At 65.1% G+C, this 57,671-nt stretch carries 46 protein-coding genes and 1 tRNA gene (2 of these 47 running past the window's edge); 23 read left to right on the forward strand and 24 right to left on the reverse strand.

Annotated features, from left to right (window positions below; translation table 11 throughout):
* From ACZ3HL_RS12705 to ACZ3HL_RS12715, 3 genes are all read right to left on the reverse strand, one after another.
* On the reverse strand, positions 1 to 1,170 hold the 5' portion of the coding sequence (locus ACZ3HL_RS12705) for an HNH endonuclease signature motif containing protein (RefSeq protein ID WP_465530787.1). Its footprint begins 84 nt before the window's first position; only the first 1,170 of its 1,254 coding nucleotides appear in the window; it begins with the start codon at positions 1,168 to 1,170; the stop codon falls past the left edge of the window.
* Positions 1,171 to 1,445: 275 nt separating this feature from the next.
* Complete coding sequence (locus tag ACZ3HL_RS12710) at positions 1,446 to 1,667, reverse strand: hypothetical protein (RefSeq protein WP_465530789.1); 222 nt, start codon at positions 1,665 to 1,667, stop codon at positions 1,446 to 1,448.
* Between the two features lie 153 nt (positions 1,668 to 1,820).
* Positions 1,821 to 2,420: a TetR/AcrR family transcriptional regulator gene (locus ACZ3HL_RS12715; protein WP_465530791.1), complete on the reverse strand. Its 600-nt coding sequence runs from the start codon at positions 2,418 to 2,420 to the stop codon at positions 1,821 to 1,823.
* 164 nt (positions 2,421 to 2,584) lie between these two features.
* Between ACZ3HL_RS12715 and ACZ3HL_RS12720 the strand changes: the two genes are divergently transcribed.
* From ACZ3HL_RS12720 to ACZ3HL_RS12730, 3 genes are read left to right on the forward strand one after another with little or no spacing between them, the layout of a single operon-like run.
* Positions 2,585 to 3,373 carry an SDR family NAD(P)-dependent oxidoreductase gene (locus ACZ3HL_RS12720; RefSeq protein WP_465420722.1) on the forward strand — a complete coding sequence of 263 codons (789 nt, stop codon included), beginning with the start codon at positions 2,585 to 2,587 and terminating at the stop codon, positions 3,371 to 3,373.
* Positions 3,374 to 3,399: 26 nt separating this feature from the next.
* Positions 3,400 to 4,527, forward strand: coding sequence for a DUF5938 domain-containing protein (locus ACZ3HL_RS12725; RefSeq protein WP_465420724.1), 1,128 nt, complete (start codon positions 3,400 to 3,402; stop codon positions 4,525 to 4,527).
* A gap of 16 nt (positions 4,528 to 4,543) precedes the next feature.
* Positions 4,544 to 6,073, forward strand: a complete 1,530-nt coding sequence (locus tag ACZ3HL_RS12730; RefSeq protein WP_465530793.1) for an AMP-binding protein — start codon at positions 4,544 to 4,546, stop codon at positions 6,071 to 6,073.
* On the opposite strand, the gene ACZ3HL_RS12735 is transcribed toward ACZ3HL_RS12730, so the two are convergent.
* Positions 6,070 to 6,975: an Lrp/AsnC family transcriptional regulator gene (locus ACZ3HL_RS12735; RefSeq protein WP_465530795.1), complete on the reverse strand. Its 906-nt coding sequence runs from the start codon at positions 6,973 to 6,975 to the stop codon at positions 6,070 to 6,072. The genes ACZ3HL_RS12730 and ACZ3HL_RS12735 overlap by 4 nt on opposite strands.
* A gap of 210 nt (positions 6,976 to 7,185) precedes the next feature.
* Between ACZ3HL_RS12735 and ACZ3HL_RS12740 the strand changes: the two genes are divergently transcribed.
* Positions 7,186 to 8,847 carry an amidohydrolase gene (locus ACZ3HL_RS12740; RefSeq protein ID WP_465530797.1) on the forward strand — a complete coding sequence of 554 codons (1,662 nt, stop codon included), beginning with the start codon at positions 7,186 to 7,188 and terminating at the stop codon, positions 8,845 to 8,847.
* Positions 8,844 to 10,124 (forward strand): MFS transporter, encoded by a 1,281-nt coding sequence (locus tag ACZ3HL_RS12745; RefSeq protein ID WP_465530799.1) that lies wholly within the window; start codon positions 8,844 to 8,846, stop codon positions 10,122 to 10,124. Before ACZ3HL_RS12740 ends, ACZ3HL_RS12745 begins: the two co-directional genes overlap by 4 nt.
* A 110-nt stretch (positions 10,125 to 10,234) precedes the next feature.
* Here the strand turns inward: ACZ3HL_RS12745 and ACZ3HL_RS12750 are convergent, their stop codons facing one another.
* The 5 genes from ACZ3HL_RS12750 to ACZ3HL_RS12770 form a co-directional block, all read right to left on the reverse strand.
* Positions 10,235 to 11,809 carry a succinic semialdehyde dehydrogenase gene (locus tag ACZ3HL_RS12750; protein WP_465530801.1) on the reverse strand — a complete coding sequence of 525 codons (1,575 nt, stop codon included), beginning with the start codon at positions 11,807 to 11,809 and terminating at the stop codon, positions 10,235 to 10,237.
* Between the two features lie 13 nt (positions 11,810 to 11,822).
* Positions 11,823 to 13,451 carry a GMC family oxidoreductase gene (locus tag ACZ3HL_RS12755; protein ID WP_465530803.1) on the reverse strand — a complete coding sequence of 543 codons (1,629 nt, stop codon included), beginning with the start codon at positions 13,449 to 13,451 and terminating at the stop codon, positions 11,823 to 11,825.
* Between the two features lie 117 nt (positions 13,452 to 13,568).
* On the reverse strand, positions 13,569 to 14,408 hold the full coding sequence (locus ACZ3HL_RS12760) for an LLM class F420-dependent oxidoreductase (RefSeq protein ID WP_465530805.1): 840 nt from the start codon (positions 14,406 to 14,408) through the stop codon (positions 13,569 to 13,571).
* Between the two features lie 44 nt (positions 14,409 to 14,452).
* Positions 14,453 to 15,619: a CaiB/BaiF CoA transferase family protein gene (locus ACZ3HL_RS12765; RefSeq protein WP_465530807.1), complete on the reverse strand. Its 1,167-nt coding sequence runs from the start codon at positions 15,617 to 15,619 to the stop codon at positions 14,453 to 14,455.
* Positions 15,616 to 16,773, reverse strand: coding sequence for an acyl-CoA dehydrogenase family protein (locus ACZ3HL_RS12770; RefSeq protein ID WP_465530809.1), 1,158 nt, complete (start codon positions 16,771 to 16,773; stop codon positions 15,616 to 15,618). Before ACZ3HL_RS12770 ends, ACZ3HL_RS12765 begins: the two co-directional genes overlap by 4 nt.
* 101 nt (positions 16,774 to 16,874) lie before the next feature.
* Here ACZ3HL_RS12770 and ACZ3HL_RS12775 point away from each other — a divergent pair, with 101 nt between their 5' ends.
* Together ACZ3HL_RS12775 and ACZ3HL_RS12780 are read left to right on the forward strand one after the other, a co-directional pair.
* Positions 16,875 to 17,219: a hypothetical protein gene (locus tag ACZ3HL_RS12775; RefSeq protein ID WP_465420743.1), complete on the forward strand. Its 345-nt coding sequence runs from the start codon at positions 16,875 to 16,877 to the stop codon at positions 17,217 to 17,219.
* Positions 17,220 to 17,280: 61 nt separating this feature from the next.
* Positions 17,281 to 18,654, forward strand: a complete 1,374-nt coding sequence (locus tag ACZ3HL_RS12780) for an alpha/beta hydrolase family protein (protein ID WP_465530811.1) — start codon at positions 17,281 to 17,283, stop codon at positions 18,652 to 18,654.
* On the opposite strand, the gene ACZ3HL_RS12785 is transcribed toward ACZ3HL_RS12780, so the two are convergent.
* Complete coding sequence (locus ACZ3HL_RS12785; protein WP_465530813.1) at positions 18,651 to 19,310, reverse strand: S1 family peptidase; 660 nt, start codon at positions 19,308 to 19,310, stop codon at positions 18,651 to 18,653. The two genes, ACZ3HL_RS12780 and ACZ3HL_RS12785, sit on opposite strands and share 4 nt — an antisense overlap.
* A 76-nt stretch (positions 19,311 to 19,386) precedes the next feature.
* Entirely contained in the window at positions 19,387 to 20,409 is a 1,023-nt protein-coding gene (locus tag ACZ3HL_RS12790) for an LLM class flavin-dependent oxidoreductase (protein WP_465420749.1), read from the reverse strand.
* A 230-nt stretch (positions 20,410 to 20,639) separates the two neighbouring features.
* On the opposite strand from ACZ3HL_RS12790, the gene ACZ3HL_RS12795 reads away from it, so the two are divergent.
* Positions 20,640 to 20,723 (forward strand) — tRNA-Leu (locus tag ACZ3HL_RS12795).
* Here the strand turns inward: ACZ3HL_RS12795 and ACZ3HL_RS12800 are convergent.
* The 6 genes from ACZ3HL_RS12800 to ACZ3HL_RS12825 all read right to left on the reverse strand — a co-directional run bounded on the left by ACZ3HL_RS12800 (position 20,705) and on the right by ACZ3HL_RS12825 (position 26,387).
* A complete protein-coding gene (locus ACZ3HL_RS12800; protein WP_465530815.1) occupies positions 20,705 to 22,453 on the reverse strand; it encodes a recombinase family protein in 1,749 nt (582 codons plus the stop codon). The two genes, ACZ3HL_RS12795 and ACZ3HL_RS12800, sit on opposite strands and share 19 nt — an antisense overlap.
* 147 nt (positions 22,454 to 22,600) lie before the next feature.
* The gene (locus ACZ3HL_RS12805; protein WP_465530817.1) at positions 22,601 to 24,778 is read right to left on the reverse strand and encodes a cell division protein FtsK; all 2,178 of its coding nucleotides are present in this window, start codon (positions 24,776 to 24,778) and stop codon (positions 22,601 to 22,603) included.
* Positions 24,768 to 25,544, reverse strand: a complete 777-nt coding sequence (locus ACZ3HL_RS12810; RefSeq protein WP_465530819.1) for a hypothetical protein — start codon at positions 25,542 to 25,544, stop codon at positions 24,768 to 24,770. Before ACZ3HL_RS12810 ends, ACZ3HL_RS12805 begins: the two co-directional genes overlap by 11 nt.
* The gene (locus ACZ3HL_RS12815) at positions 25,541 to 25,867 is read right to left on the reverse strand and encodes a hypothetical protein (RefSeq protein WP_465530821.1); all 327 of its coding nucleotides are present in this window, start codon (positions 25,865 to 25,867) and stop codon (positions 25,541 to 25,543) included. The genes ACZ3HL_RS12810 and ACZ3HL_RS12815 overlap by 4 nt, the downstream gene beginning before the upstream one ends.
* Positions 25,864 to 26,196, reverse strand: a complete 333-nt coding sequence (locus ACZ3HL_RS12820) for a WhiB family transcriptional regulator (RefSeq protein ID WP_465530823.1) — start codon at positions 26,194 to 26,196, stop codon at positions 25,864 to 25,866. Before ACZ3HL_RS12820 ends, ACZ3HL_RS12815 begins: the two co-directional genes overlap by 4 nt.
* A complete protein-coding gene (locus ACZ3HL_RS12825) occupies positions 26,193 to 26,387 on the reverse strand; it encodes a helix-turn-helix domain-containing protein (protein ID WP_465530825.1) in 195 nt (64 codons plus the stop codon). Before ACZ3HL_RS12825 ends, ACZ3HL_RS12820 begins: the two co-directional genes overlap by 4 nt.
* Positions 26,388 to 26,559: 172 nt before the next feature.
* Between ACZ3HL_RS12825 and ACZ3HL_RS12830 the strand changes: the two genes are divergently transcribed.
* Both ACZ3HL_RS12830 and ACZ3HL_RS12835 read left to right on the forward strand, forming a co-directional pair.
* The gene (locus ACZ3HL_RS12830) at positions 26,560 to 26,934 is read left to right on the forward strand and encodes a helix-turn-helix domain-containing protein (protein WP_016333690.1); all 375 of its coding nucleotides are present in this window, start codon (positions 26,560 to 26,562) and stop codon (positions 26,932 to 26,934) included.
* 333 nt (positions 26,935 to 27,267) lie between these two features.
* Positions 27,268 to 28,245 (forward strand): tetratricopeptide repeat protein, encoded by a 978-nt coding sequence (locus ACZ3HL_RS12835; protein WP_465531063.1) that lies wholly within the window; start codon positions 27,268 to 27,270, stop codon positions 28,243 to 28,245.
* Here ACZ3HL_RS12835 and ACZ3HL_RS12840 read toward each other — a convergent pair.
* The 3 genes from ACZ3HL_RS12840 to ACZ3HL_RS12850 form a co-directional block, all read right to left on the reverse strand.
* A complete protein-coding gene (locus ACZ3HL_RS12840; RefSeq protein WP_465530827.1) occupies positions 28,231 to 28,779 on the reverse strand; it encodes an NUDIX hydrolase in 549 nt (182 codons plus the stop codon). The genes ACZ3HL_RS12835 and ACZ3HL_RS12840 overlap by 15 nt on opposite strands.
* Positions 28,780 to 28,824: 45 nt before the next feature.
* Positions 28,825 to 29,952 (reverse strand): hypothetical protein, encoded by a 1,128-nt coding sequence (locus ACZ3HL_RS12845; RefSeq protein ID WP_465530829.1) that lies wholly within the window; start codon positions 29,950 to 29,952, stop codon positions 28,825 to 28,827.
* A 149-nt stretch (positions 29,953 to 30,101) separates the two neighbouring features.
* Positions 30,102 to 30,299, reverse strand: a complete 198-nt coding sequence (locus ACZ3HL_RS12850) for a hypothetical protein (protein ID WP_465530831.1) — start codon at positions 30,297 to 30,299, stop codon at positions 30,102 to 30,104.
* Positions 30,300 to 31,142: 843 nt separating this feature from the next.
* Here ACZ3HL_RS12850 and ACZ3HL_RS12855 point away from each other — a divergent pair.
* The 3 genes from ACZ3HL_RS12855 (at position 31,143) to ACZ3HL_RS12865 (ending at position 37,574) form a co-directional block, all read left to right on the forward strand.
* Positions 31,143 to 32,000 (forward strand): helix-turn-helix domain-containing protein, encoded by an 858-nt coding sequence (locus ACZ3HL_RS12855; protein ID WP_465530833.1) that lies wholly within the window; start codon positions 31,143 to 31,145, stop codon positions 31,998 to 32,000.
* Between the two features lie 361 nt (positions 32,001 to 32,361).
* Positions 32,362 to 34,056, forward strand: coding sequence for a DUF262 domain-containing protein (locus tag ACZ3HL_RS12860; protein ID WP_465530835.1), 1,695 nt, complete (start codon positions 32,362 to 32,364; stop codon positions 34,054 to 34,056).
* Positions 34,057 to 34,367: 311 nt separating this feature from the next.
* Positions 34,368 to 37,574: a DEAD/DEAH box helicase gene (locus ACZ3HL_RS12865; protein WP_465530837.1), complete on the forward strand. Its 3,207-nt coding sequence runs from the start codon at positions 34,368 to 34,370 to the stop codon at positions 37,572 to 37,574.
* Between the two features lie 118 nt (positions 37,575 to 37,692).
* Here the strand turns inward: ACZ3HL_RS12865 and ACZ3HL_RS12870 are convergent, their stop codons facing one another.
* Positions 37,693 to 38,442: an HNH endonuclease gene (locus ACZ3HL_RS12870; RefSeq protein ID WP_465530838.1), complete on the reverse strand. Its 750-nt coding sequence runs from the start codon at positions 38,440 to 38,442 to the stop codon at positions 37,693 to 37,695.
* A 353-nt stretch (positions 38,443 to 38,795) separates the two neighbouring features.
* On the opposite strand from ACZ3HL_RS12870, the gene ACZ3HL_RS12875 reads away from it, so the two are divergent.
* The 3 genes from ACZ3HL_RS12875 to ACZ3HL_RS12885 all read left to right on the forward strand — a co-directional run bounded on the left by ACZ3HL_RS12875 (position 38,796) and on the right by ACZ3HL_RS12885 (position 43,392).
* Complete coding sequence (locus ACZ3HL_RS12875; protein ID WP_465530840.1) at positions 38,796 to 39,707, forward strand: SRA domain-containing endonuclease; 912 nt, start codon at positions 38,796 to 38,798, stop codon at positions 39,705 to 39,707.
* A gap of 202 nt (positions 39,708 to 39,909) precedes the next feature.
* The gene (locus ACZ3HL_RS12880; RefSeq protein WP_465530842.1) at positions 39,910 to 40,737 is read left to right on the forward strand and encodes a hypothetical protein; all 828 of its coding nucleotides are present in this window, start codon (positions 39,910 to 39,912) and stop codon (positions 40,735 to 40,737) included.
* A gap of 561 nt (positions 40,738 to 41,298) precedes the next feature.
* Entirely contained in the window at positions 41,299 to 43,392 is a 2,094-nt protein-coding gene (locus ACZ3HL_RS12885; protein ID WP_465530844.1) for a tetratricopeptide repeat protein, read from the forward strand.
* Positions 43,393 to 43,662: 270 nt separating this feature from the next.
* Here ACZ3HL_RS12885 and ACZ3HL_RS12890 read toward each other — a convergent pair whose 3' ends face one another.
* Entirely contained in the window at positions 43,663 to 43,932 is a 270-nt protein-coding gene (locus ACZ3HL_RS12890; protein WP_465531065.1) for an integrase core domain-containing protein, read from the reverse strand.
* A gap of 273 nt (positions 43,933 to 44,205) precedes the next feature.
* On the opposite strand from ACZ3HL_RS12890, the gene ACZ3HL_RS12895 reads away from it, so the two are divergent.
* Positions 44,206 to 47,925 (forward strand): AAA family ATPase, encoded by a 3,720-nt coding sequence (locus ACZ3HL_RS12895; RefSeq protein WP_465530846.1) that lies wholly within the window; start codon positions 44,206 to 44,208, stop codon positions 47,923 to 47,925.
* 533 nt (positions 47,926 to 48,458) lie between these two features.
* On the opposite strand, the gene ACZ3HL_RS12900 is transcribed toward ACZ3HL_RS12895, so the two are convergent.
* Positions 48,459 to 48,857 (reverse strand): hypothetical protein, encoded by a 399-nt coding sequence (locus ACZ3HL_RS12900; protein ID WP_465530848.1) that lies wholly within the window; start codon positions 48,855 to 48,857, stop codon positions 48,459 to 48,461.
* Positions 48,858 to 49,166: 309 nt separating this feature from the next.
* On the opposite strand from ACZ3HL_RS12900, the gene ACZ3HL_RS12905 reads away from it, so the two are divergent.
* From ACZ3HL_RS12905 to ACZ3HL_RS12930, 6 genes are all read left to right on the forward strand, one after another.
* Positions 49,167 to 49,838, forward strand: coding sequence for a Crp/Fnr family transcriptional regulator (locus tag ACZ3HL_RS12905; protein ID WP_465531067.1), 672 nt, complete (start codon positions 49,167 to 49,169; stop codon positions 49,836 to 49,838).
* A gap of 67 nt (positions 49,839 to 49,905) precedes the next feature.
* Positions 49,906 to 50,811 (forward strand): hypothetical protein, encoded by a 906-nt coding sequence (locus ACZ3HL_RS12910; protein ID WP_465530850.1) that lies wholly within the window; start codon positions 49,906 to 49,908, stop codon positions 50,809 to 50,811.
* Entirely contained in the window at positions 50,811 to 52,838 is a 2,028-nt protein-coding gene (locus tag ACZ3HL_RS12915) for a hypothetical protein (RefSeq protein ID WP_465530852.1), read from the forward strand. The genes ACZ3HL_RS12910 and ACZ3HL_RS12915 overlap by 1 nt, the downstream gene beginning before the upstream one ends.
* A 2-nt stretch (positions 52,839 to 52,840) precedes the next feature.
* On the forward strand, positions 52,841 to 53,578 hold the full coding sequence (locus tag ACZ3HL_RS12920; RefSeq protein WP_465530854.1) for a hypothetical protein: 738 nt from the start codon (positions 52,841 to 52,843) through the stop codon (positions 53,576 to 53,578).
* Positions 53,579 to 53,749: 171 nt separating this feature from the next.
* Entirely contained in the window at positions 53,750 to 54,658 is a 909-nt protein-coding gene (locus ACZ3HL_RS12925) for a YDG/SRA domain-containing protein (RefSeq protein ID WP_465530856.1), read from the forward strand.
* 140 nt (positions 54,659 to 54,798) lie between these two features.
* On the forward strand, positions 54,799 to 56,910 hold the full coding sequence (locus ACZ3HL_RS12930; RefSeq protein WP_465530858.1) for an ATP-binding protein: 2,112 nt from the start codon (positions 54,799 to 54,801) through the stop codon (positions 56,908 to 56,910).
* Between the two features lie 228 nt (positions 56,911 to 57,138).
* On the opposite strand, the gene ACZ3HL_RS12935 is transcribed toward ACZ3HL_RS12930, so the two are convergent.
* On the reverse strand, positions 57,139 to 57,671 hold the 3' portion of the coding sequence (locus tag ACZ3HL_RS12935; RefSeq protein WP_465530860.1) for a hypothetical protein. 424 nt of this gene lie beyond the right edge of the window; the window shows 533 of its 957 coding nt (coding positions 425-957); its start codon lies off the right edge, out of view; the stop codon is at positions 57,139 to 57,141.

Raw genomic sequence — 57,671 nt, forward strand, 5'->3', positions numbered from 1 at the left:
CGCCATCCGTACTTGCCAGTCGCCGTGATGAATCAACCGGTGATGGAATCCGCACAGCAGCACCAAATTCCGAAGATCAGTCGGCCCGCCGTCCACCCAGTGCTCAATATGATGAGCGTGACAATTCTTCGGCTTCCGGTGACAGCCGGGGAAGGCGCAGCCGCCGTCGCGGATGTTCAGCGCCCGGCGTTGGCCTGGGGTGACGAACCGTCTCAGCCGTCCCATATCCAGCGGTTCACCCGAGGCGCTCATCACCACCGGCAGCATCAGGCAGTCGCAGGCCGCTAGCCGGGCTTCCCGCGCGGTCATCGTCCCGACGAAATCCAGACACGCGGTCCCGAGGCCCGATTTGAGTTCCTCCAGCCCGATGGTGACATGAACAAGCGTGCGGTAGCCGCTGGTGCCCGGCTGGTCCGGGCAGGCGATCGCCAGATCGAGCAGATCGACCCAGGCGTCTCCCATGCGTTCGCACTTCATCCGCAGATCCGCCTGCCCGAACTCGTCCACCGGCCGCGGCTGAGCATGCGCCTCCAACGCCGCCGCCGTGCGAGCACCGGTCTCGTCATCCAAAAGGCCGGTCAGCTTCCAGAACCCGTCCTTACGGCGCTCCAAGGTGATCTCGCGGCGTGGTTCCTTGGGTTCGGGTTCCTTGGGTTCGTTGCCGTCGGGGTCGAGCCAGCCTAGGAGGTTCGCCTCGGCCTCGACGAGTTGGTGAGGGCCGGCGTTAGGGGCGAGATCGGCGAGGATCTTCTCCGCGGTGGCGCGGTCTTCGGTGGAGGTGTCGGCAGGAAGCCGCTTCAAGATCTCCAGGATCTGATCGATCCGCTCATCCCCCACCAACCCCTCCGCCGCCACCGCAGCCGTCGCGGGAGCAACCGGCGGAACCTCGGTACCGTCCAAAGCGCGAGTGGGATTCAACGCGAGGGCCCGGTTCACCACCGCACGCGCCTCACCCACCGAAAACCCCGCCATATCGGCGAACCACTTATCCGTACGGCCATACCCGTACAAGTCTTTGGGGCCCCGATTCTCGATCTCCGCCAAAAACTGCCCCAAACCGGCAGCGGCCATCCGAATCACCCGCAAGGACTGCTGCACGCCATGCGCAAGCTCCAGCTTGCCGGCGCGCCACAGTTCTTGCGGCAACTCGGGGAGAAAGGTCTCGGACACCCCTCCATAATACCGCAAAACAATCGCACACGCGTTCGTAATTTTATGCAACAAAGAACGTGTGCATTCAACACTGAAGTGTGAAGCAGGGCCGTAAGCGCAAGCCACAGTGACCCCGGGCATCGCAATAAGAACAGCACGCGGTGACTTCACCGGCAGCACAGCTCGAATCAGCACCCGCCGCCACCATCGCCGAGAAGACGGCGCGCGGCTCGACAGATGTTGGCATCCCGGCGCCAGGATCGGGACCACGCCGATCAGGGGACGCTTCTCGCCTACAACGACGACGGATCCACCGGGATCTGCAATCTCGAAAACGGCACCAGAACGTGGCTGAACCTGCGATGGACGGCCGCCCACAACGGCCCGCCCGCGTGATGGAAACGAACGACGGCACAGAGTGGCCCGAAGCCGACATCATGGACGGCACCTTCGCGGCGGAAATAGCCGTCGACATGGTCAGCCTGCGCCACGCGCGAGAACGACTGGAAGCCCATGAAGCCGCTTCCACGGAAGGCCGTGCGGAGTTCGAGCGGTTATGGGCGGACTCACGAACGGAAATGACGCAGCTCGAGGTCCGGGCGCCTACGACGGCGCGGCGATCAACGCCACCGATCAGGCGAAACCGTTCGAGGAGCCCGTCGAACGGACTACGAGACCAGCCGCCTGAGCAGCGCCCCGGCGTCCTCGGCGAGGCCATCGGCGAGATGGTGTAGCAGCGCCTGCTGGAACAGCCCGTCGAAGGCGGCGTATGCAACCTGCCTGGTCACGACGGGCGCCGCGTCGGCGAGTTCGGCATAACGCTCCACGACGCGCCAGATCATCGCCTGCCGCTGAGTGTCGATTTCCAGCACGTCGGCTCGGAACGCGGCCTCGAAGAGGCTCTGGTTCCGCAGGTCGTACCACAGCCGGTGCATCACGGCGTCCGCCCGCAGCGTGTCGGCCATCGCGACGCCGAAGCCGCGCTCGAGCTCCTCGGCCGACTTCGCCATGGCCACGGCCTCGTCGTAGCGGGTCACGCACACTTCTTCGAACTTCCGGACCGCGTAGGTCAGCAGCTCCACCTTGTCGGTGAAGTAGTAGTGCAGCACCCCGTGCGAGAAGTTCGACTTCTGCGCGATCTCCCGCAGGCTCGTCCTCGCGTACCCCAGCTCGGACAACGCCTGCAGCGCGGACTCCGCCAGTTCCGCCCGCCGCTGGGCGAACTTGTCCACGCTCCGGCGTGCGATCCGCTCGCTCGTCTCGGTCACCACGAGTTCCTGTCCGGTCCGGGAGCCCGCGCCTGCCGCGGGTCCCACAGTCTAGCGTCGCCGAATTCTTGACAACTGTCCAAGGAAATCTTGACGACTGTCCAAAACTGGCTCAGGATGTGACCCACGCCGCAACCGCGGACCGTCTCAAGGAGGAGAAGTCCATGGGTTCGTACGACCTTTCGGGCAGGAAAGCCCTGGTCACGGGTGGAGCGCAGGGCCTGGGCGCCGGAATGGCCGAAGCGCTGGCCCTGGCGGGCGCCTCGGTGGTCATCGGTGACGTCCAGGAGGACCTCGGGCGCGTCACCGCCGACAAGATCAACGCGGGCTTCGTCCGGCTCGACGTCACCGACGAACAGAGCTGGGAGCAGGCGGTCGCCGCGGTCATCGGCGAACTCGGCGGGCTGGACATCGTGGTGAACAACGCCGGCGTCGAGATCACCGGGCTCGTCGCCGAACTGGACCCCGCCGACGTGCGCAAGATGCTCGACGTCAACGTGCTAGGCACCGCGCTCGGCGTGAAGCACGCCTTCCGCGCGATGCGGCCCGGCGGGCCAGCGGGCACCGGCGGCGCCGTCGTGAACATCGCCTCGGTCGCCGCGACCATCGCCTTCCCCGGCATCGCCGGCTATTCGGCGACGAAATCGGCGGTCGACCGGCTGACCAGGGTCGCCGCGATGGAGGCGGGGAAGCTCGGCTACGGCGTCCGCGTCAACTGCGTCTACCCCGGCCTCGTACCCACTCAGATGGGTAACCAGCTCGCGCAGGACGTCGTCGAGGTCGGCCTGTTCCCCAGCGTCGAAGAGGCCATCGGCGCCGTCATCGGGCAGACCCCGGCCGGACGGCTCGGCGAGGTCGCGGACATGGCCGACGCCGTCGTGTTCCTCGCCTCCGACGCCGCCCGCTTCATCACCGGCGCCGGGCTCCCGGTCGACGGCGGAATGGGCATGTGACCAGCACCAACTCGAAAGGAATCACCATGAGCAGCCCCAAGCCCGTCGTGGTCTACGGCGCCTCCGGCTACACCGGACGGCTGATCTGCGAGTACCTGCGCGAGTACAACGTCCCGTTCATCGCCGCCGGCCGGGACAAGGCCCGCATCCAGGAGGCGATCGACCACGTCCCCGGTCTCGACACCATCGACCACGAGGTCGTCGAGGTCTCGCACGACGTCGAAGCGCTCACCGAACTCTTCCGTGACGCCAAGGTCGTCTGCAACACCGTCGGCCCGTTCAGCGAGTACGGGCACGAGGTCGTCGAAGCCTGCCTCCGCACCGGAACGCATTACCTCGACACCACCGGCGAACAGGACTGGCTGATCTCAGCCGAGGAGCGCTACGGCGCGCGGATGGCCGAGAAGGGCCTGCTGCTCTCCCCTGGTATCGCGCAGATGTACACCACCGGCGAGATCGCGGCGAACCTCTGCCTGGAGACGCCCGGACTGGACACTTTGGACATCCTGGTGTTCTGGAAGGGTTATCCCACGGTCGCTTCCACGAAGACCATCCTGGTCAACGCCGCGCTCTCGGCCGCGTACTACCTCGAACAGAACGAGTACCTGCCCTGGCCCGCGGACGGCGGCCTGCAGGACGTCACCGTGCCCGGCCACCACGAAACCGGGCTGGCCCTGCCGTGGGGCGGCACGTCGCATCCGGTCTGGTTCAAGAACGACGCCCGCGTGGCCAACGTCAAGGCCGTCGGCGGTGTCTTCGACCGCGCGCTCATGCAGGGTGTGCCGCAGATCGTCGCGGCCGTGCTGGAACAGGTGAAAGACCTGCCACTGGACGAAAAGATGCGCGTGCTGGCCGAGCAGGCCGCGGCGGTGCGCGACGAGATGCCGCCGCGCGAGAATCAGCGGCTCAACACGTCGCTCGATTCGGTGCACGCCTCGGGACCGCTGGGCCGCGCGCACTGCGTCATCCACGGCACCTGCAACTACAAACAGACCGGGCTGATGCAGGCTTACGGTGCCTACTCCTTGCTGCGGCAGCCGCCGAAACGGGTCGGTTTCGCGTCCGGGTGCCAGGCATTCGGTCACCGCGAACTGCTCGGCGTGCTACGAAGCTTCGGGCTGGTTTCGAATCCGGTCTTGACCGTCCACGACTGACCGGAAGGACGAGCGCGTGCGACTGACCGACTACCTCGACAAGGGCGCTTCACTCGACCCGGCTGCGCCCTGCCTCACCATGGGCGACACGTCCCTCAGCTACGGCGAAGTGCGGGAATTGTCGTGGCGGGTGGGACGGGCCCTGGCCCGCTCGGGCGTCAAGCCCGGCGACAAGGTGGCGATCCTCTCCGGGAACGATCCCGTGTCGTTCGGTTGCGTCTTCGGCATCAGCCGGGCCGGCGCCGTGTGGTGCCCGGTCAACCCGCGCAACGAGGCCGCCGAGAACAGGGAACTGCTCGACCTGTTCGACTGCACCTGCCTTCTGGTGCAGGAGTCCTTCGCACCGCTCGTCTCCCGGATGCTCCCCGAGTTGCCAAAACTGTCCACAGTGGTCTGTCTCGACGGCTCGATGCCCGGCGCGGTCCCGTTTTCCGACTGGATCGACGACGCCGGACCTTGGGAGGAGACCCCACCGGACGACCTGGTCCTGCTCGTCGGCACCGGCGGCACCACCGGCCGTCCCAAGGCGGTGATGCTCAGCGGCGCGAACGTCGAGACGATGTCGGCGCTCACGCTGATGAGCTATCCGTTCACCGGGCGGCCGCGTTACCTGGCGCTCGCCCCGCTGACACACGCGGCGGGCGTGCTCTGCTTCCCGGTCCTGACACTCGGCGGCGAGATCGTCGTGATGCCCTCGCCGGACCTCGGCGAATTCCTCACGCTGGTCGAAAGCCGCCGGATCACGCACACTTTCCTGCCGCCGACCCTGATCTATCTCCTGCTCGACAATCCGGCGCTGGACGGCGCCGATCTCTCGTCGCTGCAATGCCTTTGGTACGGCGCCGCGCCGATGTCGGCCACGAAACTCGCCGAAGCGATCACCCGGATCGGCCCGGTCTTCGGGCAGCTGTTCGGCCAAAGCGAAGCGCCCATGATGATCTCCACGCTCTCCCCCGCCGACCACGTCCATCCCGACGGCTCGCTCGCCCTCGAACGGTTCACCTCGGCGGGCAGGCCCACCCCGCTCACCCACGTCGCGATCATGTCCCGGACGGGTGAACTGCTGCCGCCAGGCGAACGCGGCGAGATCGTCGTCCGCGGTTCTCTCGTGATGCTCGGCTACTACAAGAATCCGGATGCCACGGCCGAAGCGAGCGCGCACGGCTGGCATCACACGGGCGACATCGGGTATCTCGACGACGAGAACTACCTCTACATCGTCGACCGCGCCAAGGACATGATCATCACCGGCGGCTTCAACGTCTATTCGGCCGAGGTCGAGCAGGCGCTCATGGCCTGCGAAGCGGTGCAGGACTGCGCCGTCATCGGGCTGCCGCACGAGAAATGGGGCGAGCAGATCACCGCCGTTGTCCAGCTCCACACCGGGAAAACCGTGGCGGCACAGGAACTCCGCGCAGCCGTCAAGGAACGGCTTGGCAGCATCAAGACCCCCAAGGAGATCCTGGTCTGGCCGGACCTCCCCCGCTCCAAGATCGGCAAGGTGCTCAAGACCGAGATCCGGAAGGCCTTGCTGGACGACGACTAGCGCCGCGCGAGTTCTTCCGCGGTCGGCAACGGCCACTCGTACCGTTCCTTGGCGATGCGGAGGTGCACCCACGTCTCCGCGGTCACGACGTCGGGCCTGCCGCTGATCTCTTCGAGCGCCCGGTCGAGGTCACGGGCGGACTGCGCCGCGATGGTGGCGACGACGTCGAACCGGCCGATGGTCCTGGCCAGGAACTCGGTGTCGTCGCGCGCGGCGAGCGCCGCGGTCACGGCGTCGCCGGCGGCCCGCACGTTGAGACCGATCCCGCAGACCAGCCCGGCGTCCGGGCGGGCGCGGCTGAGCACCGGTGCGATCCGGATGACGTCGTGCTCCAGGAGGAAGCGCACGCGGGTGCGGGTGGCCGACGGCGAAAGCCCGACGTGCTCGGCGATACTCGCGTAGCTTTCCCTGCCGTCGGCCTGCAACCGCAGCATGATCGCGAGGTCGCGGTCGTCGAGCCGCAGCCAGGGCGGCAGCGGACGGCCGGGCATGAACAGGCCCTTGACCACGTCCACGTAGACGAGCGTGTTGACCTGCTCCACCTCCGGCAGGCCGCGGATGTCCGCCACCGTGCGGTAAAGCTCCGGGGAATCGGGCAGGCGCAGCTCGGCGACGGTCTGGTACTCCCCGCTCACCGCGGAGACGAACGCCGCGGCGGGCAGCGCCGCGATGGCGTCCGTCGTCGCCTGCGAGCGACCGGACGTGCGGATCGCGAGATGGGCGTACGCGGTCAGGCCGAGGAACTCGGGATGGACCGCCGCGACCACGTTGAGCGAACCGTCGGCCCTCAGCTGCTCCAGCCGGGCCGCCACCGCCGACCGTGACGCCCCGGCCCGCTTGGCCAGATCGGCCACGCTCATCCGGCCGTCCGCGCGCAAAGCCGCGACCAGCGCGTCGTCCACGGCGGTTTCCCCTCTGCTGAATTTCCGACGGCGTGCGGCACCATATCACCGATGGAAACGCCTCTCGGACAGCACAGATTGCGTGTTATGCCCATTGTCGCCGCCATATCGATCGTGAACATCGTCTGTGTACGACTGATCTGATTGCGTTCACGGATTTCGTCGCTTACCTTCGCCCCACTTCACCGACGAACCCCTGGAGTCCGCGCGATGCGTCTGCTGCCCCTCGATCGTTCAGTCCTCGACGCGAGAGCGACGATCCTGCTTCCCGACGAGCTGGTGACCGTCGACGACGCCACCGAGGGCGCCGAAGCGGTACTCGTGTTCGGCGAGGAGATCGCCGCCGTCGGCTCCGTGGACGAGTGCCGCGACCGCGCCGCGGGCCTCGGCCGCCCCGAGCCGGAGGTGCGGCGGCTGCCGGGCACGCTCCTGCCCGGTTTCATCGATCCGCACGCGCATCCCCTGATGTACGGGCAGATGATGACCTGGGTGGACTGCGGTCCCGAACGCGCGTCGGCCATTCCCGAGATCGTCGCGCTGCTGCGCGAGGCGGCCGAGAACACCCCGGCGGGCAGGCCTGTCCGCGGTTACGGCTACGAGCACCGCAACCTCGCCGAGAAACGCCACCCCCGCAAGGAGGAGCTCGACACGGTCGCCGATGACCGCGAGGTCTACCTCATGAACGCGAGCGGGCACGGCGGAGTGGTGAACAGCTTCACGTTGTGGCGCAACGGCGTCACCCGTGACACGCCGGATCCCGACGGCGGGGTGTTCTTCCGTGACGAGCACGGCGAACTCACCGGGGAGCTCTCGGACGCGGCGTGCAACATCCTCACCGGCGTCACCGGGGTGAAGGTCGGGCGGCACGGGCCGAACTTCCACCTCGAAGACGAGCCGGAGGAACACGCGCGGCAGCTGGCCGCGGCGCAGGAGAAGTTCCTCGCCGCCGGGGTGACCGCGATCGGCGACGCCCAGGTGACGCGCCGCGAGTTCGACATGTACCTGCGGCTTGACGAAGCCGGTCTGCTCAAGACTCGGATCCACATGTACCTGCTGTCGCATCTGCTCGACCAGGCGCTGGAAATGGGGCTGCACGGCGCCTTCGGCACCACGCGCCTCGCGTTCGCGGGGATCAAGTTCTACGCCGACGGCACGCTCGGCGGGTGGACCGCGTACTTCCCGGACGGCTACGTCGGCGATCCGTGCCGCACCGGGCAGCTCTACCACGACCCGAAGGACTACTCCGCGCTGATCGGCAAGGCGCACGAGGCCGGGCTCCAGACCGCGACCCACGCCCAGTCCCCCGACGCGATCGCCATGGTGCTCGACGCCATCGAGGACGCGCAGCGGCGCGATCCCCGGCCCGACGCCCGGCACCGCATCGAGCACTGCGGGCTGCCGTCCCAGGAGCAGATCAAGCGGATGGCCTCGCTCGGCGTCCACCCGGTCAACCAGTCGCAGCACTACTACAACTGGGGTGAAGGCGTCACCGACGCGGTCGGCACCCCCGGCGAACGGTTCAACCCTCTCGGGGAATTCCAGGCGGCGGGCGTCCCGGTCACGCTGAGCTCGGACGCCCCGGTCGCGGAGCCGAACCCGCTCGAAGCCATCCAGACCGCGGTGACCAGGACGACCCGCCGCGGTCACCGGCTCGGCGGCGACGAACTGCTGATCGACGTCCGGTCGGCCGTCGCCGCCCATACGATCGCCGGCGCCAGGGTGCTCGGCCGCGAACGCGACCTCGGCTCGATCACCCCCGGCAAACGCGCCGATTTCGTGCTGCTCGGCGAGAATCCCCTCACCTGCGAGCCGGACCGGATCGCCGGTGTCCGCGTGCTCGAAACCTGGATCGACGGCGAGGTGGCCCGATGAGCGTCCAGACCGGCCCCCAGTCCCTCCGGCGAGCCCGCCGGGCCGGGCTCGCGGCCTTCGTCGGCACCACCATCGAGTGGTACGACTTCTACATCTACGCCACGGCGGCGAGCCTCGTCTTCGGCACCGTGTTCTTCCCCGAAACCGGTGACCGGCTGACCGGGGTCGCGGCGGCCTTCGCCACCTACGCGGTCGGGTTCTTCGCGCGGCCGCTCGGCGGCATCGTGTTCGGGCACGTCGGCGACCGGGTCGGCCGCAAGACCGCGCTCGTGGTGACCCTGACCATGATGGGCGCGGCGACCTTCCTCGTCGGCTGCCTGCCCGGATACGCGCAGATCGGCACCTGGGCGCCCATCCTGCTCGTGGTGCTCAGGTTCGTGCAGGGGCTCGCCGTCGGCGGCGAATGGGGCGGCGCCGTGCTCATGGCCGTCGAACACGCGCCGCCGGACAAGAAGACCTTCTACGGCGCCTTCGCACAGGCGGGCAACCCGGCGGGCGCGCTGCTGGCCACCGGTCTGTTCAGTCTCCTGAGCACCGGCGGCACCGAATGGCTCACCACGTGGGGCTGGCGGATCCCCTTCTTCGCGTCCGTGCTGCTCATCGGCGTCGGCCTCATCGTGCGGCTGAAGGTCGAGGAGTCACCGGTCTTCGAGGAGACCGCCGAAGAAGCCGGCGTCCCCATCCTCTACGCCGTCCGGACGAACTGGAAACCGATCCTGCTGGGCATCTGCGTGCTGCCCGTCGCGGTCGGCGGCTACTATCTGGTCACCACCTTCGCGACGGCGTACGCGACAGATCCGGCCGTCGGCGTCTCCGAATCGCTCGTGCTCAACGCGCTCACCATCGCCGCCTTCGTCGAACTCGTCGTCAGCTTCGGCGCGGCCTGGCTCGGCGACCGCTTCGGCCGGGTGCGGGTGGTCGTGATCGGCCTCGCCGGTGTCGCCGTGCTGGCGGCTCCGCAGTTCCTGGTGCTGTCGACCAAGAACGCGGCGCTGATCATCGCGGCGTTCGTGGCGATGCGCCTGGCGATGACGGCGACCTACAGCCCGATCGCCGCCGTCCTGTCGCAGATGTTCCGGCCGCGGGCGCGGTACACCAGCATCTCGCTGTCGTACCAGCTGGCGGGCGCGCTCTTCGGCGGGCTCTCGCCGCTGGTGTCGACGCTGCTGTTCCAGGCGACCGGCAGTATCTGGCCGGCGATCGGCCTGCTGATCGGGATGTGCGTGCTGAGCATCGTCTGTGTGCTGGCCGCGCCGCAGCACACCGACGAGGTCTAGCCGGCGACATTGGGAACTGACCGGCTCCCGATCCGCCGCTCACGCCTCGCAGGGCGGGCCCCGAACCTCCAACGGCCGTGTCCGGCCGCGCCGCAGCACACCGACTCCGTCTAGCGAATGCGCAACCGCCGCATGAGTTTCAGCCCGGACAGCATCCCCTCGACGTACTTCTCGTAGGTCTGGCCGCCGCGGGGGCCCATGACCTGTTTCTTGAGCACCGCCACGTTCTTCACGTCGGTGTACTTGAGCAGGCCCTGGTCCCCGTGGCGGGCGCCGACGCCCGAATTCTTGACACCGCCGGACGGTGTCCCCTTCGAGGCGTACGCGGTGGCCAGGATGTCGTTGATGTTGACGTTGCCGGACTCGATCCGCGCGGCCACGGCACGCGCGGCACCGACGCCGGCGCCCCAGACCGAGGCGTTGAGGCCGTACTCGGTGTCGTTGGCGAGCGCGACGGCCTCGTCGACCGTGCGGTACTTGTGCAGCGCGACAACGGGTCCGAAGGTCTCGGTGACACCGCAGAGCATGTCCTTCGTGACGCCTTCGAGGATCGTCGGTTCGAAGAACGCCGGGCCGAGGTCGGGCCGCGGCTTTCCGCCACAAAGGACGGTCGCGCCCTTCGCGACGGCGTCGTCCACATGGGACTTGACCCGGTTCATGTGGTCGACGGAGACGAGCGAGCCCATGTCCGGCCCGAAGTCGTAGGCGGCGCGGACGTCGAGTGCCTTGGTCTTGGCCACATACGCGTTCTTGAACTCGTCATAACGGGACTCGGGCAGGTAGATCCGCTCGATGTGCATGCAAATCTGCCCGGTGTTGCCGAACGCGCCGAAGATCGCGCCCTGAACGGTCTCGGCGAGGTCGGCGTCTTCGAGCACGATCATCGGGTTCTTGCCGCCGAGTTCGAGACAGCAGCCGATGAGGTTGCGGCCCGCCCGTTCGCCGATCACCCGGCCGGTGGCGGTGGAACCGGTGAACATCACGTAGTTCGCCTGGTCGATGAGGGTCGGGCCGACGTCCGGCCCCTCGCCGCACACCACCTGGAACAGGCCCTTCGGCAGCCCGGCCTGCTCCAGCAGTTCGACACCGAGGAGCGGGGAGAGCGCGGTCTTGTTGTCGGGTTTCAGCACCACCGCGTTGCCGGCCATCAACGCCGGGACGGCGTCGGAAATGCCGGTGGCGAACGGGAAGTTCCACGGCGCGATGATCCCGACCACGCCCTTGGGCTGCCGGATCTCGGTGGACGTCGTCAGGAACGGGACCGGTCCGCCCCGTTTGGCCGGTGCCAGCAATTTGGCGGCCCGCGTCAGGTAATGGCTCATCACCATCGCCGGATCGCAGGTCTCCTCGATCGCCATCCGCCGGTTCTTGCCGCTCTCGACCTGGATGAGGTCGGTGACGGCCGGCGCGTTGTCGACGAACAGCGTGTGCGCCCGTTTGAACACCTCCAGCCGCTGCTTGAGCGGCGTGGCGGCCCATTTCTCCTGCGCGGCGCGCGCGGTGGTGAACGCGTGCTCGATGTCGGCGGGGGTCGACTGGGGCAGCTCGACGAGCACGTCACCGGTGTAGACCTCGGTGAGTTTCCAGGTCGCGCCGGACGAGCCCGGCACGCGGGCGACGAGCCGCTGGAGGAACGCGTCGGTCACCGACGCCGGACGGGTGAGCGCGAGCGGTGTGACGGTCATGGCCCTCTTTCCGTCAGTTGTCCGAGAGGACGAGCTGCGCACCCATCTCGCCGATCATGATGGCGGGCGCGTTGGTGTTGCCGCCGGTGATCGACGGCATGATCGAGGCGTCGCAGACCCGCAGTCCGTCGACACCGCGGACCTTGAGATCAGGACTCACGACGGCGAGCTCGTCGACGCCCATCCGGCAGGTGCCGACGCCGTGGTAGACCGACGTCGCGCGGTTCAGGATCGCGTCGCGCAGTTCCTGGCCCCGCAACCCCTTGCCCGGGTGGAGTTCTTCCTTGATCGAGCCGTTGAAGGCGCCCGAAGCGAAGATCTCGCGGACCATCTCCGAGCCCTCGCCGAGCAGTTCGAGGTCGGCCGGGTCGGAGAGGTACTGGGGGTCGATGAGCGGTGCCGCCGTGGGATTCGCCGAAGCGAGGCGCAGCGTGCCGCGGCTCTTCGGGTAGATCAGTGTGGTCAGCACGGTGAGCGCGGGCCGTTTGTCGACGTCGTGCCGGATCGGCGCGTCCTGGTTGGGTGTCACGTACGCCCACGGCAGGAGGTGGAGCTGGAGGTCGGGCACCTCGGCGGCCTGGGAGGTCTTGAGGAAGGCGACCGCCTCGAAGACCGAGTTCGCCAGGAACGTCGTCCCGGGCCGCAACAGTTCGCTGACGAGGCCGCGCGCGAAGTACGGCGGCGTGCCCCGGTTCTTGCTCGACGACGCGCGGAAGGTCAGCGCGTGGAACATGTGGTCGTGCAGGTTGTCGCCCACCGGCAGGTCCGCGACGACGTCGATGTCGTGCTCCTTGAGGTGCTCGGCGTGGCCGACCCCGGACAGCATCAGCAGGTGCGCGGACCCGACGAAGCCCGCCGAGAGGATGACCTCCTTGCCCGCGCGGAGGATTCGCTGCCCCCCGTTCGCGTCGACGACCTCGACGCCGACCGCGCGGCCGTTCTCGATGACCACCTTCTTCGCCAGCACCCCGGACTGGACCTCCAGCGTGGCCGGCGCGAGATGGTGGATGTAGCCACGCGAGGCGCTGTAGCGCAGGCCGTCGGCGGCGTTCTGCTGCATCCGGCTGACGCCCTCTTGCGACTCGGCGTTGTAGTCGTCGAGGATGTCGCAGCCGATCGCGTCGGCGGTCGCCTGGAGGAACTGGAGGGTGCCCTCCTGCGGGGTCTTGTTGCGGGTGACCCGGATCGGCCCGCCCGCGCCGCGGAAGTCGTTCTCGCCGTCTTCGAAATCCTCCATCCGCTTGTACGCGGCGTTGACGCTGTCGGCGTCCCAGCCCTTGTTGCCCTCGGCGGCCCAGGAGTCGAAGTTGGCGCGGTTGCCGCGGACGTAGACCATGCCGTTGATGGAACTGGAGCCGCCGACCACCTTGCCGCGCGGCACCGGCATCCGCCGATCGAGAACGTGTTTCTGCGGCACCGAGTAGTAGCCCCAGTCGAACGGCTTCTTGAGCTGGGGCACCGCGTGCATCGGTCCGACCAGTCCCGGCTTCCTGACGAGCAGCTTGTCGTCGCTCTTACCCGCCTCGAGCACGATCACGCTGGCACCGGACTCCGCCAGCCTGCCGGCGATCGCGGCGCCCGAGCTGCCCGATCCGACGACCACGTAGTCGGCTTCGTCGCCGCGCGCAGCCCTGTTCGCCATGTCCGCTCCTCGGTCCGCCCACCGTGCAGAACTGTAACCTGTTCTAGTTCTGTCACCGTATAGCGAGACCGGCCGGTTCCGCAACGGGCGGTCACTCCCCGGCCGGAATTCGAGACCTCAGCGGAGCGGTTCGAGCACCTTCGCCAGCGGCTCCAGCACGGCGGGGGTGTGCGGCGGCGGCAGGTAGATGATCGCCAGGTCGAGGCCCGCTTCACCGAGGGCTTCGACATCCGCGGCGACCTTGGCGTAGTCACCGTCCGTGCCGAGGCGGACGTGCGACGACAAGGTGATCTCGCTCGGATCCCGGCCGATGTCCGCGCAGTGCCGGTGCAGCACCTCGCGCTTGTGCGCGAACTCCTCCGGCGTACCGCCGACGAAATTCCAGTGCTGGGCGTACTTCGCGGCCGTGCGCAGGGTCCGCTTCTCGCCGCTGCCGCCGATGCAGATCGGCGGATGCGGCTTCTGCACGCCCTTCGGTTCACAGCGGGCGTCGGTCAGCTGATAGTGCTCGCCCTGGAACGTGGTGGTCTCCTGGGTCAGCAGGCCGACGAGCACCTCGCAGGCCTCCTCGAACCGGTCACTGCGTTCCTTGATGGTGCCCAGTTCCATGCCGTACGCGCCGGATTCCTCCTCGTTCCAGCCCGCGCCGACGCCGATCTCCAGCCGTCCGCCGGAAACGATGTCCAGTGTCGCGGCCATGTTCGCGAGAAGCGCGGGGTGGCGATAGTGGATCCCGCTGACCAGCGTGCCCAGCCGGAGCCGTTTCGTGGCCTGCGCGAGCGCGGTGAGCGTCACCCACCCTTCCAGGCACGGACCGGTCGAATCCGAGAAAATGGGATAGAAGTGATCGAAGGTCCAGCCGGATTCGAAGAGTTCGATCTCGTCGGCGGCCTGCCAGACGGCGAGCATGTCGGACCAGACGGTGTCCTGCGGCGAAGTCTTGATGGCGAATCGCATGATCTCGAGCGTAAACCTGGAGTTCCTCCAGTCGCTCCCGGAATTCAGCGGGCGATACCGCGGCGAAGGTAATCGTCGGCGTCCACTCCGGACTCGACGAGCAACGCGCGCGTGTGTTCGCCCAGCGCCGGGACGTCGCCCATGCACGCCTCGAAATCGTCGAAGGTCACCGGTGGCAGCAAAGCGTCGATCCGGGCGGATTCGGTGCCGACCTTGCGCCACCGATCGCAGGCCCGCAACTGGGGATGCTCGGCGACCTGGCCGACGTCCTTGAGCTGAGCGGCGGGGACTCCGGCCGCGGCGAGCCGTTCGTCGAGTTCGCTGTTGGACCACCGGGAAGTCCTGGCCGCGACGGCGGCGTCGCAATCCGCACGGTGGGCCACGCGCTGCACGTTCGTGGTGAAACGGGGGTCGTCGGCGAGTTCGGGCGCGTCGAGGACGTCGGTGACGAGGGTGCGCCAGCCGGTGTCGTTCTGGACGCCGATCAGCATCTGACCGTCGCGGGTGGGAAAGGCGTCGTACGGCGCGATCGAACTGTGGCTCAATCCCATCCGCTCCGGCTCGCTCCCGGCGTACATCCGGGTGTTGAGCGCGTATCCCATCCATTCGACGGTGGCCTCCAGCATGGAGACCTCGATCGTCGCGCCCTCGCCGGTCCGCCAGCGGCGCAGCAACGCCGCCAGCACCGCCTGCGCGCAGTACATGCCCGAGGCGATGTCCGCGGTCGGGATCCCGGTCTTCGCCGGAGCCTCCGGGGTGCCGGTGATCGCGATGAGCCCGGCCTCGGCCTGGATCAGCATGTCGTAGGCCTTGCGCTGCTCCATCGGCCCGCCCGAGCCGAAACCGGACAGGTTCACCACGACCAGCTCCGGGTGATCCGCCCGCGGATCACCGAAACCGAGCCGCTCCGCCGCGCCCGGGGCGAGGTTCTGCACGAACACGTCGGCCTTCGCGACCAGCCGCCGGACGACGTCACGGCCTTCGGCGGACTTGAGGTCGACGGCGAGCGACTCCTTGCCGCGGTTGAGCCAGACGAAATGCGCGCCGCTGCCGTGTACCGCGTGGTCGTAGGCGCGCGCGAAATCCCCGCCGTCGACGCGCTCGACCTTGATCACGCGCGCGCCGAGATCGGCGAGGTTGCGCGTGGCCAGCGGAGCGGCGACCGCCTGCTCGATGGCGACAACGGTGACCCCTTCGAGTGGCCGCGTCATGCTTTCTTCTTCTCGGCCCGCACCAGGCCACCGCCGATGATCAGCCGTTGGATCTCACTGGTGCCCTCGTACAGCCGCATCAACCGGACGTCACGGTAGATGCGTTCGACCGCGACCTCGCGCATGTAGCCACTGCCGCCGTGCACCTGCACCGCGAGGTCCGCGGCCTTCCCGGCCATTTCGGTGCAGAACAGCTTCGCCGCCGACGGCGCGATCCGCCGGTCCTCCCCCGTCACATACGACCGTGCGGCCTCGCGGGCGAGTGCCCGGCCGGCGAGCACACCGGTCTGCTGATCCGCGAGCATCGCCTGCACCAGCTGGAAATCCCCGATCGGCGTACCACCCTGGGTCGCGGTGGCGGCGTAGGCGACCGACTCGTCGAGCGCGCGCTGCGCCGTCCCGACCGCCAGGCCCGCCATGTGGATCCGGCCGCGCGCCAGCGACGTCATCGCCGCCTTGTAGCCGACCTCCCCGTCCCCGCCGACCAGCGCCTCCGGCCCGACACGGACCTGCGAGAACGTCACGTCCGCGGTACGCGAACCCTCCTGCCCCATCTTGGCGTCCTTCGCCCCGACCGTGATGCCCGGCGCGTCCGCGGGCACCAGGAACACCGCGATGCCGGTGTCGATACGCGCGAAAACCACGAACAACCCGGCCTCGGTGGCGTTGGTGATGAACTGCTTGCCGCCGTCGATCACCCAGCCGTCCCCGTCCGGCTTCGCGCTGGTCCGCAGACCGGCCGGGTTCGATCCGGCACCCGGCTCGGTGAGCGCGAACGACGCGACGACCTCACCCGACGCGATACCCGGCAACCACCGGGCCTGTTGTTCCCGGGTGCCGAACCCGACCAGCACCTGTCCGGCGATCCCGTTGTTCGTGCCGAACATCGACCGCAACGCCAACGACGTGTAACCCAGCGTCATCGCCACCTCTACGTCCTGCACCAGATCGAGGCCGAGCCCGCCCCACTCCTGGGGGATCGCGTACCCGAACAACCCCATCTCCGCGGCCTGCGTCCGCAGATCGGCCGGGATGGCGTCCGTGCTCATGATCTCCAGCTCGCGAGGTACGACGCGGGTGCGGACGAAGTCGTCGATCTGGCCGAGGACGTCCGCGAACACGTCGTCGGGGACGTCGGGGTTGCCGGTGTACATACCCTCACTATCGATCACCGTCCGGACTTCGGTCCACCTCACAGAGTGGATCTGGCCGCGAGACCTACCGAAGATGTTGATCACCGTCCTAACCTCGAACCATGCGTACACGTACTGCTTTCCTCGCCGTCGTCAGTGCCGTCGCCTTGTGCTTCACGATCCCGGCGGCGGCTTCCGCGGCCGAAGGCGAATTCACCTACCGCTACTACGACGAAGACGAAGAGATCCAGGTCGGCACCCTGGTCGATCCGCCCAGCGGCGAATGTATCGAGATCCCCGAAATCGCCGACTGGGACATCGACGCTTTCCGTCCGCGCAACGACACCGACTCGACCGCGGTGGTGTTCCTGGACGACGATTGCTCGAGCGATTCCTACTTCACGCTCCGCCCCAACGGCGGACGAGGTTCGGACAGACTTCTCCTGCGCTCGGTCATCTTCAGTTAGGCCGACCGGATCTCGACACCGCACCCCGCGCGGCGAAAGATGAGTCCCGGGGGTGGTCGTCATGGCACGACGTGGTCTGACTTTCCTGGCCGTGCTCACGATCCTTCTGGGGCTGATGGCTCCCCGCGTCTCGGCGGACGCCCCCGTCGCCAGATACGAAGGTGAACTCGAAGGCGCACGCTATCTGGTGCTGGTGCCGGAAAACTGGAACGGCACGCTCATGCTGTGGAGTCACGGGATGTACTCCCTGGCGTATCCGGAGCCGGAGCGGATCGCGCTGACCTCACAGCCCACGACGGAGTCGTATCTGCTGGAGCAGGGGTACGCACTGGCCGCGTCCCAGTACCGGACCGTGCGCGGCTGGTCGATCGAGGAGGCGCTGACCGACCAGATCCGGTTGCACGACTGGTTTTCCCGCACGGTCGGCAAGCCGCGGCGGACCATCGCGACGGGTGAATCGGTGGGAGCGATCACCGCGACCCTGCTCGCCGAGCGGAATCCGCGCCGGTTCGCCGGTTTGATGACCTTCTGCGGCAACCTCGCCGGCGGGGCCGCGCACTGGAACTCCGGTCTCGATCTCGGGTTCGCGCTGAACACGCTGCTCGACGCGCGGCTGGATCTGGTGCGGATCACCGATCCCGCGGCCAACGCGGGCCGGTTCACCGACGTGGTGCGGGCCGCCACCGCGAACCCGCAAGGCCAGGCCAGGCTCGCGCTGGCGAACGCGCTGGCCGAAATCCCCGGCTGGTTCGACGCCACCCGGCCCCGGCCGCAGGCCGTCGCCGATCAGGTTTTCTGGCAGGGCGTATGGGATCGCTTCTACCGCGTCAGCGCTTTCGGCGTGGACAGGGTGGCGCTGGAACAGCGCGCGGGCGGCAACCCGAGCTGGAACGTGGGCGTCGACTACCGGCGGATCCTCGCGAAGGCCGGTGAACGGCCGCTCGTGGAACGGGCCTACACGGAGGCGGGACTCGACCTCGACGCCGACCTCGACAGGCTGGCGAAGGCACCGCGAATCGCACCCGATCCGGCCGCTGTCGGCTATCTGGCGCGGTTCGGGCTGCCGCTGGGACGCACGCCGGTCCCGGTGCTGACCATGCACACCGTCGCGGACGGCACCGCGCCGGCGGCGCACGAACGCGCCTACGCCGAGCGGGTCGGGCCAGACGACGATCTCCGTCAGCTGTTCGTGAACCGGGCCGGGCACTGTGTGTTCACCGCGTCCGAGGAGATCACCGCCCTGCGCACGCTGGAGCGGCGGCTGGACGCCGGGCACTGGCCGTCGGACGCGCCCGCCGCGCTGAACTCCGAAGCCGGCGAGCTCGCGCCGGACCACCAGACGATCTTCGACGCCGTCGGGGAAGCCCGGGTGACGACCACCCCGGCGTTCGACCGGCACTCCCCTCCCCCGTATCCGAGGGTCCTGCCGTTCTAGGTGCCGGTGAGGATCGTCAGCCCATAGGCCGACAGGACGCGGTTGACCGGGTAGAAGTAGGTCGTGCCGCCGGTGGAGCAGTTCCCGCTGCCGCCGACCAGCACTCCCTGCGCCTGCGTCCCGCTGACGAACGGCCCGCCGTGGTCACCCGGCTCGGCGCAGACGGACGTGCGGGTCAAGCCGGTCAGCGTTCCTTCGGGGAAGGTGATCGACACGTTCTTCGCCTGGATGATCCCGCAACGCCATCCGGTGGTCGCGCCGTACCGGCACACCGACGCGCCGACCGGGGCCTCGACCGAACCGGTGATCGTGACGCGGCCGTCGGTGGGCGGGATCGAGCCCACGAGCCGCCAGTCGGTCGTATTGGTCACGCGGATGACGATCGCGCCGGTCGGCGGGACCTGAGCGCCGGCGACCACCCCGACCACCCGGCCCGCGCTGCGGATGGTGTCGCCGGGTTTGCCGCAGGCGGAACTCGCGATGAGGTAGCCGGTATTGCCCGAGACGGCGGCGAACCCGGCCGTGCACCGCGTCGCGGCACTGCTCTGCAACACACTTCCGCCGCCGAGCGGCGCGGGAGCGCTCGCCTGCGCGGTCGACGGCAGGGCCAGGCCGAACGCCAAAACCAGGCAGGACAGGGATCGGGGCAGTCTCACGGGACCCTCCGATGGCCGGGGATCACCCGATCGTAACGAGCGAAACGCCCCGGCCCATCCGCCGAACCGCGCATTCTCAGCGCCAGCCGAGCTCCGGTGCCACGTGCGTGAGGATGCTCTCCAGCACATGCGCGTTGTACTCGACGCCGAGCTGGTTCGGGATGGTCAGCAGCAGAGTGTCCGCGGCCTCGATCGCCTCGTCCTCCTTCAGCGCCCGCACCAGCTCGTCCGGCTCGGCGGCGTACGAGCGCCCGAAGATCGCCCTGGTCGTCTCGTCGATCATGCCGACCTGGTCCCGCGAGTCCCGATCACGGCCGAAGTAGGCGCGATCCAAGTCGTTGGTCAACGCGAAGATACTGCGGCTGACCGACACCCGAGGCTCGCGCTCGTGGCCGGCCTCCTTCCAGGCTTCGCGATAGGCCTCGATCTGCTTGCGCTGCTGAACGTGCAGCGGCTCACCCGTCTCGTCGTCCTTGAGCGTGGAACTCTGGAGGTTCATCCCCTGCTCCGCCGCCCACACCGCGGTCGCGTTCGAGCTGGACCCCCACCAGATCCGCTCGCGCAACCCCTCCGAGTACGGCTCCAGCCGCAGCAGCCCCGGTGGGTTGGCGAACATCGGCCGCGGATTCGGCTGCGCGAACCCCTCGCCCTCGAGCAGTTTGAGGAAGACCTCGGTGCGCTGCCGGGCCATGTCCGCGACGGTCTGCCCCTCCGCTGGGCCGTAACCGAAGTACCGCCAGCCGTCGATCACCTGCTCCGGGGACCCCCGGCTGACCCCGAGCTGGAGCCTGCCCCTCGAGATGAGGTCGGCGGCGCCCGCCTCCTCGGCCATGTACATCGGGTTCTCGTAGCGCATGTCGATCACGCCGGTGCCGATCTCGATCTTCGACGTCCGGGCCCCGATCGCCGACAGCAACGGGAACGGGCTGCCCGCCTGCCGCGCGAAGTGGTGCACACGGAAGTACGCGCCGTCCACGCCGAGCTCCTCGGCCGCGACGGCCAGGTCGATCGACTGATGCAGGAAGTCGGCGGCGGACCGCGTCTCGGAGTGCGCGCTCGGCGACCAGTGGCCGAAGGACAGGAAACCAATCTTCTTCACGCCGTTGTAAGCGCCTCGCGCAGGGGTTTGATTCCCCATGGCCTGCTACTTGCTGCAACCATCCGTCACGCTTCGCACTTTAGGCTTCCGACCTGGGGACATGTGGCCCCTTGGGGGCACGGAAGTTGTCAGAGGGTAACCGGTCATCGTCTCAATGTAGGTCTGCGTGACGATACGGACCCCCCTGATCGAGGCCTCTTGGGCGACGTATACTCTTCTCACATCAGCAAGTCCGAGTGGCGGAATGGCAGACGCGCTAGCTTGAGGTGCTAGTGTCCTTAACGGACGTGGGGGTTCAAGTCCCCCCTCGGACACACGCAGTATCTACACCGGGGCTGGTCATCGCATAGATGGCCAGCTCTTTTGGTTCGTAGCGTAACTCTAGGTTCAACCGCTGGTAGAGCCGGGCCAGCCCTGCTGGCTTCGCATCGGCGAGCATCGCTCCGACATCACCGAGCGAATCGATCATCGCGTAGACCTCCGCGTCCGTGATTCTCCGGCTCGTAGGAGCGCCTTCCAGCTCGGCCTTGGCCGCAACACGCTCCGCGTGTGCCTGGTTCATGGCATCGACGACGGCCGTGGGATCGACTCCCGCCCCGATGGCTTCCTGGAACCGACGAAGCCGCGCCTCCGCGTCCGCCAGCCGGCGCCGAGCCGCCTCGTGCGCACCGCCAGTGTTCCCACCAGCGGAGTCAAGCAGCGCCGCAACGGTCTGGTCGACGTTGTCGGGCGCGAACAGCCGCCCGATCCACCCATTGAGCGCTTCGACCACTGTGCTTTCACGCAGGTTCACGGTCTTCGGGTGGTCGGCGAGCATCGCTGAACCTGGCGCCATCGTTCGGGCCGTGCAGCGGTAGTACGCGCCCTTGCGGATGGTCGCACCTTGCATCTTCCGATGACAGACTCCGCAACGGACCAGCCCGCGTAGAAGGTATGTCCGAGCTGTGCTGCGAGCGCCTCGCTCCGCCTTCCTCGCTGTCGCCAGGCCGCCGCTCGCCTTCGAGCGTCGAAGCAATTGAGCTTGCGTGAACGTCTCGACAGACACGATCTTCGGATGAGCCTGGTTCCTCGACCGCACCACGCGGTCCGGAGAAGCGCGCCGGAAGCGGACCACGTGGCCGGCTGCTACGTCGTCGGGATCCAGCAGCATCTCGTGCTTGGCCCAGCGACCGAAGATCGCATAGCCGGTGTACCGCGGATTCTCCAGAATCGCTCGAACCGTGCTTGCCTGCCAGCCGTCCGCCAACCGGTGCTGATTCTGATCCGGCCGTTTCGCCGACGGGCACGGGATTCCTTCGAGATTCAGCATGTTCGCGATCGCGCGATCACCGCTTCCGTCGAGATACTCGGCGAAGATGCGACGAACTACCTCGGCGCCGGGCTCGTCGATCGCGAGCAGGCGCAGCCGGAACCCCTCCGCTGCCTTCCTCGGGTTCGGATGTGGCCCGCCATCTACGACCACGTACCCGTACGGTGCACGGCCTCCCTGGTGCCGTCCCTCGTTAACGACCTGCGCGTCCATCGCCGCCCGGACCCGCGCCTGAACGTGCTGCCGCTCCGACTCACTCATGCCACCGAGCACGCTCATCAACATCTTGTGCGACGGATTCCGCGGGTCGAACCGCCCGCCGAGCTCCGGCACCCACAAGTCCACGCCGTACGCAGCGAACCGCGGAGCGATCAGCGAGAACTGGTTGCCGAACCAACAACGGGTCCCCTCACCGACGACCAGGGCGTTCCACGTCCGGCGAGGATTCTTCAGCTCGTCGAGCAGCCGCGACGCTTCGGTCCTCCGATCCCACGGCACTGACCGCGACTGGCCCACGTCGAAGTACTCGGCCACGATCCGGCCGCCCAGCGGCTCGACGAACTTGCGCGCGTTCCCGATCTGCCAGCCTCGCGAGGTCTCCGGGTCCTGGTTGTCTTCAGTAGAGCAGCGACCGTAGACCGCCAACTCGCCGATCCCGTCGTCCACGGGCTCGGCTACCTCAAGGCCCAGGATCTCGTCCAATTTCGACCATGGGTCGCTGATTTCAGCGGTCATCGGTCGCCTCCCTTCCTGGTCCATCAAGGACCGGCACCTCAGTCAGGTCGATGAGAACCGCCAGCAAGGCGCGTGCCGCCGCAGGCGTCAGCTCAGGCAATCCTGCAGGTAGGATAACCCGACAAGGCTGGTTGTTCTGGTTTGCGCTCATCGCTGGGCACCCGTGGCAGCGTATACATCGCCATGACCAGCTTGCTCGACAGCACGGCGGATATCAGCGGTCAGGTAGCCCCGAACCTGCCGAGTCTCACCGTCCTCGCTGGTCACACGGTCTCGCGTCGGCCGACATCCTGCTTCGGTCATCTGCTGCGAGAACATCCTGCGTTCGATGCCGAGCGCCTCCACCAACTCGGCCGTGGGGACGAACTGCCGCCCCTCAGGTCCGAGGTCGACTCCCAGATACTCGACGAGCGCAGAGAGCGGTTCTGGTAACTCAGGCATCGATGGGCTTGTTGCAACCCCCGCGCCCAGAGCGTGTGCAACGGCAGCGTGATCGAGTGTTGGCATGCCGTCCTGACCGGCCGCATGCCCTGTCAGCGTTCCAGCCGCCTCCCGCAGAGCGCGCCCCTGCTGACAGATGGTCTGCCAGTCCTCGTTCGGCATGTAGTACGTGCGGACCGTCATCGCCAACACATCCGCCCCAGCCGCCGTGTCACCGTCCGGCCTGAGGATGCCCACGCCCTTGTGCGACGGCAGAAGGCGAGACGAGTCGAACCCGCGGGTGTTCATCTGCTCGCCGAGCACGATGTTTGAGTCACGCCAGTCCATCACCCGAAGGGCGAACCGTGATCCGAGCACCGCCCGGAGCCCGGATGGGATGGTCTTGGAGTCGGGGCGTTGAGTGGCGAGTACGAGCACGATCCCGGCCGCCGGCCCCTTCTTGGCCAGCCACGTCAACAACTCGCCGATGTACTCGCCTGCCGCAAGCCTCTTTCCTTGTACCTCAACAGGAGTGCGATCTTCGAGCGGCACCTGAACCTCGTCGATGAAGATCGCCGTTATCGGCATGTTCAGCGCCTTGTCCCGTGACATCTCCGGCGTCACCTTCGATTCCGGGCATACCAAGTCGTCCAGATCCCGCATACGCCGGAACCTGCCCTGGACTTCGGCAACCAATTCGGCCAGCCAATCAATGAGGGCCAAGACGTGTTCAGGCTCGTCACCAGCCATAAAGCGGTGCGCAACTCGCCCGGCGGCGACCCAATCTTTCCCAGCCTTGAAGTCCGCCACGTACAGCCGCACCCAAGCGTCCAGGACAAGTCCACTAGCAGCGAGCCGGGCAGCGAACGTCTTACCCTGCCTGGGAATAGCGCCGATCAGAAGCGACGTCCACACGAGCGGCAGATCGATCCGCCGATCTCGCGCGTCACGTCCGAATGGGACAGGCCGCCAAGCATCCCAGCGCGTAACGCCGAGCAGCGGCGTCTGAAGAGGCGCACGAACGTACGGGTCCTCATCGGCGACCCACATCGAGATCCGGCCGGCATGCCCACCGTTTCCGCGCACGCGCTCCACGATGAGCTGAACTTCGTCGACTGCCAGGGCTGAAGCCAACGCATCCCGATTCTTCACGACATCCGCGGCCTTCCGCGTCGCCGGCAGGTCCACGGTGACCGCCCAACCGTCGCCCACACGCGTTGCTCGTTCCACCAAGCGAAGTGTCTCGTCCTTTCCGATCAGCTTCGCGTCGCGGAACGCATCCACAAGAACTTGCGGATCCATCGTCCACGTCAGCGTGCGCGGACCGGCAAGCGCGGGCTTCCGTCCCGGACTGCCATCCTTGCGGCGTCCCAGAATCGCCAGCGCCAGTGATGCGACAGCCCCGCCGATCCACAGTGGATCGTGTCCGTACAGGAGATCCACAACGGCGACCGCCAACGCCACTATGGCAACGACGGCACCAGTGACCTTCCAGCGGAACAGCGTCAGTTCACGAATCTCCGTGAACTTGTCGGCAAGCTTCTCCGAGTCCTCGGCAGCCGTCCGATAGTCGTTTACTTTGACCCAGCCTCGCCAGGCGCGCGTACCGGCTACGGCCCCACGGACCACCGCACCCGCGTACCGAAGTGGCGACTTGATTATCCAGACCACGGCGTCCTTCGCAGCCTGGACGGCTTGCGGCCTACTCTTCATCCACAGTGGCACTCGCGGTGAGTGCTTCCACCAGCGCGCGAGCCGCCGACGGACGGTCCGAACACGCGGTTGGGGTAGCGAGTCGTCGATCAACTCACCGTCCAGGATCGGCCCGATGTGCTCGACGTCGCCCGAGGCCATTCGGGCCAGAGACACACCGCTGTCAGCCTCTGAACTCGCTTCAGCTGCCATGGCGCACCCCCTCGGCCACCTCGGCCGAAAGCTCGGCAGCGAGCCGGGAGGACAACCCGCGCGAACAACCAGTGACCTCTCGCACCCAGGCAGGCGTCACTCTGACGTCGGGTTTCCAGGCCAGCCGCGCGTCGGCGAGGTAGTCGGCGAACAGCCGACGAGCGGGGCGTTCACGATCAGCCGTCGCCAGTTCATGAACATCCGCGGGTTTCGCAGTGTTCACGAGAGCAACCTGCACGGCGTCCGTGAGCTTGTCGCGTAGGCCGGTAACAGCTTCGGCTGCGACGAATACGACCATCGGTGGCACGGAATGCAAGACCACTCCGGCCGGTGATCCGGCGGCCCACGAGGACCAGGTGTTCATGACGTAAGTGGCCGCCAGCGTGAGCCACTTCGCCGCACGGACCCACCGCCCGGTGTGAACCTGGTACCGGGCGGTGACCTGCTCAGCTCGAAGGATGGCGAGCAGCACCAGGCACACAGTCGGGTCCAGCAGCCAGGCCGTCAGCCAGGGCAACGAGCCGAAATCCGATCCGGCGGCAGCGAACGACTGGACGTTGGCCGCGGTGAAAGCCAGTCCGAGGATGATTCCGGCCCAGCACAGCCGGTCGACCTGAGCACGAACTCGTTCGATCCGAAGGGCGACGACGTCCGGATGAGTGCTCCAGCGGCGGACATCGGCAGCCTCTGTGGCATCCGCGGCGAGACGCTGAGCACGACTCACCGACGCCGTACAGGACGCAGCCTCCTGTTTCGTGTCGATCATCGGCCACCGCCTCGACCTGAGGTATCGAGCGATGTGACGGTCAGAGCGCGGGTCAGGACGTAGGCCGCGATCAGGTCCGGCACTCCGAGTACCACGAGCAACAGAGTCGGGTTGCCAGGATGTGTGATCACGAGCCACTGCACACCCACGAACGCCACGCCCGTGAACAGCACCTTTCCGGCGAGCGAGACGACTCGTGCGCCTGCTCGTGCCGTTTCGGCGGCGCGGCGCGCTTTGCGTGCGCCGACACGCCACACCATGAACAGGGCGAACAGAACACCAAGTCCAGCGAGAACCTGTGTCGTTGAGAGGGTGAGCGTCATCGCGCCTCGCCTCCTCGGAGACGCTGCCAAGTCGTGTGGAGGATGCGCCGGTCGGTATCCGGCATCGCACCCCACACGCCGAGAGCATCCGGTCCGGTAGTGCGGAGATCGAGTTCGAGGCACTCATCGATCACCGGACAGCCGGCACACAGTCGCTTAGCCAGGTCCCTGTCAGGTGGATCGTCCCCGGTCAATTCCGGTAGGTCCGCGCGCTCGAATGCCCAGAAGCACAGGCCGTCCCTTTCGACGACCTCCTTCAAGACCGAGTCAGGCACAGGGGCGAACCGGGCTAGCTGGGCAGCGATCGCCGTGTAGTCGAGTTCGCTCATCGCGCACCTCCACCGAGGGCTCGCCGCAGCTCTGAAGCCGAGATGACGAGTCGCGAACGGCGCCGCTCGGCCCGCAGTTCGCCGATCCGGATGGCGCGATGGATCGAGTTGAGGTCAACGCCGAGAATCCAGGCGGCGTCAGCCGGTGAGTAGAACGCTGGACCGCCAGCGTCAGGCATTTTCTTCTGCATTGGGGTAGTCCTTAAAGTCGGAAAGCTGATTTGAGCCTTAAAAGTGCGCTGATTTAGTCGCACAAAGGCGCGAGAATGGTCCGAACGCGCGACGCGGTGTGGATCTCAGCGTCGTTGATTCCGTCAAGCGCTAATGTCGGCGCTGAGGCGGACCACGAAGGAAGAGGAATAGGTGTCGGAAGACTGGGCGGCGGTCGCGAAGACCATCAACGAGCGCGTACACGAGCTCGGATGGAAGCAACGCGAACTGGCTGAGCGCTCGCAGGTCTCCCAGGCGATCGTCCGCGAAATCCAGAACCACACCGTGGAGCGCAAGCGAAGCGACCGGACGCTCGAAGCGCTTGCGGTCGCGCTCGGTTTGCACCCGCAGCATCTGCTCGCTGTCCTGCATGGCCGCATCCCGCCAACCCTCGGCCAGCCTCGCGAAGACATGGAAGACGCCGTATCGGCGCGACTCGCTGTCATCGAACAGCGGCTGTCGCAGATCACCGAGCACCTCGCCGATCTCACTGAACTGCTCCGCCGCGATGGGACTTCCCGCGGCTAGCGCGAAATCCTGTTTGCGATCGGCCGACTCGGTCGACCGCCGGTGTTCCTTGTCGTTTCTCATGTCACCAAGAAACGGCATTTTTCCGGGCCGCGGGAGCTGGCAGCGGTTTACATGCCCCGTGTTATTCCCTGTTATCTCCGCAGTTCAAGGCCGGTGCCGGAGGTGCGCGTCATGAACTCGGCGAGCCCCTTGAAAGCCGCCCGGAATGCGCTTGACTGGAGTCAGGAGAAACTCGCACGAGCAATCAACGCGCGTGCAGCGGCACACGGATTGCCCGAACGCTCGGTCCCCAGCCGGAAGACGGATATCTCCCGGTGGGAGAACGGCCATGTGGTGCCCGAACCGCCGATGCGCGCCGTCCTGCGCGAGATCTACGGCCGAACCGACGACGATCTCGGGTTCCCCACGGGCGAGTTCGCCGGCCCCTCAGGCGATGAGCTGGCCGAACGGCTGGTCATCGCCCGCCGCGTGGACGAACAGACCATCGAACTGTTCCGCGACGAGGTCATCAGCGTTCGCCATGCCGACCGTCGGTTCGGATCAGCCGCGAGGCTCGAACGGCTCCGCGGACAGATCACCGAGATCGAGGGCCTGCTCAGGCATACCATCCTGCGTCGCGACAGGGCTCCGCTGGCCGGCGTGCTCGTCGAGGCGTCCACATTGGCGGGGTGGAACTCCCTCGACATCGGCTCACTCGCACAGGCATGGACGCACTACGAACGCGCGAAGTACGCGGCAATGGAGTCCGGATCGACCGGATTGCTTGCTCACGCCACAGCTGAGCAGGCATTCGTCCTCATCGACACGGGTAACGTCGATGACGCGCTCGCCCTGTTCGAGGAGGCGCGTTCGATCGGCGAGCGCGCCCCGGAACTGCTGCGTGCCTGGCTCGCGGCCGCTGAGGGCGAAGGCCACGCGATCGCAGGTCACCGGGACGAAGCTCTCCGAGCGTTCGACGAGGCCGACACGCTCCTACCGAACGAAGTCGTCCACCCGGAGCTTCCGTTCGTCTTCCTCGGCGGCAGCCATCTCGACCGATGGCGCGGCAACGCGTTGGTACACCTCGGCGCCCCCGAAGCGATCGAACATCTTGAACGCGTGGTCGATGATGCCCGGTCGACATCCTTCGTTCGCGCCGGCGCCGCCGTGTATGTGGATCTCGCCCTCGCCTACAGCGCATCGGGTGACCGGGAGGCCGCCCGAACCTACGCACAGCAGGCTCGGCGGATCATCTCCCAGGTCGGCTCCGTGCGGCTACGACGTCGGCTGGAACGACTGGTGTTGCCAGGCGACTCAGACTCGGCGTGAGTTGAGGTAGTAGAGCAGGGACACCAGCGTGCCCGATCCCAGCAGTTCCTGACGCTGCGCAAGCTCGTTGACCCTCGACAGTGGCACCCACTCCACCCTGCCGACTTCTTCCGTGTCGGTGGGCTCGCCGATGTGTTCGGCCTCGCGCCACAGGTACACATCGACCGGCGCCGTGACCTGGCCTGGCAGCGGCTCGAAACTCACCAGATGTTCCGGCTCACCGACCGGCTGCCAGCCGGACTCTTCGGCCGCCTCCCGCGCGGCCGTCCCAGCGGAGTCGTCGCCGTCGTCGACCATGCCGCCCAGCAGCTCATAGCCCCATTGCTCGGTAGCGAACCGGTAGCGCCACAGCATCAGCGCCTCGTCCTGGTCGTTCACGATCAACGCGATAGCTATCCGCGCGAGGTGCACGACGTGGTAGTCCCAGCGCTCGCCATTCGGCGCCTCGACGTCCGTCAGCCCGACCTTGACCCACCGGTTGTCGTAGACCAGGCGTTCACCGAACGTCTTCCACGACCCATGCTCGTCAGTCACGCCGCGAGCCTACGGCTGGCAGTTGCCCGCAGTACCACCTCCCGCTCAGTCTTCGCGCCCCGAAGCGATGAGCTGGGCAATTCGACGTTGCTGCCGCACAGACCCGATTTCGACAGCAAGGGCACGAGCACGTGCTGCGTGCGCTCGGCCTTCTTCGTACTCGCCCATCGCGACGAACGCCTTCGCCAAGTCCACTCGCAACGCGGCCTCTGCACGTGTGAACGTCGGATCGAGACGGCTGAGCGCTGTCGAAAGCACGCTTACCGCCTCCGGCTCGCCGATCCGGGCGAGCGCGTGCCCACGCCACCTCGCGAGATGAACAGGATCAAGCACCACGTAGGGACCGTCCACCGCGGACACGTCGGTCGGCAGGAGGACTGCGGCACGATCGAAGGCCAGCAGACTCGCTGAACGCTGCCCGTCTGCCGCAAGAGCTTCACCGTGCGCGGCTGCGAGCCACGCTCGAAGGAGGCGGCCGGCTAGGTGCCGGGCCTGGCGCTCGGCAGCGCGCAACAGGTCGACTGCTGGTCCAGTCTCGCCGACGTCGATCAGCACAAAGGCCTGTTCAGCGAGACAGTGGACTTCGAATGCCTCGTCGCCAGACTCGCGAGCAGCCGCCTTGGCTTGCTCGTAGAACTGCCAGGACTCGTGAACGGAACCCAGATCGAGCCTCTGCCAGCCAGCGAGCGTGCCGAACTCGGCAAGTAGAGCGGCAAGTCGGCCACGAACGTCCGAGGTGAGGCTGTGGGACCGCAAGCGCGCGATTTGCCGGATTTTGGTAGCCACCTCTTCGTGAGCTGTTGAGGCACCCAGCTCCCGATCAAGGCGCCGGACCGAGGACAACTGGCTGTGAAGCAGGGTCAACACGTCTGCGTTCACACGGCGAGCAGCGCTAAGCCGCTGCCGGAGTTCCGCATCCGGGTCTTCGGCGGAACCGCGGACGGTACCAGGTGATGACAGCAGCTCGCCGATTTCGAGACCGAGCATCCGTTCGAGCAGGCGCGCGGTAGCCGGCCGCGGGCGGCCGACCGGTGATCCGTCGGGCTTGCGTCCCGAGATCAAGCGCTGCAGGTGTCGCACGCTGAGCGTGCCAGGCTCACCGAACCTGCGCGCGAACCGCTCGGCATCCTCGACGAACTCGGCGAGCGTCTGATTCCGCTCCCGGAGCTTCATCTCCAGCACTGTCCGCGGTAGGTCGTCGCTGCCGCCACCAGCCGTCATCTCGCCCTCCCGGCGTTCATGCTCCCCGCGAGATGTCCTCGCTATGTCGCCCGCGCGTCCTGTCGCCTAAATGAGCGCATAAGGCAAGCTGATTTCATACCTTACAGCCCGTTGTGGCTGGTCAATCTGTAGGTAGCGGAGGACTCATGCGCGACGTACTGCGGCCGGATGTAGCCGCCGGGACATACGTCACCTGGCACAGGAGCGAGGTTGACGGGCTCGATCACGCCGTAACCGACGAAGCGTTCGCGCGCGGCCGAGATGACGACCTCGGACGATACGAAGGACTCTGCGGTCACGTCGTGCTGCCCTTCTCGATGCTCGTTCCACCTGGGCGACCTTGCGGCCGCTGCAAGGCGTACCTGTCAGCTCGGTCGACGCTGTCCACCATCGACCAGCGCCTCCGCGCGCCTCAGCACCGCAAGCCGTCGCGCTTACGCCGGCTCTTCCAACCTTCTCCTGGCGCTGATGCTCGGAGGCCGTGTGCACGGCATTTGCGGAGCACTGCTCGAACCCGCGGGCTTTCGACTTCGAGCGCCGCTCTCTGCACTGCCGAGCTATCCCGCGGCAAGTCATGACATCGCCAACCGACGCCTCGATCCCCGTCTTCCAGCTTGAGCTTGACCCAATTCTGCTCCTGCCGATCCGGCTGTTCGTGCTGTGTCTTCTCGCTGACGTCACGTGGCAGGAAGAGGGCGCTCTTGCGACGCGTCTTCGCGTCAGCTCACGAGTCCTCACCCCTCATGCCGACCAGCTGCTCGCGGCCGGGTACCTAACTCGGCACGAACGGCATCGAAGCCAGCTACGACTCACCGAACTCGGCTTCGAGCAGCTCGCCGGTCACGTGACCGCGTTCCAGCGAGTCGCTAGCCGAGCCGTAGACCTCGTCGCTGCGCAACGCGCCGGTCCACTTCACCGGTGTGACACCTGATCGCCGTCTCCCCAAAGGCTCGCCTCCAAGGCGACTCGTGACGGGTGTGACGGCTTCAAAGCCAGCCGACCCAACCGTCACACGAGGCGTTCCCGCAGGTCATTGCCACTTTCATGTGTCACAACGCCTTCGACGGCACGTGTCTCGCGAGACGGCCGAGCTGTCCCCATGTCCAGCACGGCATTCGCCACAACACCCCGAGCAGGAACTGGTGAAATCGAAGAACCGGCCTCAGTTGTCTACGGCAAAGCAGAGGGAGTTGGGTGCAGAGCTGCGCCGGATCCGTACGCGAGCCGGATACCTCGCAACCGACATGAGCCGCATGCTCGGCTGGCCAGCCTCCACGATCTCGCGCCTGGAGAGCGGTCTACGCAGCTATCAAGCCGGCGACATCGCCATCTACCTCGCCCGAGCGAAGGCCACTCCTCGCGAACTCGACGACCTCGTCGCACTAGACCGCCTCCCCGACGACGGCTACCAGGTCAGAAGCCACCCCGTAAGCTTCCCCGACGATCTCCCGCTTATCAACGTGCTCGACACCGGCAGCCAATCCATCACGACCTACGACCCTCACGATATCCCGCGACAACTCCAGATCGAGCCCTACATCCGCGAAGTCCTCACCATGACAAGGCATGTGGACGGGCCAGCCCTCGATACGAAAGTGCAAAGGCGACTCGCCAGTCAGCGACTTTCCATTCGAGTGCCAGGTACCATAACCTTCTATGTGCACGAACCCGCCCTTACCCGACCCGTCCAGGACGTAACAACCACTCACGAGCAGGTACTACATCTCCTACTCGCATCTTCGCTACCGAACGTGCGCATTCACCTTGTTCCTGCCGATTCCACAGCCGCCAACATCTACACCAGCTTCACTCTCTACGAACACGATCAACACCGTCCGGCGCTCCACCTTCAGCAGCTCACAACCAGCCTCTTCCTGGAGAACGACAATGACATCTCGCTCTTCACCGGACTGACAGAACAGATCGCCAGTAAGTCTCTCACTCGTCAGCAGACTCGGGACTGGCTCACCGGACGTCTAGTCGACCTCGAACTGCGATGACGCCTAGACGGTAGGCTTCGACAAGGAGCCTCAGAGCGAATGAGGCGCTATCGCGACTGCTCCCAATACTCGCGTATCTACTGGACGGAAAGAGTCGCGAAACGCCGCAATATCGAGATCAAGGCCAGAATTCTTGCGAGCACTACAGCACGCAAAATAGATCATACTCTAATATTTACTCTGACCATATATCCGTTCTGTCAACATCAATCTCAACTCTCCATAGAGAATGAAGCTACCGCTGCATCCACAACTAGGGTTCAAGTGGCAACGCCTTCCCTGTGGCATCCATTGAACGCTATGCGATCCTTGGGCGGCGTGGCGACGTGCATGGTGCACGACTTGCCAGTAGCATGCAATCATGGGAATTCGAGGACAAGAGTCAACTATTCAGCAAATACTAACCGTCTATCGCGTTGCGGTTCCCCGTCATCAGCGACCGTACAGCTGGGAACTCTCAGAGTTGCGCGAACTCTGGCAGGATCTTATTTCGTTCTATGAAAAATACCAACGCAGCCTTAGTGGGCATCAATATTTCTTAGGCAGCATTGTTGGTCAACTAAAAGAGAACGGTCGCGTACTCGAGGTTCTTGATGGACAACAGCGACTTGCCACACTAACCATTCTCCTGACTGTGGCGCGCGACGTTTTACACAGCGAGGGCGCTCTCGATCATGCTAGCTCTATTGATCATGCATGCATCACGGACATGCCGAGTTCTTTAGATGGCCCACGCGAGTATCGGCTTCGCCTCGGAAAGTATGACGACAGTTTCTTTCGGCAAGCAGTGTTAATCTACCCTCCAGATCAACGCAGGAAGGTAACAGCAAAGACAGCAAGCCAGCGAGCAATACTAAAGGCTCAAGCTTTCTTTGTTCAGCAAATCGAAAAGTACTCGACAGAACAAAAGATATCAAAATCAGCTCTGGCAAAAGCTCTTTATTCGGTAGTTATCAACAATGTGACTGTAGTTCAGGTGACTTCTGACAACTGGGACGATGTCACTGAAGTCTTTGAGCGTCTCAATGATCGAGGGAAAGATCTATCGACGCTCGACCTTCTTCGGGTGTATCTTATTGGAGAACTCGCCCCCTCTCAGCAGGGCGAAGCAGAAGAGGCCTGGCGCGCAATTTATGAGCTGTCAGATTCCGCACCCAAGGTAGACACATTTCTTCGACACAGCTGCATTACGCACATGGGCGACGTTAAGACCCATTCACTGTATCGCGTAATCAAGGCGGCAATGGATAATAATGACGCCTCTCCGCCCTTTGACTCACCAATTGCCCTAACTCAGAGCTTGGCAGCAGATGCGGATTTCTACAAGAATGTCCTGGAGGCCTCGCATCCCGATGACTCATGCGCGCACTGGCTTCGGGCGATCAACACCCTTGGAGCGAAAAGCCTTCTGCCAGCTGCACTAAGCGCACAGATTACTTTAGTCGAAGATGACTCTAAGCATGCAGAGATTCTTCGCCGATTGGTTACTACTTTCGTCCGCTGGAATGTCATCCAGGGAGGCGAGTCCACCGAACTCGAGGAAGCCGCTTACCGTGTTGCGCGGTTGATTCGCTCGAAGCGATCTCTAACAAGTGTGACAGCACTACTTCGTCCATTCCTTGGCGAAGATTCGGTTTTGGCCAGCAAGTTTGAGGAACTAACACTGGCTCGCAGTGGATACCAAAGGTATATTCTTGAAGCTATTGAGGACCATCTTCAGAAGCCTCCGGCGGGGCATCGACCAGAAAAGACCTTGGCCGGGTCTAAAACTCTCTGGATTGAGCACATCTACCCGCGGTCCCCTGACTCAACTTGGGGGAGGTGGAGTGATCACGACGACTGGATTAACAAGTTGGGAAACCTTACCCTTATTCACAAAAGGCTCAATAATTCAGCCAAGAACAAGGAGTTCCTTTCAAAGAAGTCAACTTATGCGGAATCATCTCTCCGCATTAACAGGTACTTTGAAAGGGTACAGTCATGGAGTCCAGAGGCGCTTGAGAAGCGACAGAGGTACATAGCGAAGAGCGTGCCGAAGATTTGGCCTAGGTTCTAAATTTGGCGACGCACTGGCCAGCATCTGCTGCGCATATAGCAAGCCAAGATCCGCATCTTCCATCACAATCGTCAATGAGTCTGTTGGCCAGCCAGGCGACTCTTACCTACGAAGGAGCAGATGAAAAGTCTCTCGATGACGCGCTGCTGCATACCGACTTGCTAAAGCGGACGGTTAGGGCGACAAGCCATGGCTCCCGCATGCCTGTCAGTCGACATGACTTGACCTTGCCGGCACGTGGAGCACGTGTCGCTCGTCCGGATGTGTCAATGAGCGGGCTACCATGTCATGTTCCGCCGAAAGGGGTAACCATGGCAGCTGGATGGCGGTCGCCGGATGTCTGGGCGACAGCGGAGACGGTCGACGGTAACGCTGTGCAGCAGCTGCTGGTTCCCACGTCCACGGACTTCACGCTCAGCGCAGTTGATGAGCCGTCCGGGTTGATAGCGCAGAATCGGTTCGGAATCTGGCCTGCCACGCTAGCTGGGACGTCTGGTACCCCGGGCACGCTGAAGTTGAGGGCCGGACCAGGAAGCAGGCCCGGCGGGCCGGTAGTCATCGGCGACTGGGTTGGCCCGCGCGCTCGCTGGTCGTCTGAGACGGTACTTGACTCGTACGACGATGTGCTCAGTTTCCAAGAAGGAACTCCGGAACGCGCCGGTTTGAGGCGTCCACAGCTGGGGGCGCTACACGCAGTGCTGGGGTATTGGACGACCGGGCGTGTCGCTCCAGTGACGGTAGTGATGCCGACCGGTACGGGTAAGACCGAGACGATGGTGGCGTTGCTGCTGGCGGCCAGGTTGCCGCGGCTGCTGGTGCTGGTGCCTTCGGAGGTGCTGCGTAGTCAAATCTCGAGCACGTTCATCAGGCTGGGTGTGCTGCACGAGCTGGGGATCGCGGGACCGAGGGCGATGCGTCCGGTCGTCGGGCAGCTTTGTAGCGGGTTGAAGTCTGTTGAACAGGCGGAAGCGTTCGCTGAGGCGTGCAACGTCATCGTCTCGACCCCGCAGGCCTTGACCGCGTGCGCCCCGGACGCGCGGTCGGCGTTGCGGGCACTGTGTTCTCACCTGTTCGTCGACGAGGCGCATCACGTCGAGGCACGGACGTGGGCCGACACCAGGGACGCATTCGCTGCCAGGCCGGTCGTGCAGTTCACCGCGACACCGTTCCGTGAGGATGGTCGGCACGTCGAAGGTCAGATCATCTATGACTTTCCTCTGTCGGAGGCACAACGGCACCGCCTGTTTGCGTCGATCAACTACACCTCGGTGATCGACTTCGTCGACACCGACCGAGAACTGGCGCGGCAAGCGGTGGAGCGCTTGCGTCGCGATCGGGAAGCTGAGCTGGATCATCTGCTGCTAGTGCGGGTGAAAACCACCAAACGCGTGGACCAGCTGCTGCCGCTCTATCGCGAGCTCGCCCCAGAGTTCGCGCCGGTCGGCGTCTATCACAGTCTTTCGACGAAGGCGAAGAAGAACGCGTTCGCCGCGATGCGCAGCCGCGACTCGCGAATCATCGTCTGCGTGAACATGCTGGGCGAGGGATTCGACCTACCTGCGCTCAAAGTCGCCGCTGTGCACGATCCGCAGAAAAGCCTCGGTGTCACATTGCAGTTCGTCGGCAGGCTGGCACGCACGTCCACCAACGCCGCGCTAGGAGACGCGTCGGTGTTCGTCGCCCGCACCGAGTATCACGTCGACGACCGGTTACGAGCGTTGTACGCGGAGAACGCCGACTGGAACGACGTCCTACGGGATCTGTCGGAGGCAGCGCTGAGCGAGCAGCGTGCGATCGGCGAGTTCGAGGCTGGGTTCACCAGCGCCCCGGACGAGGTCATGCTGCGCACGCTGACCCCCAAGATGAGCACCGTCGTCTATCAGACCCATTCGGACGAGTGGACGCCGGAGAGGATCGTCGACTTCTTCGGCGAGGACAACCTGCTCACCAATCCGATCGGCCTGAACCCGGTCCAGGGTGTGGCGTGGTGCGTCGTTGCGTCCCGCTCCACCGTCTCCTGGGGTGACGTGAAAACCGTTGAAGAGCTGACGTATGAGCTGTTCGTTCTGTATTTCGACCGCCGGCGTCGCCTGCTATATATCAATAACTCGGCCAACAGCGGTTTGTTCCCCGAGCTGGCCGAGCATGTGGCCGGTCCCTCGACGCGGTTCACCGGGTCGAAGGTGTACCGGGTGATGGGCGACATCACCCGGCTTGTGCCGACCACGGTCGGCGTGCTCGACGTCCGCAATCACTTCCGCCGGTTCTCCATGCACGTCGGCGCGGACGTGGCCGAAAGCTTCACCACCGTCGAGTCGCAGACTAAGACGCAAACCAACATCTCCGGATCCGGATACCGACAAGGCGATCGGGTCAATATCAGCGCTTCGATCAAAGGCCGGATCTGGAGCCATAACAAAGCTCCGACCGTGAAGCACTGGCGAGACTGGTGTGACACCGTCGGCGACAAGCTACTCGACGACACCATCAGCATCGACGACATCATCCGGCACTTCATCGTGCCCGAGGAGCTAGATGCCCGGCCTGACGGGGTCTTGCTGGGCGTTGAATGGCCTTGGGAAGTTCTTGCATCCTCCAGCGAACAACTGAAGCTGACGTACGACAAGCGACCCTACCCGATGGTCGACGTCGACCTGCGTCCCTGGGACGAGGCCGAGACCGGCCCCCTGCGCTTCTGCGTGAGCACCGACGCGTGGACCGTCGCCTACGAAGCCGACTTCACCGACGGACGCTTGATCTACCGCTGCTCCGAACCTGACGAGATCGAGGTCAGCACGAGCCGATCTGGCACACTCTCGTTGAGTGCGTGGCTCACCGACCGATACGGCTTGACGTTCCTGCTCAACCGCGACCGCGTCATCTACAACGACAAACTCTTCGACCCTAAACAGAAAATCGCGCCGTTCCCACGCGAACAGCTTCGGGTGCTGGACTGGGCCGGCACCGACCTGCGAGTCGAGTCCCAAGGCAAGACGAAACGCGTCGACTCGATCCAAGCCCGAGTGATCCGCCAGCTCCGGACGGATCAGACATGGGACCTTGTTGTCGACGACGACGGCAAAGGCGAGATCGCCGACGTCGTCGCCCTTAAAGTCGATGCCGACGGGCTGCTCATCCACTTCTTCCACTGCAAGTACGCTGGCGGCGATCCCGGCGCGCGAGTCTCAGACCTGTACGAGGTGTGCGGGCAAGCGCAGAAAAGCGTCGTCTGGCGCAGCCGAGCCGACATCGCTCCGCTATTCGTGAATCTAGAACGCCGCGCCCGGCGCAAGCATGAGCGCACCGCGGTCAGCCCGTTCGAGGTCGGCGGCATCGCCGACCTGTACCGGCTGCGAGAACAGGCTCGTGTCCTCAAGCCTTGCCTTGAAGTCACTATCATCCAACCCGGACTATCGGCCAAAAAGGCCAGTGGCCCCCAGCTGGAGCTGCTGGCGGCCACCGAAACCTATTTGCGTGGCACAGCCAACGCGCCTCTACACGTGTGGTGCAATCGGTAGGCCAGAATTGCTTCCATTCGAAATAGACCAGGCGCGTTGTCGAAAGTGCGAAAAACTCGTACTGACCGACCGGCGCCCACGGGCAGATTCTGAACGATACGCTATAAAACTACTTCTATCAGACCAGCTTGTGACGGACGCGTTTGTCATTGGAACGCAGAACTATCAGGCATCCATCAGTAAATGGTGCTGGCGGCATGTACCCTCCGGTGATCAGCCCGTGCCGGCTTCCGCCTAAGACGATGATGCCCATTTCTCGCAATGCGCCCAAATCTTGCGCCAGAGACGTCTTCGCTTGACGAACTGCTTGCATGCCCTCAGCGAGCACATCCTCACTGACGTCACCCCAATCTTTCGCATTCTGCAGGAATGACGCCGAGCAGTCGAGCTCGCCAGAGGTTGCACCTTCCTCGGCAAGTTCTTCGAGATAGAAGCGGTCGGCTTTACTGACGATCTCCCATACGTCACTACCTGTCTTCAACAACCGAAGCGCGAATGCCTTATTATCCGCGTCAAGCTCAAATCGAATTGGTTCAGGAGACTTGCCGAGTGCCTGCTCAACCCAAGCTTCATGCTTTACCTTAACCTGCTTGAGGTGGGCTGACGTGTAATACCCTGGTTGATCATCGACTGTTTTGTGGTCGGTACGGCACAGCAAGACCAGATTTTCGTATCGGTCAGTATCCTCAGGAACACATTCGCCGTACCGAGGGCCGCCAGGTGAGCGTGCTGCAATATGGGCTTCGTCCCCAACGACACCCTCGTGGTCGGCTGACGTTCGCTCGGCGACGAGCGCTCGGCGGCACATTGCGCATCGGTTGCCCGAGCGTCCCCAGAGGATCTTGCGATCCTTGTCGCTGATACTCACTACCACATGATGCCGGATGCACTCTCCGTCCCCTTGAAGAACCTCCGACTCATCGGCCTCTTGCTCACTGAGCATGGTCGCCTGGAGCTGAGCCCGAGCCGGCGCCCTTCTAGACACCCTGACCTCTGTGCGGCATGCGCTCGCCGTCGAGCCACGCCTCATCACAGCCAGGATCGCCTACTCCTGCGACCAGGACCTGAGCCGAGGTGGTCCGGCGGCGCAGACCACGTCCCCTCAGGCCTCTACCCGCAGAGCACCGAACTGGGACAGCGCGATCGCCTTACCGGCAAAGCACAGAAGTATGATAGCTTTTTAGGGTAGTTATCAGACCTAAAACTGAAGGGTTAACGAGATTGCTTGAAGGCTTGACCCCCGGAGATGAGCTACCTCGGCGCGAGGTACACGCACGCTATGGAGGCCGTCAGCAGGGTGGCATCGGTCCCTCGAGCCGCGAGAAGGTTGTGCTCTTCTTCACCGACCCCGTCAAAGGCCAGCAGCACGGCTACTACGACGGCTGGGACACCGACAACCTCTTCCACTACGTCGGCGAAGGCCAGCGCGGCGACCAGCAGCTCACCCAAGGCAACAAGTCCATCCTCAACCACCGCGCCGACGGACGAACCCTCGAAGGCTTCCGCAGCCGCGGCACCCAAGTCACCTACCTCGGCGAGTTCGAACTAGTCGACCACTACTTCACCGACGCCCACGAAACCGGCGACCCCGACACGCTGCGGCAAGTCGTCGTCTTCAAACTCCGCCCCCTCACCCAGGTCCCAGTCGATCTACCCGCGCTCCCCATCAGCCCAGTAACCGACCCTCGGGTCGACGTCGTGCCCGTCGAAGAGCAGCACACCGAGCGCGCCTTCGTCACCCCCGACCGCGAGCCCTACGAACTCGAACGCCGCGAAGCCACACTCGTCAACCACTACCGACAACACCTCCACCGCCAAGGCCACACCGTCAGCCGCCTCCGCGTCGTCCCGCCCGGCGAAACCCAACCGCTCTACAGCGACCTCTGGGACGAAACCACCCACGAACTCATCGAAGCCAAAGGCAGCGTCACCCGCGACCGACTCCGCCTCGCCGTCGGACAGCTCCTCGACTACGGCCGCTACGCCAACGCCACCAACCACGCCGTACTCGTCCCCTCCCGCCCCCGCAACGACCTCATCGCCTACCTCCACCACGCCGGCGTCACCGTGATCTACCCACACAACGAAACCTGGATCCGACTCACTCCCATGGAAGATGCTGGAACTCAGTAGCAGAAAACCGCAAGCAAATCCTACGACTTTCGATTCAGAGAGCCTGCGAGCTCGATCGACATATTTCCCGTTGTCCAATAGAACCCGAACATCGCAAGGAGGCAACTTGACGACGGCCGCAGAATCCGCATCCAGTTGACCTTGACAAACATGACAACTAGCGCCTTCAAGTTGGACGAGATGATCATTTTGGAAACGACCCATGGTTGACCTGAACTTCGCATACGATCACGCGCTCCGGGTGAGCGCTGGGCCAAGTAACGCCAGCGTGAACCTGATGCCAGGTGCAGGCGCTCATCGGTTTGCAATCGCCGTGACCATGACGTCGGTCGGTTTAGCAGAGGGGTTGCCGATCCAACTGGGCGGCGAGCTGTACATGGAGGTTGACAGCGCACGCCGGTGGCTTGGGCCGCTGCATATCAAACAACTGACGACTCACGGGTATCAGACGACCGAGCAGTTGACATGCACCCTCATTAACAGTCAACTCCTGTCCATCGAGGAACTACGGAACGGCCGCGACATTTCGCTACGACTCCATCTCGACGCCGTACTGCTCCATCCCGTTAATGGCTTGCACCCGGTCGTCCAGGCGCAGGAGGTAGCCCTGATACCAGCTGAGGCATGGGCGCGACAGCTTGACAGCCTCGGAACCGCGGTTGCGATGGAGGTCTTGGTGCCACTTCCATGTGACAGCAGCGAGCTACGAAAAGCAGCCAGCCGTGTCCGAGAAGCCAAAGGGCACATCATCGACGGCAAGTACGAGGAAGCCATCATCAAGGCCCGCGCCGCGCTCGACTATGTGAGGGGTGTGAATCTTGTGGACTCGTCGGCACAGCTAACGAAAGCACGGCAACGTACGCAATCACAGCGATGGAGCGTCCTGGTCGACAGCCTCTACAGCCTCGCCAGCGGCGCAAACCACGATGACGAAGTGACGAACAGCTTCGTGTGGAGTAGGGATGATGCGGTCATGGTCGTCGCAGCCGCGGCAGGACTGTTGGGCAGGCTAGCGAACGGCCCAAAGTAGAGGGGCGAACTTCCGCGGACAGACTGGCCCAGCGGAAAGCGCGGCCCTGTCCGCGACAGCGGACGCTCGACTCGGCCGTTGCGTTAGACTGCGGCCCCATAGGATCGCCGGGCCCCAGGAGCTAAAGGAGTTGATGTTGAGGCATTGGTGGCGAGGTCTCGCCGTGGCTCTTCTGGTGATCGGTGTGGCAGCAGGACTCTGGGCGCTGCTGCGGTTCGGCCTTCCGGCGTGGCTATCGAGCGAGAATCATCCGCTAAGACCCGCGATCGAGGGCTCAAGTTGGGTTGTAGCCATCCTTTCGTTCCCAGTCGCCGTCTCAGCGTTCGTACTCCAGTTGCGGACCGACCGGCGTAAAGGGACGCCCACGAGCGCGCCTCCTCAACCTGACGTCACCATCAACGACGGCGTCCACAGTCACGGATCGGGGCTGACCATCGGGGTCATGACCGGCGGGCAGGCAGAGAATGGAAAACCCGAACAGGACCCTACCGGTCCGGCAAGGGCGTAGGGCAGTCCTTCCCGGAGCGTGGTAATGCCCAGGCCGAGAAGTCCACAGCCATCATGTACGGCGGACTGAACGCCGAATCGGGCGGTTTCAGCATCGGACAATCAGGACCGTTAACCTACAACAGAACGATCATCGTCGGCTCGGTTCCTCCGGGGTCTGAGCTGTCGGTCCCGAGACTGGTACCGATCGACGACCTCGACCCGTTCGAGCTCGAAGTTCACCGCGCCATCGCAGCCCCGGACGAAGCCGAGTCCGCTCTTCCGCCGCTTCCCCGATACGTATCACGGCCGCACGACGACGAGCTCGGCCAGATCGTGCAGCGTGCCTCCGAAGGCACGAGCGAGGTCATCGTCCTCGTCGGCGGTTCTTCGGCTGGCAAGACAAGGGCGTGCTGGGAGGCAATTCAGCACTTACCGGCGGGGTGGACAGTGTGGCACCCCATCTCACCCTCTCCGGCACAGGCCGTCCTCGACGGGCTGGCACACGTGCCACCGTACACAGTCGTGTGGTTGAACGAACTCCAGCATTACGTGGTGTCGCCTGAAGCCACTGTGTGCGAACAACTCGCCGCGAGCGTGCTCGAACTTCTCCGTGATCGACAGCGCGCACCAGTGCTCATCGTGGGAACCATCTGGCCGGAGTATCTCAGCGGGATCACCGATGTTCCTTCTCCGGACGAGGTTGATTCGCACCCACAAGTCCGCGTCCTCCTCAAGGGCAACCAGCTGCCAGTTCCCTCTCGGTTCAGCCAGGAGGAATTGGTCGCAGTACGCGCTGCCGCCGGCGGCGATCCCCGTTTGCGGCAAGCGGTTGCCTTCTCACGGTTTGGCGAGATCACACAGTACCTCGCGGCGGGCCCGGCTTTGGTGGAGCGTTACCAGGCCGCTCCGTCTCCTGCTCGGGCGGTCATCGACGCCGTACTCGACGTCCACAGGTTGGTCGATGCCCAGGATTCACCTCAGTCCTTTTTGGAGTACGCGGCGCCCGGCTACCTGTCCGACTCCGAATGGCAGTCGACCGGCGACCAGTGGTTGGACCAGGCAGTGACTTTCGCCGGCGCGATGTGTCGCGGGGCATCTGGACTCGTGATGCGACGGAGACGGAAACCAGGGCAGAGCCCGACCGGCGAACCTGCCTTCATCTTGAACGACTACCTGGCGCAGTGGGGCAGGACGAGCCGATACTTCGAGGTTCCGCCGGCGGAGTTCTGGCAGGCAGCGCGTGATCATTTCGCGGACACCGAGGTCCTCCTCTCGCTCGGCTCTGCCGCGGCACACCGGTGGCGCCTCCGGCACGCGGCTATGTTGTACGAGCGAGCCGCAGAATTCGGGAACCTCCGAGCGCTTGTCCTGCTCGGCGAGATGCACGCCCGGGCCGGCAACTTCGAACAAGCCGAACCCCATTACCACCGGGCCGCGAACCTGGGGAACTCAACTGCGCAGATCGAACTGGCGCGCCTTCTCGACGCCCGTGGTCAGACCGATAGCGCGGAACGATGGCTGTTGTCGGCGGCGGACAAGCACGATGCCCGATCTCTGCAAATCCTGGCGCAGCTGGCTGAATCAGCAGGAGACAAGGTTCGCGCGGAACAGTGGTTGCGAGAAGCGGTCGAAGCAGCCGGTTTCCTGCGCGCACGACCGCTCCGACAGCTAGCACGCCTGCGCGCCGAAGCCGGCGATCAACACGAAGCCGCGGAACTCCGTGCGCGGGCGAATAAGGGTGTTCAGACCTTCACTCGACGGCCACTCTCAGACATCCAGCAGCGAAGTGGCGGTCCTGACAAGCTCGAGCAGAGCCTCCGGGAAAGGATCTCCGAAGCGGAATCTGCGGGACGCCCAGCTAGCGCGATCGACCTTGCTCTCTTGGCGGAGGTGCTCGAAGACAAGGGGAACCGTGATGAGGCGGAGACTTTCGCAGAGCGAGCAGCATTTGCTGGAGACCCGTCTGCGTTTGAGATGCTGGTCGCCTCACGCGGCAGGAACGGGGAGGAGCAAGAGGCAGTGCGATTGGCGCGACGCATAACAGACGCAGGGAATGCCAACGGTCTTATGATGATAGTAGATGCCTTTTCCGACGACCCTCACTGGCAACGTATTCGCCGGCTTGGTCTTGAGCCAGATGGTACTACGGCCACGGATTGGTTCTAATCATCTGGGACCAGAAGCTTCGCCCGCCTGCTCCTCGAGCTTCACGAGCTCGTCAACCGTTCGCTGCTAGGCGGGAGCGAACGCGGCACACCACCCAGACCTTCGACGGGTCGCGAAGGGCTCCAGCCAGGGGCATCTTCGCCTTCCCGCACATGTACGGCACTGCTGCGAACTGGGCTCTGGTGATCGCGTGCTGCTGGCCTGTGGGTGCCGAGAACTGTGTCACGTCATGCGACCTGCTGATATTCGTGGATCAGTCCGCCGAGCCGATCACGTCGACGAACCCGTACCGTGCCGGTCATGCGGTCGGGTACCAGGACTTGATCGGGCAGCCGTTTGACGCAAGGAGCGATGGGGTCGATGGTGGTTGAAGTGATCGACATACTCGGCCAGCACTTGCTCCAAGTGACGCTGGTTGACGATGAGTATCCGATCCAGACACTCGCGACGCACCGTGCCTACCCATCGCTCGGCGATCGCGTTCGCCCGAGGAGCTCGAACAGGGCTCCGCAGGACGTCGATGCCGACCGACGTGAACACCGCATCGAATGCGGCCGTGAACTTCGCGTCACGGTCGCGGAACGCACCGACGCGGTGGAAGATTTCGCCCGCAGTTACCTCGCACGCGGGTACACCGTCGAGCAAGAAGCCCCAGCACGCGCCACCCTGCAACCGCTCCTATAGGTCAGCCGACGGCCGCGCGGTTGATCTCGAGGCCACACCAGAGAGGTTCGAACAGCATCCACAACGACACGTCTTCCCTGGCATAGGCTGAACACTCACGAGTTGGACCTGCAGAGTAGGGAGGACAGCGTGGTCTATGTGCAGCACCTCTCCGTACGAGTGCCGTGGCATGACAACGGCTGGGACGGGTCGGTCTGCCGCGATCCGCTGGGCAACAGTTCGTGCCTGCTGCTGAAGAACATCGGCGAGAACCGGTGGGACAAATTCGAGGTCGCTAACGCCGGAACACCGATCGCCGACCTGCCTGCGGACAGCGTGCCGTGCGTCGCCGAGCGGAGTACGTTTCTCAGCCCGCACGCTCAACTCGTCACCAAGAAGCATCCGTACCGGTGGACGTCCGCGCTGAAAGGCATCGAGGAGAAAGCGATCCACGTGCCGCCGTGGTCGGTTGCGGTGTCGCCGTACTTCTGGCTGCACCGAGCGAACCTGAACGAAGGCGTGCTGCCGTACTTCAAGGTTGACGACTACAGCGCGGACGCCGAGCAGGAGGCCATCGAAGCGCTGGGCTTCGAGCCGCCGTGGGTGCTGCATGGGGACAACCAGCAGGCCGCGATGACCGAGTTTTTCCGCGATGTACATAAAGGGCAGTCGCTGGTCTTCTTTTACCTTAAACATTCCCCGTTCGAGGACGCAGGCAAAATACTCGTAGGCGCGGCGACCGTCGCCGACCTCCAGTTGCCTGGCCGCTGGCCCGGCAACACCGCGTTCCCCAACCACATGTGGGAGACCGCGCTGAGCCACACGTTGCGCCCAGACGGCACGGGCGGCATCCTGCTTCCACTCCAGGAACTCGCTGCGCTCGCCGAGACGGGAACCGACGTGTCGGCGGCGCTACCGGTTGCGCCGGAACAACACCGCGAATTCTCGTACCTCACCGAGCATGTCTCGGACGACGTCGCGGTGGCGGCGTTGCTCGAACTCCGCCGGGCCGCAGACGCCGCCGTCGAACTCGGCGTCGACGTGCCGGCGTCCGCCGTCACATGGCTCGACACTCAGCTCGGTCTCACCTGGCGACGCCGCGGTCCTTCACCCGGCCTACCTGCCGTACTGCCGCAGCTCGGCTGGGCGCACCCGACTTTCGCCGCGCACACCATCGCTGGGGCCACGCCGGACGGCGGCGACCCGTGGGACGTGTTGGTGGCAGCCCTCGAAGACAGGCCGGCGCCGGACATCGTGCGGTACTTGGCCACCGAGCCACGTCGGCGAATCTGGCGCTCGCTAGACGCGAAAACCAAGCGGGTGCTGCGGCTGCTTGCCCGGTTCGAACTGACCGAGGATGAAGTTGGGTGCGTCGTTGACCGGACGACTCCTATCCCGATCGAGTACGCCGACTTGTTGCGCAACCCGTACCTCCTTGTCACGTACACGGTGGATGGTGCAGCACCGATCCCGTTTACGGTCGTTGACCGGGGCTGTTTCCCCGAACCGGCCTTGGCCGCCCGACACCCGTTGCCGATCGACGAGTCGTTCGCCGACGTCATCGACCCCCGACGGATCGAGGCCGCACTGACCTGGGTGATTGCCACCGCGGAAGCGGACGGGCATACGCTGCTGCCGATATCGCAGGCGATCGAGCGGGTGCGCCAGCTGGCGGTCGCCCAGCCGCTCGACCTCACCCCGACCGTGCTGACCGGCCTCGGCCTGGCACCGGACGACCTCGATAACGACCCGGACCCGGACAAGGCTCCGCTCGCGCGAACGACCCTCGCGGATGGCAGCCCTGCCTACAAGCTGCGGTCCGCCATCATCCGAGGTTTCAGTATCACCGAGTTCGTGGACTACCTGCACAAGTTGGGCCGACATGATGTACCGAGTGACTTGTCAGCGGGAATCGACGAAATCCTCGGCCCGATCAACGCCGACGACCATCAGGAACAGCGAGCCAGAGAAGAAAAGCGCGCAGCGCTGGCGGAAATGTACGCCTCCCGGGTCACGCTGCTGAATGGCCGCGCAGGCACTGGGAAAACGACACTCGTCGAGGCGTTAGTCAAACGGCGGGAAATCCAGCAGAAGGGTGTACTGCTGCTCGCGCCAACCGGCAAGGCCGCCGTCCAGTTGACCAAGAAAGCCAAGAGCCCGGCCCAGACACTTGCCAGCTTCCTCGGCAAGACCAAACGCTACGACGGGGAGACCGGCCGATACCTCGCTCTCGGTGACGACGCGCGAAAGGCCCCCAGGGTCGGCACCGTCATCGTAGATGAGGCGTCCATGCTGACCGAGGACATGCTCGACGCGCTACTCGACGCGCTGCACCCGCCGGACCGACTCGTCCTCGTCGGTGACCCGCGCCAGTTGCCACCGATCGGCGCCGGCCGTCCATTCGTGGATCTGGAACACGCCGCTCGCCTGGACCACGACGGTTCCTGGCCGCGTGTCGCACCCGGCTGGGCAGAGTTGACCGTGCTCAATCGGCAGCGAGGAGATGAACGCGACGACCTGATGCTGGCCCAGTGGTTCAGCGGCGACGAGATCTCGGACGGCGAGGAAGAAGTATGGGACCGGCTGCGCGCCGGCATCACGATGCCCACCCTGGCCGCCGTGCCATGGCAGGGCCGCACAATCGCCAACGTGGTGGACGACGTACTGCGCGACGAACTTGACGTGATAACCGGTGACGACGGCCGCAGCTTCGCCAGGTCCTACGGCGCTACCGTCGACAAGTGGGTCAGCTACCCCGAAGCGCCAGGGAAATGCGAAAACTGGCAGATCCTCTCTCCGGTTCGCGGCCGGGCACATGGCACCGTGCAGCTCAACCGCCACCTCAAGCTCACACACCGGGAATTCGAGCTGAAGAAGGCCACGAGCCGGTACCGGTCTGTGCCGAAACCACTCGGTAGCGAGCAAATTGTACTGGGCGACAAGGTGGTCAACCTCGCCAACCAGATGCTGAAATCCTGGGCTCCCAGCCAGCAGGGCAGAGCCAGGAGCTATGTCGCCAACGGTGAGATCGGTGTGGTCATCGGCCAACTCGCCGGCAAGGGCAAGAAAGCGCCGTGGGAAACGCAGGTCGAGTTCTCCACCCAGCCGGGCACGCGGATAACCGTGAACAACGCGGTGAGCGACGACGACGCCAGTGTGGAGCTGGCCTGGGCACTGACCGTACATAAGGCGCAGGGCAGCGAGTTCGGCAGAGTCTTCCTGATGGTCCCGACCGGCACCCGCGCGCTATCCAGAGAACTACTCTATACCGCGCTGACCAGGCAGACCGACCGGATTGTGCTATGCCACGAAGGCTCACTCGCCGATCTGATCATGCTTACCCGAGCGACTGGATCGGACACCGCCCGCCGGTTCACCGACCTGGTCCGCCCGGCCGACCCGCGCCTGGCGGTCAGTCCAGACGGCCACGACCTTGGCGTACTCGATGCCGGCCTGGTGCACCTGACCAGCAATGGCGTCCTGGTGCGGTCAAAGAATGAGGTGATTATTGCGGAGATCCTGAATGAGCTCGCCCGCAGCTCGTGGTCTTACGAGCAACGCCTCACCGGCTCGGATGGGCGGGTCAGGTTGCCTGACTTCACCATTGAGGCACCCGACGGCCGCACGATCTACTGGGAGCACCTCGGCCTCCTGCATGACCCCAGGTACCGCAACGGCTGGGAGAAAAAGAAGGCCTGGTATGCCGGGCAGGGAATCCTGCCGCTGCAGGAAGGTGGCGGTGAGAACGGCAGTTTGGTATGGACGGACGATCGGACCGGCGTGGATGTTCCGGGATGGCGCGCGCTCGCTGAGTCTTTCCTCTCCGATGGTCCGCGTCGGCCTAAGCGCCGCCGCAGTGGGGGTCGGTGATTATCCGTCGCTCGTGGCCGAGGAGATCAAGCTTGCGCTCACCGAGTGTCTCTCCACCACGTCCGCGCTGGCCGACGACGAGGCGCGTCCAACGCCGTCGTCAGCAAATCTGTCCGGACACAGTGCTGCCCTGCCAGCGTAACGGTCCGATGCTCGGATCAAATGCCGAGAGCCTACGAGGGGTGCAGTGTCACGACCGACCGCTAGACCGGCGCACGCCATCGGGCCGAGAGTAGCCAGTGCCTGCCCCTTGCCGAGATTGCCGATGTCGGTGTGCCATTGCTGACTTGGTGTCGGTGGCACACCGGAGTGAGTGTCGGTGCGGATGTCTGGGCTGTCAGAGTTGTCGCCGGAGCATCGGGGCGCTGCGGCGTGCTGGCCGATCATTTCATCGTGGCCCATCGTCATGCGACCGCCGGCTGAGTGCAGAGCACCGACGGAGCACGGGGATTCGACAGTGTTTCGACCGCGACAGGATCCGCGCTGGGCCACTGGCTACGAAGCTCCCACAGCGGGCGAGCTACCGATCGGCTTCAGAACTTGATTCCCCCTTGGATATCTCGGGCTTGCACCACGTTGCCGCCGATGTGACCGGAGATGTGGTTCGTCACGCCGTCGGATTCACCGTACTGCTCGACAGTTGCTCGTTCCCATTCCTGCCGCAACTGCTCGCCGAATGCTGGGTCGGTGACCTGCATTTTTTCGAGGGTGGCGGCGAGTTCGTTCACTTCCGCAGAGTCCTCTGCGGCGCCTTCCGCGGCATCGAGTACCGCAGTGGCGTCGGGGTCATCGGCGAACCTAGCTTTGATCAACTGGTACAGGCCAACTACCGCACGTCCCGCAGCGGCAGCGGCGATCGACACAAGTACAGGCTCAGGCATAGCAATCCCCTCCGTGGCGCGCTGATAGCGCATCGGCTCGCTGGTGAGCATAAAGGGCTAAGTCGTGGCACGCAGGCACCTACGCCATGACGGTAGTACGGTCGCCGCCACTCCGGTGGGGAACATGCCTGTGTTGCGGAGACGCTTCGAACGAAGTTTGTTCTGGCATAGCCGAGCTGAGCCAGCAGGTTGCCGAGATCGAGCTAGTCTGTCAGGCCCAACCTCGGCGAAGCCGGGCCTTTCGCTCAGCGATGCCGCCAGGACGGCCCCGCCCCGGCGCGGATTCGTATGAGGCAACAGGTCCGGCTGAACGGGTGATTCGCCCGACAATCAGCCTCCGACCAGCTATCGTGATTGGTCGTGCCAGATGATCATGCACACCGGGGGTTTCGCGCGCTCGTCCCCGAACGCACCTGGTCGACATTGTGCAAGCTCGGCTTCCGACGCGCGTTCAGCAAGGGCGAGCCCATCTTCGTACGTGGTGCCCCGGCGACCTCGGTTCTGCTGCTGACGTCCGGGCGGGTCGAAGTGGGGTGCCACACCGAGGACGGCGACTACCGCCTCATCGCCCTGCGCGGCGCCGGTGACGTGATCGGAGAGGTGGCGTTCGAGGTCGGCGGGGTGCGCACGGCCGACGTTTACGCGTTAGAACACTGCACAGCGTTTGCAGTGCCCTCAGGCACTTTCGAGCGCGTGCTCGTCGCCGACGGTGTCCACCGGGAGGTCGGCCGGTACGTGGCAGCCAAGCTGCAACGGGCGGGCCAGGACTCGGTGGACATGTTGAGCCTGCCCCCGTTGAGGCGGATCGCACGGTTGATGGTGCAGTTAGCCGACTTGGCCGAACCGGGACATGACCCTCGCCTGATCCCGCTCTCGCAGACCCGGCTCGGTCACGTGCTGGGGCTGTCCCGCAGCCTCGTGGCCGGCCTGGTCGCCCAGCTACGCCAGGAAGGCGTCCTGAGCGCCGAGCGCAACTTGACCGTCGAACGGTTCGACAAGCTCCGCCGCCACGCATACCCGACTCTAAAGTGACACAGGTCACTTCTGTTCGTCTTCTGGTGGACATCACCTCGCGGCCCCGCAGGCCACAGTGCTTCCCATGACTGAGGACACGCACTCCCCCGCCGACGAGCTGCCGCCGTACCACGCGGTGCTGTCGGTGGACGTCAAGAACTTCAGCGGAGTCACCCCCGCCGACCATTACGCGCTCACCGAGTTGATCCCTACCATCCTTGAGCGTGCGTTCGAGCGGGCGGGCCACGCCGCGGTCTGGGCGGACCGTCGATTCCCGGCCGGTCGTGGCGACGGGTTCGTGGTCGGCTTCCGCCCGGAGACCCTGCCGATACTCATCGGGTCGTTCCTCGACGCCCTGCAAGATGAACTGGCCTACCACCACCGCATGCGCCTCGGCCAATCCGGGGAGCCGACCCGGCTGCGGGTGAGCGTCGCGGTGGGCCCGCTGATCGATTCCGGGAATGCTCGGCTCGGAGACGGCTCAGGTGCGGCCATGGTCGAGACACACCGGCTCCTGGACTGCGAGCCGGTGCGCGAGCTGCTCGCCAGCTCCGAACCTGAGGTTACGTTCGTCGCCGCGGTGCTCTCGGCGCGCGTTTACGAGGACGTTGTGCTCTCCGGGTACGCGGCGAAGGCACCGGGTGAGTTCGTTCGTGTCCCGGTGTCGGTGAAGAGCTATGTGGGCGACGCCTACCTGCACGTGCCGAAGCCCTCGGGTGATCTGCTGTCCCGGGGCATCGGCACGCCGGACGAGCTGGTTCCCAACGATCCGGTTTCGCCGAACGAAGCTCCCGAAGCCGACACCGCGGTGACCAACACGATCAACGGCACCGTGTACGGGAACGCGTTCCAAATGCGGGACCAGTATCGCTGGACCGACAAATCCCGGCACTCGCATCAACACACCGTCGGCGACGGGAACATCGTCACCGGTGGCAGCGTACGCGGCGGTATCCGACAGAACGTGCGCAAGAACGGGAAGAAGGACTGATGACCACCACGGACAGCTTCACAGCCCCCACCGACAGCACCTCGGTCACCGGCGATGGCAACGTGACCGTGGGCGGCGACGTCACCGGCGGCATTTCCGTCGACGTGCAGAAATCGGGAGACATTCTCCAGCTCTTCGGAACCGGCAGCGGGTTCCGGGACCTGATCGTCCGGGACGAGATCGATCCTGGCCACCTCCGCTGGCTCAAGGACCGCTTCGCCGAGCCGCACGACTTCACCGGAATCGTGAACTCGTTGCGTGCCAACAAAGTCGTCTTCCTCTACGGCCGCCCGCACAGCGGACGGTGGACGGCCGGCGTCTTAGCGCTCAAAGCCGTATCTAGCGCCGAAACACCGACGATCAACGTCATCGAATTCGATGAAGACACCCAACTCAACTTGCGCCGCGTCGCACAGAACGCCCACATCCTGCTCGACCTGACCAAGACCGACAACGACGTGCTCGACAACGCCGAAGGCCAGCTCAAGAGCTTCCTAGGTACCGTCACGGCCGCGAAAGCCCATCTCGTCGTGCTCCTGCCCGAACCGCCACCGCCCGGACTGCAGGCGCTCTACCAGGGCCGGACCAAGCAGCTCATCGAACCGCCTGCCGGGGACGTACTGCTCGCCCACCTGCAGAAGACCACGATCCCCGCGGAGATCTCATCCAACCCCAAGATTACCGACGCGCTCGCATCGGCCCATCCCGCCGACGCGGCCTGGCTGGCCGACCTGATCGTGCGAGAACACCACCTCGCAGGAGAAGGCACCGCCATCGACACCGTGGTTGAAAAGGCGGTCCTCGCCTACGGCAACTGGACGACCGAGCTGATCACCGTCTTCGACAAGGAAGAAGACTGGAACCGACGCAGCCTGATGCTCACCGTCGCCCTGCTCAGCGGCTGTTCGACCGAAACCCAGTACTGGGCGGAACGCGAGCTGCTCACCATCGCCGGGTACCCGCCCCCACCCGGGAAGCTGCTGGAGGGCCGTGGCTTCGCCGGCCGACTGACCGAACTCAAGGGCGTTAGCTCCGCCGACGACCGGGCACAGTTCGACCGCTTTTACTACGACCGTTCGGTCCTCCGGCATGTCTGGCACGGGTATCACGAACGCCGCGAGGAATTGGTGGATTGGGTGACCGCGCTCGGACTTGGGCAGCGGCTCCGGTTGGACGATGACGCCAGGGCCGGCCTGGTGAGTCGCTTCCTCGACCTCTGTGCGTCGCAAGACGCCGCCAAGTTCATCACGAAGGTGGCTGAAAGGTGGACAGGCTCTGGCAAGGCGATGCCCGCCCGTATGGCCGTCGACCTGGTCACCGCTGGGGCGCTCGACGATCGCAGCGCTCCAGTGGTGCACCGTCAGCTGAACGATTGGGCCCGGAAATCCGACCTCACCCCCGAACTCGTCAATCTTGTGCTGGCGGTGTGCCGGTCCAAGTTCGGCCGCAAGCACACAGACAAGGCGCTTACCCGGCTGGGCAACCTCGCCCTGCACAACGACCGGTGGGTCAACGACGAGGTCGTGGCGGCCGTGCTCGCCCTTGTCCGCGACAACGGCGCGTTCCCGCAGGTGCTGGCGAAACTCGACGAGTGGCTGCGCAGCGGCAAGGAACGGCAGCGGGCCGTCGCGGTACGAATCCTGCGCGAACTGCTCTCCGCGGACGCCGGCGAGTTCATCGGGGTCCACCGGCAGCCACTGGTCCGGATCTGGCGGGCCCAACTGGCTCTGGAAGACCACGCGCTCGTCCACGAGGCGATCGGATCCTGGCTTGACCTGGTAACCGCCTCGGACCAGCAGGCTTTCCTACTGGGTGTACTCGGCGAAGCCGCGGCAACGTCCGACGCGCCGGTCACGCAGATCGGCGCGGTACGCATGGCTGCCGACCGCTGGCTCGGATTCATCCCCCGCTATTGGGAAGACCACGACCGCACCGACCCCCGCCTCGCCGTACACCAGGCACTGGCAGAAGAACTACTGAACAGGCATCCGTTCACCCCACAATTCATCCGAAACGAGGACTCCTGAACATGCGATGGCGCCGTCGCACGACACCGGTCGAGCCCGCGCCGGACGAGCCCGACCGGCGCGCACCGTTCGCGGGCCCAATTCCCAGTGAACTGCCCGGCTTCGACTTCGAGGTGACCTGCACCGTGGTCTGGAGCGCATCACCAGCTTGGCAAGAGAAAGCCTGCAAGGAAGTCACCTCCCGCGCCGCCAGGCTGCTGAGCAGCTACTCGCCTATCCACGCAAACCTCGCCGGAACCCAGCTCGCCGCGGACCTGGCGGAAGCCAGCCTGCTGCCCGACAAACCTCCAATCCGTGTATGGGCGGAAGATGTCGTCCTCACCGTCAACCCGGACCAACTCGAACTGGCGCAGCAACACGCGCAACACCTCCGGCGGCGAGAAGTCGCCGCCGCCGGGCACGAGATCGAACGCGCCGAACTCACCTACCTGAAGGACACCGTCTTCAAGAGCACGGCATCGGCAACCCTCTGGTGGCTACGAAACCACAACCACGACATCACCGAGCTGAATTCGGTCGTCGAAGACCTAAATCGTACGGTGAAGATCGTGGCCGGTGATGACATCCTGCCTCCGGTGGATGCCCTCATCGCCGCTTTCGACGCGTTGATCCCGGATCTCGCTCCAAGCGCGCGGTACGAAATCCACGATCAACTGGCACAGATGCTCTCCGCCTTGGGAATGCACAGGGACGCAGACGCCTTGCGCTCCCAATCCAGGAAGCACCCGGCAGACGGATGAGGGGATCATGGGCCTGACCAGCGAACGACTCCTCTGTGTCACGGCTTCGTTGACAGCGAGTTACCATTTCGCGAACAGTACCCATCGACGAAGCCCAGCACCTGGTACCGCAGACCACGTCGTCGCTTGCTGGTCTCGAGCTGTCGGTGTGAGTGACTACGCTGCCTAGCTGTGGGCAAAGTGCAGTATGGCGCCGTGGCCGGCGTCAGCGTAGGGGACCAGTTCGCCAGGTACCGGGACATGCATGCCGTGGGCCTGCATCGGACATTGCAGGCGGGTATCGCTGGGGGCAAGGAGGGGGCAGATTCCATCGTCGTCAACGGCGGGTATCCCGATGACGACGATCTCGGCGACCAGATCATCTACACAGGACAGGGCGGCCGTGACGAAACCACCCGTCGGCAGGTCGCCGACCAAGAGTTGACCTTAGGAAACGCCGGTCTCGCCGTGGCATACCGAGACAAGCACCCGGTCCGGGTCATCCGCGGAGCATCCGGAGACCCGACGTACTCCCCGAAGACCGGCTACCGGTACGACGGGCTGTTCGACATCGTCAACATGTGGCCAGAGACAAACGGGGACGGCTTCCGCATCTGGCGGTTCCACTTGGTGCAGGCTGCCGCTCCCTTGACACATGCTGGCCGAAAAGTGGCCGTAGCAAGGGCGAGACGGCGCGGCACCACGCGCAAGGCTGGCACGCGGACAACGTTGGTCGAGGTTCGCACCGGTCAACCAGGGTTTCGACAGGATCTCATGGATCGGTACGGGCTGGTCTGTGCGGTGACCGGCGACGGTCCCGCAGCGACGCTGCAGGCAGCTCACCTGCGCGCCTTCTCCAAGTACAAACGTCACGTCGCTACTGAGGGACTGCTGCTGCGGGCGGACATCCACCGCCTATTCGACACCGCCCAGATGACTATCGATCCGCGCGAACGAACAGTTCTCGTTCACCCAGACCTGATGGTGTTCCCTGCCTACGCCTGCCTGGCCGGCCGGCAGCTCGCGATCGACGACGCTGTGCTGCCCGATCTTGAGGTACTCGTTGAGCACCATGCCGAGGTCACTGCTGGATGGCCGTAGGAGCCGACAGGTACTCAACGATGGAGGATGCTCCAGCAGATCTCCGGTCGGCACGCCCGCCTGCCCTGCCAATAGCTCTCCTCCTTTCAGATCTCTGAGCTGCGGAGGATCGCGGGCTGTGATCGGGCACACTGAGGGTCATGGTGGGGACCTCAGAGGGACAGAACCTGATCCGCGGCGATGTCTTGGGCAATGCTATTCAGGCGAGGGACGTCGACACGATCATCCTTGAGCAGGCGGGGCGCCCGTCGGTGGTGCCGCGGCAGCTGCCCGCGGCGTCGTCGCTGTTCACCGGCCGCGAAGCCGAGCTGGAACGGCTAACTGCGGTGCTTGAGCACGAACTGGGTAAGGGTTCCACGGTGGTGATCTCAGCGCTTGCTGGCGCTGGCGGGATCGGGAAGACATGGTTAGCGCTGCACTGGGCGCACCTTCACCAGGATCGTTTCCCAGACGGGCAGCTGTTCGTTGACCTGCGCGGCTTTGACCCCAGCGACGACCCGATGCCACCGCACGAGGCGGTCCGCGGGTTTCTCGACGCCCTCGGAGTCGCCTCGGACGCCATTCCTGCGGAGCCGTCGGCACAGATCGGGTTGTACCGCAGCCTGGTCGCAACGCGACAGATGCTCATCGTGCTCGACAACGCCCGCGACAGCGACCACATCACCCCGCTACTGCCCGGTGGTTCCCGCTGCACGGTGCTGGTGACCAGCCGGGACCAGATGGCCAGCCTCATCGCCCGGCACAGCGCACAACCGGTCACCGTCGAGGCACTCGACGAGCAGCAGTCATGCATGCTGCTCGCCCGCCGGCTGGACGAGGCTCGGCTGGCAGCCGAGCCCGCCGCAGTGGCTGAGCTGGTGAGCAGCTGTGCAGGGTTACCGCTGGCGTTGAGCATCGTCGCTGGCCGCGCGATCCTGGACCCGCACGTTCACCTGGCGGATCTGGCCGCGGAACTGCGCGACACCGCCACTCGTCTGCAGGCACTCGATGAGGGAACCCCGACCAGCAGCCTGGAAACGGTGCTGTCCTGGTCCTACCGTGCCCTCACTCCAGAACAGGCCACAGTGTTCGCGCTGCTCGGCGCGGCGCCCGGCCCCGACATCAGCGTGCCCGCCGCCGCCAGCCTCACCGGCACACCCGAACCCCAGACACGCACAATCCTGCGGTCACTCGAGCGCGTGTCGCTCATCCAGCAGCACGCGCCACAGCGCTACCGGATGCACGATCTGGTCCGGCTCTACGCCGCACGCCACGCCGACCCCACCGCCGAAGCCCAGGGCCTGCGCCGCCTGGTGACCTTCGCCTGCCACACCGCGCACGCCGCCGACCTGCTCATCGCACCCAACCACACCCCCATCAAGCTCGACGAACTGGTTCCTGGCTGCGTACCCCGCCAACTCGCCGACCGTGACGACGCCTGGACCTACCTCACCACCGAGCAGGCCAATCTCATGGCCACCCTGCAACTGGCGACGAAGAAGGGGTGGGACTCGGCGGTATGGCAGCTCGCCTGGGCCCTGACCACCGTCCAGCTCCGCCAGGGACACCTCCAGGACTACCAGACAGCATGGAAAGCAGGACTGGCCGCGTCCCAACACCTGCCCGATGTTCGTCTCCGCACCCGCGCCTACCGCCATTGCGGCCGCGCCGCCGCGCTACTCGGCCAACATGATGACGCACTCCACCACCTGCAAGACGGCATCTCCTGGGCACAAGAGCACGGCGACCAGCTGGGTGCGGCCCACACCCATCGCGCACTGGCAGTGGCCTGGGACCAACGCAACGAATACCAGAAAGCCTTGGAACACTCCGAACGCGCCCTCCGCCTCTATGAGGACGTCGGTGCCCCGGCCAGCAGCGCTCACGCACTCAACGAGATCGGCTGGTACACCGCCAAAACCGGCAACCTCGACCATGCGCACCAGCACTGCACCGACGCCCTCGAACAATGCCGAAGCCGACAGGACCGCAGCGGCGAAGCAACCACACTGCTCAGCCTCGGCTACATCGCCCACCACACCGGTGACACCGACCACGCGATCAACACCTACCAGCGCTCCCTATCCCTCTACCGGGAACTCGGCGATGCCGCATCTGAAGCCACCGCGCTCGATCTCCTCGGGGATGCGGTTCAGGCTCGAGACACGGCGGCGGCGCGCGAGGCATGGGAACAAGCTCTCGAGCTGTTTCAGTCGCAATACCGCACCAAAGACGCCGATCGCGTCCGCCAGAAGATCAGCACAGTCAGCTAAGCGACATTTTCAGGAGTGTGCTGCGTTGTCCATGTCCGAGAGCCCGGCGTCTGCCTTTGTCCGCAACGGAGTGACTTCGTCTTTACTGCGCGGCGCTGCCCCACAGCTGGTGTCACTCGTCAGACTGACGCTGACGCATAGCAACTGCCTCGACAGCATTGAACGACGCTAATAACAGGCCACCAGCACCTCGGCAGGTCAGCATGCGGGGGGGGGAGCAGTAAGTGCTCACGCGTAACGTCGGCGTTCCTTCCACGCCACATAGCTATCCACATCGTCACGCAGGGCATGGTGAAAATCAGCCCGCAGCTGCCCCAAGTCGCGACGCGGACCTGCACTAGCCGTTGCGAGAAGAGCTCCCAATGAATGACTAAGAAGGCACCCGTGCCAGGCGCTGTACACCGCCACCGCATCGATCCGGAAGTTGTCGTGGCGGTCCAGGAGCACGTAGCCGAGCAGCTGCCGCAGCCAAGCCGCTACGTCGTCCGTGGTGGGCTCGACGGCCAACTTGACATCGATCAACGTCCTGCCAATCACCAGATCAGCTACACCGAAACCAGAGGCCCACTCGGGTGCGACCACCACCTTCTCCCCCAAGGCCACCAACGCCCGACGACCACGAGCCAGATACAGGTCCCAGCAGTGGCCCACCATGTCGAGCAGCTCGCAGCTTCTGCCCATGCTGTCCTCATCCATAGCCAAGCTCAGGAAAAATGAACGGCGCCGATCGACCGTGCGGGAGTTACCCCAGCGATGCATCG

The sequence above is a fragment of the Amycolatopsis sp. NPDC000009 genome (genome assembly GCF_055563465.1).

Excerpts from the sequence above, each read along its gene's own strand:
- ACZ3HL_RS12710 (WP_465530789.1), bottom strand. The coding sequence starts at position 1,667 with ATGGGCTTCCAGTCGTTCTCGCGCGTGGCGCAGGCTGACCATGTCGAC.
- ACZ3HL_RS12720 (WP_465420722.1), top strand. The coding sequence starts at position 2,585 with ATGGGTTCGTACGACCTTTCGGGCAGGAAAGCCCTGGTCACGGGTGGA.
- ACZ3HL_RS12725 (WP_465420724.1), top strand. The coding sequence starts at position 3,400 with ATGAGCAGCCCCAAGCCCGTCGTGGTCTACGGCGCCTCCGGCTACACC.
- ACZ3HL_RS12740 (WP_465530797.1), top strand. The coding sequence starts at position 7,186 with ATGCGTCTGCTGCCCCTCGATCGTTCAGTCCTCGACGCGAGAGCGACG.
- ACZ3HL_RS12745 (WP_465530799.1), top strand. The coding sequence starts at position 8,844 with ATGAGCGTCCAGACCGGCCCCCAGTCCCTCCGGCGAGCCCGCCGGGCC.
- ACZ3HL_RS12750 (WP_465530801.1), bottom strand. The coding sequence starts at position 11,809 with ATGACCGTCACACCGCTCGCGCTCACCCGTCCGGCGTCGGTGACCGAC.
- ACZ3HL_RS12755 (WP_465530803.1), bottom strand. The coding sequence starts at position 13,451 with ATGGCGAACAGGGCTGCGCGCGGCGACGAAGCCGACTACGTGGTCGTC.
- ACZ3HL_RS12760 (WP_465530805.1), bottom strand. The coding sequence starts at position 14,408 with ATGCGATTCGCCATCAAGACTTCGCCGCAGGACACCGTCTGGTCCGAC.
- ACZ3HL_RS12765 (WP_465530807.1), bottom strand. The coding sequence starts at position 15,619 with ATGACGCGGCCACTCGAAGGGGTCACCGTTGTCGCCATCGAGCAGGCG.
- ACZ3HL_RS12770 (WP_465530809.1), bottom strand. The coding sequence starts at position 16,773 with ATGTACACCGGCAACCCCGACGTCCCCGACGACGTGTTCGCGGACGTC.
- ACZ3HL_RS12775 (WP_465420743.1), top strand. The coding sequence starts at position 16,875 with ATGCGTACACGTACTGCTTTCCTCGCCGTCGTCAGTGCCGTCGCCTTG.
- ACZ3HL_RS12780 (WP_465530811.1), top strand. The coding sequence starts at position 17,281 with ATGGCACGACGTGGTCTGACTTTCCTGGCCGTGCTCACGATCCTTCTG.
- ACZ3HL_RS12800 (WP_465530815.1), bottom strand. The coding sequence starts at position 22,453 with ATGACCGCTGAAATCAGCGACCCATGGTCGAAATTGGACGAGATCCTG.
- ACZ3HL_RS12805 (WP_465530817.1), bottom strand. The coding sequence starts at position 24,778 with ATGGCAGCTGAAGCGAGTTCAGAGGCTGACAGCGGTGTGTCTCTGGCC.
- ACZ3HL_RS12810 (WP_465530819.1), bottom strand. The coding sequence starts at position 25,544 with ATGATCGACACGAAACAGGAGGCTGCGTCCTGTACGGCGTCGGTGAGT.
- ACZ3HL_RS12815 (WP_465530821.1), bottom strand. The coding sequence starts at position 25,867 with ATGACGCTCACCCTCTCAACGACACAGGTTCTCGCTGGACTTGGTGTT.
- ACZ3HL_RS12820 (WP_465530823.1), bottom strand. The coding sequence starts at position 26,196 with ATGAGCGAACTCGACTACACGGCGATCGCTGCCCAGCTAGCCCGGTTC.
- ACZ3HL_RS12825 (WP_465530825.1), bottom strand. The coding sequence starts at position 26,387 with ATGCAGAAGAAAATGCCTGACGCTGGCGGTCCAGCGTTCTACTCACCG.
- ACZ3HL_RS12845 (WP_465530829.1), bottom strand. The coding sequence starts at position 29,952 with ATGAAGCTCCGGGAGCGGAATCAGACGCTCGCCGAGTTCGTCGAGGAT.
- ACZ3HL_RS12860 (WP_465530835.1), top strand. The coding sequence starts at position 32,362 with ATGGGAATTCGAGGACAAGAGTCAACTATTCAGCAAATACTAACCGTC.
- ACZ3HL_RS12865 (WP_465530837.1), top strand. The coding sequence starts at position 34,368 with ATGGCAGCTGGATGGCGGTCGCCGGATGTCTGGGCGACAGCGGAGACG.
- ACZ3HL_RS12880 (WP_465530842.1), top strand. The coding sequence starts at position 39,910 with ATGGTTGACCTGAACTTCGCATACGATCACGCGCTCCGGGTGAGCGCT.
- ACZ3HL_RS12885 (WP_465530844.1), top strand. The coding sequence starts at position 41,299 with ATGTACGGCGGACTGAACGCCGAATCGGGCGGTTTCAGCATCGGACAA.
- ACZ3HL_RS12900 (WP_465530848.1), bottom strand. The coding sequence starts at position 48,857 with ATGCTCACCAGCGAGCCGATGCGCTATCAGCGCGCCACGGAGGGGATT.
- ACZ3HL_RS12910 (WP_465530850.1), top strand. The coding sequence starts at position 49,906 with ATGACTGAGGACACGCACTCCCCCGCCGACGAGCTGCCGCCGTACCAC.
- ACZ3HL_RS12915 (WP_465530852.1), top strand. The coding sequence starts at position 50,811 with ATGACCACCACGGACAGCTTCACAGCCCCCACCGACAGCACCTCGGTC.
- ACZ3HL_RS12920 (WP_465530854.1), top strand. The coding sequence starts at position 52,841 with ATGCGATGGCGCCGTCGCACGACACCGGTCGAGCCCGCGCCGGACGAG.
- ACZ3HL_RS12930 (WP_465530858.1), top strand. The coding sequence starts at position 54,799 with ATGGTGGGGACCTCAGAGGGACAGAACCTGATCCGCGGCGATGTCTTG.